The 57671-nt window shown below is 45.5% G+C and carries 38 protein-coding genes and 1 pseudogene (2 of these 39 running past the window's edge); 6 read left to right on the forward strand and 33 right to left on the reverse strand.

Going from position 1 to position 57671, the window contains the following annotated elements; translation table 11 throughout:
- Positions 1-166, forward strand: partial view of an NAD(P)H-hydrate dehydratase gene (locus PYS60_RS06215; RefSeq protein WP_315568531.1) — the end only. The gene continues 791 nt to the left of window position 1, outside the view; only the last 166 of its 957 coding nucleotides appear in the window; the start codon falls outside the window, past its left edge; its stop codon occupies positions 164-166.
- A 114-nt stretch (positions 167-280) separates the two neighbouring features.
- On the opposite strand, the gene PYS60_RS06220 is transcribed toward PYS60_RS06215, so the two are convergent.
- The 8 genes from PYS60_RS06220 to PYS60_RS06255 all read right to left on the reverse strand — a co-directional run bounded on the left by PYS60_RS06220 (position 281) and on the right by PYS60_RS06255 (position 11537).
- Positions 281-1129 (reverse strand): hypothetical protein, encoded by an 849-nt coding sequence (locus PYS60_RS06220; protein ID WP_315568532.1) that lies wholly within the window; start codon positions 1127-1129, stop codon positions 281-283.
- Between the two features lie 239 nt (positions 1130-1368).
- On the reverse strand, positions 1369-2529 hold the full coding sequence (gene dnaJ, locus PYS60_RS06225) for a molecular chaperone DnaJ (protein ID WP_315568533.1): 1161 nt from the start codon (positions 2527-2529) through the stop codon (positions 1369-1371).
- Between the two features lie 103 nt (positions 2530-2632).
- Positions 2633-4489 carry a molecular chaperone DnaK gene (dnaK, locus tag PYS60_RS06230; protein ID WP_315568535.1) on the reverse strand — a complete coding sequence of 619 codons (1857 nt, stop codon included), beginning with the start codon at positions 4487-4489 and terminating at the stop codon, positions 2633-2635.
- 155 nt (positions 4490-4644) lie between these two features.
- The gene (locus PYS60_RS06235; protein ID WP_315568536.1) at positions 4645-5274 is read right to left on the reverse strand and encodes a nucleotide exchange factor GrpE; all 630 of its coding nucleotides are present in this window, start codon (positions 5272-5274) and stop codon (positions 4645-4647) included.
- 4 nt (positions 5275-5278) lie between these two features.
- Complete coding sequence (gene hrcA / locus PYS60_RS06240; protein WP_315568538.1) at positions 5279-6436, reverse strand: heat-inducible transcriptional repressor HrcA; 1158 nt, start codon at positions 6434-6436, stop codon at positions 5279-5281.
- Positions 6437-6642: 206 nt separating this feature from the next.
- Complete coding sequence (locus PYS60_RS06245) at positions 6643-8304, reverse strand: ABC transporter ATP-binding protein (protein ID WP_315568539.1); 1662 nt, start codon at positions 8302-8304, stop codon at positions 6643-6645.
- Positions 8305-8306: 2 nt separating this feature from the next.
- Positions 8307-10112, reverse strand: a complete 1806-nt coding sequence (locus PYS60_RS06250; protein ID WP_315568541.1) for an ABC transporter permease — start codon at positions 10110-10112, stop codon at positions 8307-8309.
- Positions 10113-10202: 90 nt separating this feature from the next.
- Positions 10203-11537 (reverse strand): hypothetical protein, encoded by a 1335-nt coding sequence (locus PYS60_RS06255; RefSeq protein ID WP_315568543.1) that lies wholly within the window; start codon positions 11535-11537, stop codon positions 10203-10205.
- A gap of 352 nt (positions 11538-11889) precedes the next feature.
- Here PYS60_RS06255 and PYS60_RS06260 point away from each other — a divergent pair, with 352 nt between their 5' ends.
- From PYS60_RS06260 to PYS60_RS06270, 3 genes are read left to right on the forward strand one after another with little or no spacing between them, the layout of a single operon-like run.
- A complete protein-coding gene (locus PYS60_RS06260; RefSeq protein WP_315568544.1) occupies positions 11890-12492 on the forward strand; it encodes an MptD family putative ECF transporter S component in 603 nt (200 codons plus the stop codon).
- Positions 12492-13184 (forward strand): energy-coupling factor transporter transmembrane component T, encoded by a 693-nt coding sequence (locus PYS60_RS06265; protein ID WP_315568546.1) that lies wholly within the window; start codon positions 12492-12494, stop codon positions 13182-13184. The genes PYS60_RS06260 and PYS60_RS06265 overlap by 1 nt, the downstream gene beginning before the upstream one ends.
- Entirely contained in the window at positions 13172-14551 is a 1380-nt protein-coding gene (locus PYS60_RS06270) for an ABC transporter ATP-binding protein (protein ID WP_315568548.1), read from the forward strand. The genes PYS60_RS06265 and PYS60_RS06270 overlap by 13 nt, the downstream gene beginning before the upstream one ends.
- A 630-nt stretch (positions 14552-15181) precedes the next feature.
- On the opposite strand, the gene PYS60_RS06275 is transcribed toward PYS60_RS06270, so the two are convergent.
- Both PYS60_RS06275 and PYS60_RS06280 read right to left on the reverse strand, forming a co-directional pair.
- Positions 15182-16549 carry a hypothetical protein gene (locus tag PYS60_RS06275; RefSeq protein ID WP_315568549.1) on the reverse strand — a complete coding sequence of 456 codons (1368 nt, stop codon included), beginning with the start codon at positions 16547-16549 and terminating at the stop codon, positions 15182-15184.
- Positions 16550-16734: 185 nt separating this feature from the next.
- A complete protein-coding gene (locus PYS60_RS06280; protein WP_315568551.1) occupies positions 16735-27021 on the reverse strand; it encodes a leucine-rich repeat protein in 10287 nt (3428 codons plus the stop codon).
- A 177-nt stretch (positions 27022-27198) separates the two neighbouring features.
- Here PYS60_RS06280 and PYS60_RS06285 point away from each other — a divergent pair, with 177 nt between their 5' ends.
- Positions 27199-29061 carry a type II CAAX endopeptidase family protein gene (locus PYS60_RS06285; protein WP_315568552.1) on the forward strand — a complete coding sequence of 621 codons (1863 nt, stop codon included), beginning with the start codon at positions 27199-27201 and terminating at the stop codon, positions 29059-29061.
- 92 nt (positions 29062-29153) lie between these two features.
- Here PYS60_RS06285 and PYS60_RS06290 read toward each other — a convergent pair whose 3' ends face one another.
- From PYS60_RS06290 to PYS60_RS06400, 23 genes and pseudogenes are all read right to left on the reverse strand, one after another.
- Entirely contained in the window at positions 29154-30575 is a 1422-nt protein-coding gene (locus PYS60_RS06290) for a peptidase U32 family protein (protein ID WP_315568554.1), read from the reverse strand.
- Positions 30576-30590: 15 nt separating this feature from the next.
- A complete protein-coding gene (gene mltG, locus PYS60_RS06295) occupies positions 30591-31913 on the reverse strand; it encodes an endolytic transglycosylase MltG (protein WP_315568555.1) in 1323 nt (440 codons plus the stop codon).
- Between the two features lie 48 nt (positions 31914-31961).
- Positions 31962-33806 (reverse strand): translational GTPase TypA, encoded by a 1845-nt coding sequence (gene typA, locus PYS60_RS06300; protein WP_315568557.1) that lies wholly within the window; start codon positions 33804-33806, stop codon positions 31962-31964.
- 152 nt (positions 33807-33958) lie between these two features.
- Positions 33959-35284 (reverse strand): ribosome biogenesis GTPase Der, encoded by a 1326-nt coding sequence (gene der, locus PYS60_RS06305; RefSeq protein ID WP_315568559.1) that lies wholly within the window; start codon positions 35282-35284, stop codon positions 33959-33961.
- A gap of 188 nt (positions 35285-35472) precedes the next feature.
- A complete protein-coding gene (gene rpmF / locus PYS60_RS06310) occupies positions 35473-35667 on the reverse strand; it encodes a 50S ribosomal protein L32 (RefSeq protein ID WP_315568560.1) in 195 nt (64 codons plus the stop codon).
- 262 nt (positions 35668-35929) lie between these two features.
- The gene (locus PYS60_RS06315; protein ID WP_315568561.1) at positions 35930-37189 is read right to left on the reverse strand and encodes an ATP-binding protein; all 1260 of its coding nucleotides are present in this window, start codon (positions 37187-37189) and stop codon (positions 35930-35932) included.
- Positions 37190-37336: 147 nt separating this feature from the next.
- Complete coding sequence (locus PYS60_RS06320; RefSeq protein ID WP_315568562.1) at positions 37337-38251, reverse strand: DUF1934 domain-containing protein; 915 nt, start codon at positions 38249-38251, stop codon at positions 37337-37339.
- A 1-nt stretch (position 38252) separates the two neighbouring features.
- Positions 38253-39455: a D-alanine--D-alanine ligase family protein gene (locus tag PYS60_RS06325; protein ID WP_315568564.1), complete on the reverse strand. Its 1203-nt coding sequence runs from the start codon at positions 39453-39455 to the stop codon at positions 38253-38255.
- Positions 39456-39584: 129 nt separating this feature from the next.
- Positions 39585-40103 (reverse strand): hypothetical protein, encoded by a 519-nt coding sequence (locus PYS60_RS06330; RefSeq protein ID WP_315568566.1) that lies wholly within the window; start codon positions 40101-40103, stop codon positions 39585-39587.
- A gap of 252 nt (positions 40104-40355) precedes the next feature.
- Entirely contained in the window at positions 40356-42005 is a 1650-nt protein-coding gene (locus PYS60_RS06335; RefSeq protein WP_315568568.1) for an ABC transporter permease subunit, read from the reverse strand.
- Positions 42006-42023: 18 nt separating this feature from the next.
- Positions 42024-43547: a sugar ABC transporter ATP-binding protein gene (locus tag PYS60_RS06340; protein WP_315568569.1), complete on the reverse strand. Its 1524-nt coding sequence runs from the start codon at positions 43545-43547 to the stop codon at positions 42024-42026.
- A gap of 104 nt (positions 43548-43651) precedes the next feature.
- Positions 43652-44968, reverse strand: a complete 1317-nt coding sequence (locus PYS60_RS06345) for a substrate-binding domain-containing protein (RefSeq protein ID WP_315568571.1) — start codon at positions 44966-44968, stop codon at positions 43652-43654.
- Between the two features lie 262 nt (positions 44969-45230).
- A complete protein-coding gene (gene coaD, locus PYS60_RS06350; protein WP_315568573.1) occupies positions 45231-45749 on the reverse strand; it encodes a pantetheine-phosphate adenylyltransferase in 519 nt (172 codons plus the stop codon).
- Positions 45750-45862: 113 nt separating this feature from the next.
- Entirely contained in the window at positions 45863-46549 is a 687-nt protein-coding gene (gene rsmD / locus PYS60_RS06355) for a 16S rRNA (guanine(966)-N(2))-methyltransferase RsmD (RefSeq protein ID WP_315568575.1), read from the reverse strand.
- Entirely contained in the window at positions 46489-48762 is a 2274-nt protein-coding gene (gene recG, locus PYS60_RS06360; protein WP_315568577.1) for an ATP-dependent DNA helicase RecG, read from the reverse strand. Before recG ends, rsmD begins: the two co-directional genes overlap by 61 nt.
- Before the next feature lie 127 nt (positions 48763-48889).
- Entirely contained in the window at positions 48890-49087 is a 198-nt protein-coding gene (locus PYS60_RS06365; RefSeq protein WP_390866526.1) for a PTS ascorbate transporter subunit IIC, read from the reverse strand.
- A 1-nt stretch (position 49088) separates the two neighbouring features.
- A complete protein-coding gene (locus PYS60_RS06370) occupies positions 49089-50102 on the reverse strand; it encodes an SPFH domain-containing protein (protein WP_315568579.1) in 1014 nt (337 codons plus the stop codon).
- A gap of 137 nt (positions 50103-50239) precedes the next feature.
- The gene (gene nth / locus PYS60_RS06375; RefSeq protein ID WP_315568581.1) at positions 50240-50869 is read right to left on the reverse strand and encodes an endonuclease III; all 630 of its coding nucleotides are present in this window, start codon (positions 50867-50869) and stop codon (positions 50240-50242) included.
- Positions 50870-50894: 25 nt separating this feature from the next.
- Positions 50895-52463: a sensor histidine kinase gene (locus PYS60_RS06380; protein WP_315568583.1), complete on the reverse strand. Its 1569-nt coding sequence runs from the start codon at positions 52461-52463 to the stop codon at positions 50895-50897.
- Positions 52464-52473: 10 nt separating this feature from the next.
- A complete protein-coding gene (locus PYS60_RS06385; RefSeq protein WP_315568584.1) occupies positions 52474-53193 on the reverse strand; it encodes a response regulator transcription factor in 720 nt (239 codons plus the stop codon).
- Positions 53194-53210: 17 nt separating this feature from the next.
- The gene (gene nrdR / locus PYS60_RS06390) at positions 53211-53684 is read right to left on the reverse strand and encodes a transcriptional regulator NrdR (RefSeq protein ID WP_315568586.1); all 474 of its coding nucleotides are present in this window, start codon (positions 53682-53684) and stop codon (positions 53211-53213) included.
- A gap of 367 nt (positions 53685-54051) precedes the next feature.
- Positions 54052-55143: pseudogene (gene ftsZ / locus PYS60_RS06395) on the reverse strand (cell division protein FtsZ); the annotation flags it as partial.
- Positions 55144-55358: 215 nt separating this feature from the next.
- Entirely contained in the window at positions 55359-57227 is a 1869-nt protein-coding gene (locus tag PYS60_RS06400) for a cell division protein FtsQ/DivIB (protein ID WP_315568588.1), read from the reverse strand.
- 372 nt (positions 57228-57599) lie between these two features.
- Here PYS60_RS06400 and PYS60_RS06405 point away from each other — a divergent pair, with 372 nt between their 5' ends.
- Positions 57600-57671, forward strand: the beginning of a protein-coding gene (locus PYS60_RS06405; RefSeq protein WP_315568590.1) for a CAP domain-containing protein. 1878 nt of this gene lie beyond the right edge of the window; 72 of the gene's 1950 nt are visible here — the first part of the coding sequence; the start codon lies at positions 57600-57602; the stop codon falls past the right edge of the window.

The following is a 57671-nucleotide window of genomic DNA, read 5'->3' on the forward strand; positions in this document are numbered from 1 at the left end:
GGCGCAGGGATTTTCCGCCGCTGCTGCTATGTCGATAGCTGTTTATGTTCACTGCCGGACGGCAATCGTTCTCAGTGAGCGTTGTGCTTCTACCAGGACGGTGATGCCGGAAGATTTGCCCGCAGCTTTTGCCGCAGTTTTTGCAAGTATCGGCTTGGCCTGCTGATTATGGGCTTACTGCGCTTGAGCTTATGCGCCCGCGGTATCCTATTCTAAAGGCATTTTTCTGCAGCGACTATAGACCTGCCGCCCGGATTTGCGACATTGCGTTCCGGCGAATTTATTTTTTCATAAAAAAACTGAAGCGCTGATAAACCCCGTCACAATAATTATCCCAGATCAAGCCGCGCGTATTATCACCATAATCAAAATCTTGATAACGTTGCTCTGCCGCCAGTTGGTTGGAAAAAGCCATATTGCTCGACTTGAGGACATAATAGGTCTGATTTTTAATTTTAATTTTATATGCCGACGGCATAAAAGCCCAAGCGTATATACGATCTCTTTCCTCCTTAGTTCCGGAAACAGTGTATAGAGCATATGCCAATGAATTCGGCAATTCTTCCCGATAAGCAAAATGCTCCTGCATAAACAGCTTAATTTCTGCCGGCATATTAGGAGGTTGTTTAAGCATAAACAGCAGCTTGTTCCGTTTCGCCTGACCTTGAACAAAAACACCCAACTTGATCGGCGGCAACAAACATTCTTCAACCTCAATTGCTTCTCCGCGATAAAAAAACTTTCTAGTCTTCCTCTGCACTTGCTCCGCCAAAGCTGCTTGACTGAGTATTTTGCCATTTGCGCTGATGAATTCACTCTTGTACTCTTTTCCTCCGCCGGCAGTATCCAACATTAATTTGTCATTAAGATTTTTCTTAGTCAGCGGCTGACAAATTCTTTTATCGGGTTTAAGAATCGGTTGATTAAGATAGCTAAGTTGTATATAGGGCAGTTTCAGGTCTTCAGCGCTTGTCGTCACCGGCGTTAAAGTCGAACTCGGTTGGGATTTGACAGCCGGCCCGGAAGCTGTAAGCTTATTCGCATCATCGGTTCGCTGACAGCAACTGCCCGTAATAAGTACAAAGGCACATAGCAAAATAAGGTTTACAGCTTTACTTATATTCGACATAATAGCTATCTCCTTGTATTTCTGTTTGATTTTTATTTTATCATGAACTAATTATATGATGCAATAATATTGTATTAGTTAAGCGAGTGCCGACCTATGCTTATACTCGGAAAAGGTGCAAAATTGAAATAAAAAAGCGTACACGGTGTACCGACCCCCCAATCTTTGGATTTTGGTCTAACTTTTTGGGGTCGGTACAACCTGTACGCTCTTCTTTTGTAACTTAAATAATTCAACTTTTAACTGAACAAATCTTTAACCTTGCCGAAAAAGCCGTTTCGCTCACTGTAACTGTCATCATTGAGCAAATTATCGAAATTGCGCAAAGCCGTTTTCTGCTCTTCCGTCAAGTGGCGCGGAACTTCAATTTTAACCCGCGCATAATGATTACCGCGGGAATTGGCATTGTTAATATAAGAAATGCCCTTACCTTTCAGGCAAATTTGCTCGCCCGCCTGGGTGCCCGGCTTCACCGTATATTTTTCCTTGCCGTAAACTGTCGGAATTTCCACTTCCGCACCTAAAGCTGCCTGTGCATAAGTCAAAGGCAAATCGCAGTAAGTATCATAGCCGTCACGCCGGAAGAGAGGGTGCGGGCGGACGATAATTTCAACATACAAATCGCCGTTCGGGCCGCCGTTTTCACCGGCAGCGCCTTCGCCCCGTAAGACCAGGCGCTCATTGTCATTGATGCCGGCGGGGACTTTGACAGTTAATGTTTCATTACTCTCCATATGGCCCGACCCTTGGCAATTAGGACAGGGAGTTTCGATAATTTCACCTTGACCGTGACATGAAGGGCAGGGACTTTGGGTCATCATAATACCCATCGGCGTTCTTTGTTGCCGACTCAAAACGCCGCGGCCGCCGCAAGCCTGACATTTTACCGGCGAAGTACCGCTTTTAGCTCCTGTGCCCTGACAAAACGTACAATTAACCAGTCGACTCGGCTTGATTTTTTTCTCGGTACCTTTAACGGCCTCCATAAAATCAATCGCCAAGCGATAAACTAACGTACGACCTTTCTGCGGTCGTCTGACGTGAGCCCCGCCGCCGAAGCCCCCGAAACCACCGAAGCCGCCGAAGCTGTCGCCGAAACCGCCGGCGCCGCCGAAAAGCGAACTCAATATATCGCCGAAGTCAAAATCGTTGGCGGCATTGGCAAAGCCTTGGCCGTCAGCACCGGCAAAGCCATATTGGTCATATTGAGCCCGTTTATTACTATCGCTTAAGACAGCATAAGCCTCGTTAATCTCTTTGAATTTCTCTTCCGCCTGCTTATCGCCGGGATGTAAGTCAGGATGGTACTGTTTTGCCAGTTTACGATAAGCTCTTTTCAAATCGCTTTCCGACGCACCTTTTTCCACGCCCAAAACTTCATAATAATCTCTTTTAGCCACTATGTCTTTACCTCAAAATCTCGTAAAATTGCGAAAAACCGAGCAGGCAGGCTGCCTGCTGCGGCTTCTCACTTTTATTTGACAGCGAACTTCATCGACTCAATCAGTCTTTTTTGAAATCAGCTTCATAAGTTCCGCCGTTATTACCGTTTTGACCGCCGGCGTTGTTGCCCGGTTGCTGTCCTCCCTGTTGAGCCTGCTGTGCCTGTTGGGCTTGAGCTTGAGCGGCCATTTCTTTGTAAATGCGCTCTGTGCCCTTGAACATGGCCTGTTGTAATTCTTCCATTTTCTTCTTAATGTCGTCCAAATTATCCGTACCCTTAACTTCATCCAGGGCCTTCTTGGCTGTTTCAATACCGGTCTTTTCGTCGGCCGTCAGTTTATCGTCCATATCTTTCAAAGTCTTCTCGGCCATATAAGAAGCCTGTTCGGCGGAGTTATGCAACTCGGCCTTCTCTTTCTGCTTCTTATCCTGTTCGGCGAATTGTTCAGCTTCCTTCACAGCTTTATCAATTTCTTCCTTGCTCATGTTGGAAGAAGCTGTAACTGTGATATGCTGCTCTTTACCTGTGCCTTTATCCTGCGCGGAAACGTGGACGATACCGTTGGCATCAATATCGAATGTAACTTCAATTTGCGGAATGCCGCGAGGTGCGGGTGCGATGCCGTCCAAAACGAATGTTCCTAAAAGTTTGTTGTCCTGCGCCATGGTCCGTTCACCTTGCAGAACGCAAATTTCCACGGATGTCTGACCGTCGGCAGCAGTTGAGAAAATCTGGCTCTTCTTGGTCGGGATTGTTGTGTTACGTTCAATAATCTTGGTGTTAATATCACCCATTGTCTTAATACCCAAGGACAGGGAAGTAACATCCAGGAGCAACAAGCCTTTGACATCGCCGGTCAAAACTGCAGCCTGAATAGCAGCACCGATAGCGACGCACTCATCCGGGTTAATACCCTTAAACGGCTCTTTGCCGAAGAACTCTTTCACAGCTTCCTGGACTGCCGGAATACGGGTTGAACCGCCGACAAGTAAGACTTTGTGAATATCATTGTTGGTAACATTGGCATCCTTCATCGCCTGCCGTACCGGGTCCATGCACTTCTCTACCAAATCATGAGTCAATTCATTGAATTTGGCTCTGGTCAAAGTGATATCCAGGTGTTTGGCACCGGAAACATCAGCGGAAATATAAGGCAAATTAATGTTGCTGGAAGTCATGCCGGATAATTCAATCTTGGCTTTTTCAGCAGCGTCACGTAAGCGTTGTACGGCCATCTTATCCTGCGATAAGTCGATACCCTCGGCTTTCTTGAACTCTTCCATCAAATAGTCCATGATGCGCTTATCAAAGTCATCGCCGCCTAAACGGTTGTTACCGGCTGTCGACAGAACTTCAAAGACGCCGTCACCGATTTCCAAAATGGAGACATCGAAGGTACCGCCGCCCAAGTCGAAGACAACGATTTTTTGTTCTTCTTCTTTATCCAGACCGTAGGCCAAAGAAGCTGCCGTCGGCTCGTTAATAATTCTCAAGACCTCCAGACCGGCAATCTTACCGGCATCTTTGGTCGCCTGACGTTGGGCATCGGTGAAGTAAGCCGGCACGGTAATTACCGCCTGACTGACTTTTTCACCCAAATAAGCTTCAGCGTCGCTCTTTAATTTCTGCAAAATCATAGCGGAAATTTCCGGAGCTGTGTAACTTTTATCATCAATTTTTACTTTATAATCAGTACCCATTTCACGTTTGATCGATTGAATGGTTCTGTCGGGGTTGGTAACAGCCTGGCGTTTAGCTACCTGGCCGACCAAACGTTCGCCTGATTTGGTAAATGCAACCACGGACGGCGTTGTTCTGTTACCGTCAGGATTAGTAATAACAACAGGATCAGAGCCTTCCATAACGGCGACACATGAGTTTGTTGTACCTAAATCAATTCCTATTACCTTAGACATAATTACCTCCCGGCTGTTATCTCAGCCTCTTACGTTTTAATCTAATTATTCTTATTTAATTGATTGTTTATTTTATTTGTCGGTGCTGCCGGCTTCAGCTGTCGGCACCGGCTTCGTTGTCCGCAGCTTGCAGACAGCGGCATGATGGCGGCAAATCAGTTGGCCACTTTAACTACCGCCGGCCGTAAGACCCGCTCATGGAACTTGTAGCCCGGCTCAAACACTTCAATAACTTCATTCTCGCCGTACTGCTCGTCTTCTACATGCAAGACGGCGGCATGACAGTTAGGGTCGAAAGTTGCACCCAAAGCCTCTATTTCGCTGACTCCCAGTTTGTCCAATAATTTTTTGCCCTGTTGATAAAGCAGGTCGCTGCCTTTAGTTAAGCTGTCAACCAGTTCTTTGGCCTTATCTTCAAGGTTTTCGGCCGCCGCCAACTGTTGTTCGTGTGCATCTTTGGCCCGACTGAGATTGTCAATCAAAGGTAAAAGTTCCTTGCACAAGTCCTGCAGTGCATCGCCGTAAATTCTTTCTTTTTCGGCTGCAGTACGGTGTTTGTAATTTTCAAACTCGGCTTGGCTGCGTAAGCAGGCATCCTGCAATTTGCTGATATTGTCCTGCGCCTGCTGCAATTCCGCCCGTACAGCTTCAAGCTCGGCAGCTGCTGCAGCGGCAGCAGCATCGGCGGCTGTCTCTGCCGTCGGCTGCGCCTTTTTCTCTACCTTAGATTCAGCTTTAGATTCAGCTTTGACCTCATGTTGTTTTTTACTTTTTGCCTTGTTCAAAGTTTCACCTCTCACTCTTATTCTCTGTTTCTTCCGTTCCGGCAGCGTCCGAAGTTGCCGCCGGCATTTCCGCGTCATTCAAGATTTCGTTCAGCGTTTGGCTGATAAAATTAACTCGACTGACAACCTGTTCATAATTCATTCTTCGCGGTCCGATAACGTTAATTTTACCGACCTGCCGACCATGCAGACTGTACACACTGCTTACCAGACTGCAGTCGCTGAAATCGCTGTCGATAAGCTCCTGCCCGATTCTGATAGAATAATATGCCTGCTCGTTGGCCGGCACCGCCTCATTTTCCGGTAAAGTTCCGGCATTAATCACACCGCACAAAGCCTTGTTGTTCGACAAAACGTTAAAAACTTTGCCGGCTTTGGACGGGTCCTGAAATTCCGGATAACGTAACAGATTCGGCATGCCTTTGACGCAAGCTTCCGGATTATCCGCCTGTTTAATGGCCAACCAGGCTTCGTAAATCAACTGATCTGTTAAAGTTCCCGGTATTTCTACATTTTCCTTCGCCTGTTCGATAGTCAGTAAATCAATCTTGTTCAAAGGTTTCCGGCTCACTGAATTTTCAATTGCCGCCGCAATCGAGCGTAACTGTTCGGATGTGAAAATATCGCTGACACGCACCAAGCGATTGTGCACCAACCCCGCCTGTAAAACGACGATTATCATTATTCTTCCAGGTTCCGGGCTGAGCATCCTGATATGCTTGATGTAAGAGTTGTCCGTTTCCGGTGCCAACAGAACGCTGGCATAACCGGTCTGACCGGATAAATATTCCGCCGCGCTGCTCAGTAAATGATCAATATTGTCAAAAGCTCGAGTTAATTCGCTGCGTACCTGCATCTGCTCTTTCGCGCTCAGCGGCGTCGGTTCAATCAGCTCATCGACATACAGCCGATAGCCGACATCGGAAGGAATTCTGCCGGCGGAAGTATGGGGCTTTTCCAAATATCCCATTTCCTCCAGTTCCGCCATTTCGTTGCGGATAGTAGCGGCGCTGTAATGCAAATCATGGCGTTTAACCAACGATTTCGAACCTACAGGCATAGCGGTCAAAACATAATCGGCAACTACCGCCTTCAGGATCTCACGCTTGCGCTCGTCCAAAGGTAACAGAGATTGACTGTTTGTCTGTTTGTTCTCGTCCATGTAAATCTCCCGCCACCTTTCATCTGCGCTTAGCACTCTTATCTTCTGAGTGCTAAAGATATTGTAGCACCTTTCTTGTGAAAGTCAAATAAGGACAAAAAATATTTTCGCGGCGCAATTTCCGCCCTTTCTGTTTCTCCGCCTTGCGGCAATAAAAAACGGAAAGCAGCAAGCTTTCCGTTCTGAAAAATCGGCTGAAGTTATGCTCAAACGAGAATTTGCAGACTGCCGCCGGTAATTAAAGTCCCGTCCTTGCGACTGAACAATTTAATTTCCCGCTCTTTGAAATTGATATACAATTTGCTGCCGATCGGATAGACAACGCCGCCGAAAAAGACTGCGGTCAAAAGATAATCGCCCAAACGCAATTTCATCGTTGTTTCCATACCGGTAGGCATGACGGAATATACTTCCGCTTCCAGCGTTCCCGCTTGTTTCTCGGTCGAAACGATGTTAACAGCTTCCGGGCGGATGCCGAGCACGTAATCGTCATCTGTGGCCGGCTTAGACTCTTTCAGCTCCGGTCCGACTGTAATTTTGGCTATTTGATAGCGGAAAAGTCGATCCCGGTTGGCTTTTTCCACATAGCCCCGTTGTTGCTGTCTGGCCTGCAATTCCGCCTTTTTATCAGCAATTATTTGTTGCCGTTGCTGCAAGTTGCGGGTGAAGTCAAAGTCTGCGTCATTCGGGGTAAAACACAGTTTGCAGTCCGTCAGCGCCGTCATTGTCAATTTACCGGCAGTTTCAGTACCGGCAGCTTCTACCAGATTGATGGAAGGATTACCGACAAAATCGGCAACAAAAATATTGGCCGGATGATTGTATATTCTCAAAGGCTCAGCATATTGCTGCAAGACACCGTTCTCCATTAAGCAAATTTTGTTCGCCAAAGTCATGGCTTCCATCTGGTCGTGGGTAACATAAATAATTGTCGATTCGGTTTCAAAATGCAGACGTTGTAATTCCGAGCGCATTTCCAGGCGCAATTTAGCATCCAAGTTGGATAAAGGTTCGTCCATGAACAGAACGGACGGCTTCGGCGCCAGTGTTCGGGCAATAGCGACACGTTGCTGTTGGCCGCCGGACAATTCATTGGGATAACGGTCCATAAACATGCCGATTTTAACAATTCGGGAAACGGCACGGACACGCAAGTCAATTTCTTCCTTCGTCAGCTTGCGCACCGTCTTTTTGACTTTACCCTGCTCGATAATTTCAAATTTTTCGTTCAGCTCCCGCCCGCTTAATTTGTACATAGCTTTTAATTTGTTGAGAATTTCCGCATATTCTGCGGCTAACCCTGCAGCCTTGGCACTTAAGTCCGCTTCTGTCTGCAAATTAAAACTGAGAATTTTCTTGGCATCATTGAGGCTGATTTCATAGAAATCAATCAGCATAATTTGTGCTTTTTTCTGATCCAATTTACCGTCTTTGTTGCGACTTTCCTGAAAAATCAGCTTGAGGTTATCCGGTTGGCTGAAAGCTTGGTGCAATTTGGCAGCTTGCCGATACTCGTGGTCAACTTCTTTAACCGCCTTCTTAATGTTGCTTAAACCGAAAGCAATGTTCTCATAAACTGTCATATTCGGCCAGAGGGCGTAGTTTTGGAAGAGGAAACCGACATTGCGCTTGTTCGCCGGTACGTTGATACCTTTTTCGCTGTCAAATACCGCTTCTCCGTCCAGCAGGATTCTGCCGGAAGTGGGAGTTTCCAGGCCGGCAATCATTCTCAAGGTTGTTGTTTTGCCGCAACCTGACGGACCCAACAAAGTTACAAATGAGCCGTCATCAATTTTCAGATTCAGATTATCCACTGCGTAGAATTTATCGAATCGCTTAACAATGTTCTCTAAAATAATTTCTGCCATAATTAATTTCCTCCAATACCTTTATCCAGGCTGGCTCCGGTCAATTTGTTGACCGCCATATTACAAATAATCACAAATACAATCAACATGAGGTTGATACCGGCTGAGAATGCGTATAAGCCCATTTCATCAAAGTAATCCAGTAAAAGTGTTAACAACTTGGTTTGAGCACACAGCATCATAAATAATGTCAATTCTCTGATACAGGTCATCAAAGGCAAGAGGTAACCGCTTAAAATGGCCGATTTTTGAATCGGGATGATAATTCTGGTCATCCGCTTGAACCAGGGAATATTGTGAATGATTGCCGATTCTTCAATTTCGCCGCTGATCTGCAGCATAGAGTTAAGTGAAGCTCTCGAAGCAAAGGGGATATATTTGATTGTACCGGCAATAATCAGCAGGATATAAGTGTTATATAAACCGGCTCTGGAACCGAAGACGAAGAAGGCCACGCCGACTGCCAATGACGGTAAAAGATACGGCAAAAAGGCAATGCTGTTCACATAGGCGGCGAAACGGCTGCGCCGATTTTTGCTGACGCAATAACCGACCAGCAGGCCGATTGTTCCGGCTAAGAAAGCGCAGGAAACTGCAACTAAAATCGTACCGAAGAAAGCGTACCAAATAGTCGAGTTGAACAATATACCCTTCTGACCGTACATGCTGCCGGCTGTTCCGGTGTTGTTCATCCACCATTTAACGGTTAAGTTGCTCGTATTCCACGTTCTGAAGAAGCTGTAATCGCCGGGGTTGGGCAAAAATGTTTCCAAAGCGAAGGAAATAACCGGGAAAATACTGGTAAAGAAGGTAAAGACTACTAAAAATACCGGTATGACATACTTGCCGATACCCAAATTAAATTTGGACGCCTGGCCGGATTTGCCGGTAACCGTGGTAAAGCTTTTGCGCCCGCCGGTAGCCAGCTGATTGAACAGCAGGATGGCAATGCCGAAAAGCATCATAATTACGGCCAAAGCACTCGCCTGACCGGCACGGTTGACGTTCAAATCGACATATTTAGTTGCCAAAGTCGTGAAATTCAAGTAATGCGGTACCGGATAACTGCCCATCGCACTGCTGAAAACCAACAGCACGGTCGATAATATCGCCGGTTGCACCATCGGCAAAGTAATTCGGAAAAAGATTTTATATTTAGGCGTATTCAAAATCGTTGCCGCTTCTTCCAGATTGGCATCCATGTTTCGGAAAATACCGCCTACAAGGATATAGGCAAAAGCTGCATAGTGAATTCCCAGAACCAAAGCTGTCGGGAATAAGCCCTGACACCACCATAAAGGCATCTTAATTCCGGTCAAAGCTGCCAACAGGCCGTCCGAACCGCCTGTCACAGCCTTACTGTAAAACATATTCTGCCAGACAACGGCCAAAGTCCATTGCGGCATAACATAAGGGAAAATAAAAATATTGCTGAGATACTTTTTCGCCTTCATGTCGGTACGGGTAATTAAGTAAGCGAAAACACCGCCGAAACAGATGGCAACCAGACACGCCAAAACGGAAAGCAGCACCGTATTTTGCAAAGGAATCCAGAAATTGCGGCGTGCCAGCCGACCGCTGATAATATCGATCCAGTTATACAGCGTGTACCCGGCTTGTCTCCCGCTGACTTGTGCATCAACTGAACCGGCATGAATCGAAATGGTGTCAAGCCAAATTGTGACCATGGGAAAAATGGTAGCAAATGACAGAACAATTCCTAAAAGTACTAATATCGCATTTTGCGGTTTTTTCAGATAATTACGCCAGTGATTAAAAGTAGAATTTGTCTGTAAGTTTATTGACATGCACTGTAACTCTTTCTAATAATATTTGAACTCGGCAAATACCGAGTTCAAATCATTTTTTGTACATTGCCTATAAGCAGCAGCCGCCACTTATTTCTTCGTCCAGCCGTCGATAACATCGCTCATAACCGGAGAAACTTCGGCACAATATGTCGGATCTTCAATAACAAGTTGTCCTTGTTTCAACCACCAGTCATAACCGCGGTCGTTCTTGGCGGCGAACACTGTCTTGCCGTCTTTCTCACCGTCTTTACTGTGGTCCTGATTACATGCGGGGTTGGGTGAATAACCGCCGATATCTTTACCCCAGGCTTTGAAACCGTCTTTACTTGTTGTCATATAGGAAATAAAAGCGCAGGCTGTCCAAGGCAAAGGTGAAGTTTTCGGGATCATCAAATAGTGTTTGTAACCGTAACCGCCAATACCGACATATCCGTCCTGATAGGAGGCGATATTAACGTGATTAACGGAAGATTCATCCGACTCTTCCACGGAACGCAATTTGGAATAAACCAACAGGCCCGTCTCGCCGGCTGCCGACTTGCTGACCAATTTCTTGCAAATCGGTCCGTCATCGGTAACTTCGTTATATTGATTGCACCACAACTTGACCCAGGCTAAACCGTAAGCGGCATTTTTGGCTTTCAAGCCCAATTCTTTGGCTTCTTTCTCCATCGCCTTGATTGTCGGTTCAAAATAGCTCTTTTGTTCTGCACTCAATTTGTCGAAGGCTGCTTTGACTAAATCGGAGTATTTCTCGCTTGTCAGCATATATAAGAAGTTTTTGCCGATAGGTTCGCTGTTGACGCCCATAAACATCGGCTTGCTGTCTTTAGCGACGAAGTCCCAGAAATTCTTAACAACCGTTTTGCCCTGATTATTAATCATGAAAACTTTAATTAAAGTCTGCAGCGCCATAAACGGTTTGGTGGATGCTTCCAGGTCAACGCCTTTGGCCTGAGCAAAATCGTGCGGGATATAGTTCAATAACAGGCCCGTATCGAACATTTTGCTCTTTATTTGGTTACCGTCCTGAATTAAAGTCATGGAATATGTTTTAGTATTGCCGTTAATATCGGCAGTCAAAGCTTCAAAAATGGAATTATTCTTCGGTTGCGACCAGGCAATTTTGCCGCTGAAGCCCGACTTAATCTTGCTCAATTCCTTGATAAAGCCTTCGGCCGCCGTTTTACCGCGACTGGAATTGCCGATACCGTTCATGGTTTTGCCGTCCAGTTCTTCCGCCGCTTTCTTAAACAACTCGGCATTACTCATTTTTTGAGCTTCAGCAATTACCTTTGCTACCTCGCCGGCATCCGCCTTATTTTTGTTCGGGCTTTGACCGGACTGACTGCAAGCGGTTAAGCTCGTAAATAGACCTAAACTTATAGCCAAACTCAAGGCTATCGCTAATGAACGTTTCATAATTCCTCCCATAAAAAATTCTGCAAATGAATTTTTCTCAAAATTTCCGCTAATCCGTTAGTCAGCTGAAAATATACTAGTCAGTATATAGATTTTTTGCTCCTTTGTCTATGTTTAGCACGATTTTCTTCTTTTTCATAGATTATTTTTGTGCAATAAGCACAAATAAAATGAGATTTTGCTTAATTCCGGACATGTGCCGCCGCTTCTAGAAGTCCGCTTTTTTTACTTGCAAAGCAATTATAGTCGTGCTAATTTAATGCTGATTCAGAAAATTGTAAATCAGCTTTTTCGGCCGAATTTTCGGCGCTTAAAAGAGGGTTGGCAGTTTATAGAAAGAGGAAATATATTTATGGATCATAAATTGCAGGTTAAAGACCTCACACATATAGGTATTTTTTTGGTAATTTATTATATACTCATCTGCATTTGCAGTATGGCGGGTGTATTGACGGCGATGGCTATGAAGAGCGCCCTTATCGCCTGGATTTTTTTCGCACTGGCACCCTTTATTTCCGGTATTTTCACCGGCCCGGTAGTTATTCTGCTGATGACCAAATTACAAAAACCTTGGGGATTTTTCATCTTCGGCATTATTCCGCCGATTCTCTTAGCCTTGACCGGTCATACATGGATCGTTCCCGCCGGAAGCCTTATTTTTGTTATTTTGGCTGAAATTATCCTGCGCTTGGGGAAGTACAAGTCTTTTTCGGCCATGATGCTGGCCCATGCCGTCTTCAATATTTGGACGATGATGCCCTTATTCGCCGTAATTTTGAGTGCCAAGATGCAGGCTTCGGTGGTTAAAAAGATGGGAAGCGAGCTTGTATCTGTGATTTTCACCTTACCTAATATCGCGCCGATTATCATAATTGCTTTCATCGGTGGCATTATCGGCGCATTTTTGGGTAAACTCATGCTCAAGAAACATTTTCAAAAAGCCGGAATTGTCTAATGCGTACAGTCTATGTCGATGAAGGTAATGTCTTTCATCCTCTCACCAAAATCGCTGTAACCCTGTTGTTGGGCTTTACACCCTTTTACAGTATGAACAGCCTGCTGTCCTGGCTGATTGTGGCTTTGTTGGCATTAGCTTTCTGCCTGGAGAAGGAATTTTATAAAGCGCTGAAGGCCCTAATCGTTTTCGCGCTCCTGTCGTTCTTGCAGAGCAATTACCTCGGGACGGATGTCGGGCCTCTCACCTTTTTAATTTCTTTTGCAGTTATTCTGAAAGTCCTTTACTTGCCGCTTTTAGCTGCAGAATGGCTGATTTCAACGACAGATGTAGGAAGTCTGCTGGCCGCTTTTGCCCAAATTAAAGTACCTCAGGCTGTCAGTATTCCTTTGGCCGTTATGTTTCGCTTCTTCCCCGCTTTCAAAGAAGAGGTGCATGAGATTCGACAGGCGATGAAAGTCAGAGGGATATCGCTCAAACAGCCGCTGCAGTATTTAGAAAGTTTAGCGGTACCGCTTTTGATTTCAGCTTCACGTTTGGCGGATGATCTGGCGGAGGCGGCCGAAACTAAAGGTATTATGAATCCTGTAAAAAAGACGCATTATCGGGAAATGTCCTTCAAATTCAGAGATGTTCTGTATATAGTGATTATTCTTACGGTCATGCTCGGAGGTATGCTGTGCTTAAATTAACCGATTTCAGTTTGAGCTACTTGGAAACTCAAGCAGCTACATTAAAGAATATTAATTTACACATTAAAGCCGGTGAAGCGGTGCTGTTGACCGGTCAAAGCGGTTCGGGCAAATCGTCTCTTATCCAGGCGATTAACGGTTTGGCGCTGCATTATAATCACGCTGCCTGTCAGGGACAGCTGACCATTGCCGGTAAGGATGTCGAAACTTTACCGCTGTATGCTATCTCCCGCCTGGTTGCCAGCGTCTTTCAAAATCCCGGGACTTCTTTTTTCAACGTCAATACAACGATGGAATTGGTCTTTTTTCTGGAAAATATGGGGATACCTAAAGCGGAAATGGAGCGGCGGCTGCAGGCGCTGTTAGCCGTTTTCCCCATTGAGCATTTGCTGAATCGTGATATTTTCGCCTTATCCGGCGGTGAAAGGCAGTTTTTGGCAATAGCGGCAGCTTATCTTACAGGCTCGCCTTTAATTGTCCTCGATGAACCGTCAGCCAATTTGGATGGGCCTTCGATTGATAAATTGGCTAATTTATTAAAAATCCTGAAATCTAAGGGAGTCAGTCTCCTGCTGGCCGAACATCGGCTTTACTACGCTATGGATATTGTCGATCGGGTGGTCGTTTTGCAAAAAGGCGCAATTATCCTTGATTGGCCGATTGTGAAGTTCCTGGCGGCCGCGCCGGAAAAGTTGCGCGCCTTGGGTTTACGGACACGGGAAAGAGTCAAGCTCGTCGCCAAAGATCCTGTGCAGGACGGGCCGTGGACAATCGACCGACTCAATTTGAAATTTAAAGCGGATCACGGTCTGCAAATGCAGGTTGTTAAGCTGCAGGAAAAGCAAATTTACGGGATTGTCGGGCCTAACGGTTTAGGTAAATCTTCTTTTTTGCGCCTGCTTATGGGCTTGGAAAAAGGGGCGGATTTGTCTTACAAAGGTCAGTCTCTTTCTCGCCGGCAGCGCCGCCGCTCATCCGCCTGGGTGATGCAGGAAGTCTGTCATCAATTTTTCACCGATGAGGTCGGAAAAGAAATTGTTTACGGGCTGCGCAATAAGCAGGCACCTGAAATTACCCAAACATTGACGCAATTGGACTTGAACAACTTGCTTGCACGGCATCCGCTCAGTCTCTCAGGCGGGCAACAGCAACGTTTGGCGATTGCCTGTGCCCTTGCAAGCGAACGTCCTTTAGTCTTTATGGATGAGCCGACAAGCGGTATGGACTATGCACATATGGCAGATATTTCGGCTTTGATCCGCAGTCGACGCGAGGAAAAATCGCTGATTATGCTGGTTTCGCACGACATTGAGTTTTTGAACATGACAGTTGATCAGATTATAGATTTGCGCAACTACGCTTTTTAAGCACAAAGCTTGAAAATAAAAGCGGCCAAGATTTGTAACTTAGCCGCTTTGGTATTTAGATTAAATTCACCAAATTAGTACGCTTGAGTTTATTTTTATATTTATTATAAGCATTACTCAAATACTTTTGTACACTCATCAAGGCCTGTTACAGAAAGTATTGCTCCCCCAACATAAGTCAATGCATCTGTTAAACATGGCTATAGCCATAGCTCTAACACCACCGGCTGCTTTTACTAGAGCTTTCACACCTTTATTTCCTCCAAATTTTTATTTGATTCATTAATATATATATGTACAGTAAAGAAATTACAATACACATCACTATTGATAATTTTACATTTTCTATTTTTAATACTTTCATCGCAAAGAGAGAAATTATCATTAAAACTTGAATTATAGAATCTCTACTTTTTGATTTATAATCTTTCAATATGACATTAGATAATATGAATCCTATTGTTAGTAGTGAAAAAGACAAATAAAAATAGTCTTTATTAACAATAGAAAGTATCCCTATTATCGTAAATATCATCATACATAAAATCCAAATACCTTTTTCTTTAAACATACCTTCCCTCATAAAGTAACATTCCAATTTGACCGCTCCCGGGGAATCCGTAAAGAGCCTCAATTCTGCAACCAGGAATCAATGACATCGCTGAGTACGGGCGCTACTTTATTACAATATTCCGGATCTTCCACCACAACATGGCCCTTTTGCACCCACCAATCAATACCACGGTCGTTTTTGGCGGGATAAATTAATTTACCGTCTTTTTCGCCGTCTTTGCTGTGATCCTGATTAATCGCAGGATTGGACGCATAAGAACCGATATCTTTACCCCAGGCCTTAAAGCCCTCTTTGTAAGTCGTCATGTAAGCAATAAACGCACAGGCTGTCCACGGCAGCGGGGAAGTTTTCGGAATCATCAAATAATTCTTAAATGTGTAGCCGCCGATACCCTGATAATCATCCTGATAGGCTGCGACAGTGACATTCTTGACGGACGATTCATCCGACTCTTGGACCGAGCGCAATTTGGAATAAACTAAAAGTCCGCTTTCAGCCCCGGCCGATTTACTGACCAGTTTGGCACATATAGGGCCGTCGTCCGTAACTTTATTATATTGATTGCACCACAATTTGACCCAAGCCAGACCGTAAGCGGCATTCTGCGCGGTCAAGCCCAAATCCTTGGCTTCCTTTTCCATCGCCTTGATAGTCGGGGCAAAATAAGCTTTCTGCTCCTCGCTTAACTTCTCATAAGCTTCCTTCACCAAGGTAGAATACTTTTCACTTGTCAGCATATACAGGAAAATTTTGCCGATAGTTTCACTGTTGACGCCCATAAACATCGGGTGCTTATCTTTTTGCACAAAATCCCAGAAGTTCTTATACTTTTCGTTTCCCTGATTGTTAAACATAAAGCACTTGACCACGGTCAATAAATTCAAGAAGGGCTTGCCGTCGCCTGCCAAATTCACGCCGGCGGCCTGAGCGAAATCATGCGGAATATAATTCAAAAGCAGCCCGGTATCGAACATTTTGCTTTTAACTTGATTGCCGTCAGTCAACATCGTCATGGAATACGTGCCTTTGTCGCCGCGGATATCGGCTTTGAGGGCTTCGAATATGGAGTTGTTCTTCGGTTGCGACCAGGCAATTTTGCCGCTGAAATCCGGTTTTATTTTCTGTAATTCTTTAATAAATTCTTCGGCTGCATTTTTGCCGCGACTGGAAGTGCCGATACCGTACATGGTTTTGCCGTCCAGCTCTGCCACCGCTTTCTTGAACAATTCCGCATTGCTCATGGTCTGCGCCTGCTTAATAACTTCCGCCGGCGCCAACGCGGCAACTTCTGTCGCAGTTGAGGAGGTCGCAGTCGATGACGTGGCCGAGGTAGCAGGCGGGGTTGAAGTCCGGCTGCAGCTTGTTGCCAAAAGGAGGCTGAGACTTAAAGAGGCAGCGAGGATACGGGATGATAACTTATTCATAATTTTCTCCTTGTATTTATCCGGTTTAATATTGGCTATTTTTTACTAAATAGCTCTTAATTTCATTATACCTAATAAATGAAAAATAGCCAAAGCCCCGTACAAGTCCGCAAAAGTCGCTGCATCCTGGCAATAAAAAAGCGGTACAAACGTTTCAGCGCTTGTACCGCCTGTGCTTGCGAACGTTAATTGCGTTTGCGTTTACGATAGCGCAACGTCAACAGAGCAATTAATACTAAAGGCAACAACCCGTTGATGACTTTAGTTTCACCGGTCTTGGTGACTACGGGTTTATTGGACTGATGTTCCCCGTTTTGTCGTCTCACCTGTTCGCTGCGGCTGATAGAGTGCTTGTCAATTTTAATGAAGGGGCGATAGTTCTCCGAAAGTTTACGGTTAGTAATTTGCAAACCTTTTTCTTCCTTCTTGAACTTCTTCGGGGTAAAGTCTTTACCGTCTTTATCCGTCTCCTTAACACTGAAAATGTAAGGTCTGCCCTGTAAGTCGGTAGCCGTTAATTGTTGCCACTCAACTTCAGTTAAGCCGTCTTTCAGCTCTTTAATTGCAGCTTCCTGTTCCGGTACGGCCTCCGCCGCTCCGCCTTCTACCTGACGATAAAGTTTGAACCAGATAGTCGGCAATTTATCTTTCTGCCCGACCCAAACTTTCTTCGCTTTCGCCTTTGCATTTTTCGGCGGAATATAAGTGTTGGTTACCGTCAAGCCTTCTTCTTTCTTTTGGTAGTTCTCCGGTACGAAATCGTTGCCCTGAGCATCTACTTCTTTGACGCTGAAAGTGTACGGGTTGGCAGCGGCATCAGTCTTCGTTAATTTGTTCCAAAGCACTTCTGTTGTGCCCGACTTTAATTCTTTGATCGGCGCTTCCTGCTCCGGCACGGCCTCCACGTCTTTGCCCTCAATTTGCCGGTAAAGTTTCAAGTAAATTGTCGGACGGTCAGCAGGTCCGTTCACCCACGTCTTGGTCGCTTTGGCTGCGCCGTCTGTCGGAGCGACATAGGTGTTGGTCACTTCCAGAGCGTTTTCCGTTTTCTTATAATTCTCCGGTTCATAATCCTTTCCCTGTGCGTCTACTTCTTTGACACTGAAGGTGTAAGGATTACCGTCCTGATCCGTCAAAGTCAAATTCTGCCATTCCACTTCTGCAACTCCGTTAGCTAACTCTTTAATCGGAGCTTCGGCTGTCGGCACTTCTTCAAGTTCGCCCGTGCCTGCCTGACGGTACAGCTTGAAGTGAACTGTCGGGTGGACTGAGCTGCCGCCTACCCACTTTTTGACCGCCTTGACAGTTTTGTTCTTCGCCGGCGTATAAGTGTTGGTAACGTTGATCGTGCCTGCAATTACCGGGACGTCATTGTTATTTCCGGCCGCAGCAGCTACCGGTTCAGCTATAGTTGTCTCACTTACAGTCGGTGTGAACAGGGCGGCATTTTCGCCTTCCATCTGCTCGCTGACCGTATATTGCCACTTTTGCCAACTGTGCGTGGTTTGATCGTAATAATCATAATCCAAGTCGTTAAACTGCGCCCGTAAGGTTAAAGCATCAGCCTGCGGTACCTGTTGTAATTCAGCCACTGCGTTAACTGTATTATCTACAACACCGGCGGCATTTTTTCTAATCAGCTTAACCTTGAAAGTCGGTAACGGTGTCAATTTGCTGCCGCCGACAAAGGCTTTATTGACCGTCAGCTGCACTTTGGCCGGTTCAATCCGGCTGTTGACCACCTGCAGCGGTTGAGCCAGAACTTCCTGCTTGTTTTCTTCCTGCACCGTAATCTTCGGCGAACCGTCGGCAGAATTGTCATCTTTGGCGACTGTCACCAACCAGACGGTCTTCTCCGGCTCCAAGCCGAACCAAGCGCCGTTTTCCTGCACCGATTTACCGTTTATCTTCGCTTTGCTGTTATCTGTTTCAGTCAGTTTATAAACGCCCACCGGCAAATCTGTGAAAGCTATATTGCCCTGCGCATCCGTTTTAGCTGTAGCGTGCGGCAAATATAAGGGGCCGATAAGTTGTTTTTTCAAGGTGAACTCAACATCCTGCAAAGCATTGCCCTGCTCATCCTGCTTATGTAAGCTGAATGTGCCTGTCTGCAATTTATTGGTAAATGTATAAGTCTGTTCCTTATTGTCGGTGATTTTTATTTCGACATTTTTCGCCTTTTCATCAATAACATAACCCTTATTAGTCTCAACTTCGTTCAGGACATAAGTGCTGCCGATAGCCAGATTGCTGAATTGCAACTGACCGAAATCGTCCGTCACTGCTGTTTGTACCTGATCCGTATCTTTCAAAGTTAAGGTAAACTTGACACCCGCCAAAGGATTACCGTTTTCTGTCTGTTTCACCACTTTGATGCTGCCGGCGATTTTCCGGTTTTTCCAAGTATAGTTAAGTTGACCGTTAAACGCCGGTTGGTTACTCAAACCCGGTAAGTCGATAACTTGGACTTTGTCGGGCGTAATTTCGCTGTAACCGGCCGGGACCTGCGTCTCCTTCACGGAATACTGCTTGCTCGTATCGAAAGCGGCATATTGGAAGTTAACTTGTCCCTGCTCGTCCGAAGTTGCCGTTTCCAACGGTGTACCTTCAGCCTGCGCGTTCTCATACAGCGAGAATTGGGCTTTGCTGACCGGCGTGACGCCGTCTTCTTCCGTCTTCTGCAGATGGAGTTGAACTTTCGGATTGACAACTTTCAAAGATAAATAGGTTAAATCGTCAGCCTGCGTGGTGAAGCGGAAAGGCTTAAAGTTATTGAGATAACCTATCTTGCCGGCCGTTTCTCTAACTTCAAAAGTTTTCGCGCTCGATTGTACCTGATCGCCGGTCTTCGTCACGGCAAAATCTTCAAAGCTCAATTTACCTTCAGCGTTCGTTGTCTTTTTCGCGACCAAAGTCTCGGTGTTGTTCGCCCCGATCTCATATAAGGAGAATTCCGTGTCACTTAAAGGATTGTCCGCCTCATCGGTCTTCAAAAGGTCGATTCTGTTAGTGTTGTGTTCCGGATAATTCGGGAAAACAACATAATTATTGTTGGACGTTCTGTTGGCAACAGAAATAACGCCGCGGGCGTTGACCCGTACCGGTATTCTGTTCTGTGTCGCGGCATTGACATAAGGGCTGTAACTTTGCGGTGTCTGCGGTTCGGCCAGATAGTAATCCTTATCTACCTGCAGATCTTTGAAAGTCACCTGACCTTCGGCATTGCTCGTCTGCTCGTCCACTATCGTTCCCTGCTCATCCTGCAGCTGCAACTTCACGCCTTGCAGATGTTTTCCTGATGTAAGCGTCAAACTTTCAAGTGCCTGCTTCGACTTCTCCTGCTCTTTCAAATTGAACAAAGCAAGTTTATAAACGTGCAAAACAGCCTTGTCGTTCTTAATCGTACCTAAATCTACTTTTTGCTCCTTGCTGCCGTTGTTAGTGAAGCGAATTTCCTGATCTTGAATCGGCTGCAAGCTGTTCCGCGGCGCAATTTCCTTCAAAGTATAAGGATATTTATCGCCGAACAGCGGTAAATTACTGAAGCGAACCAGACCCGTCTCGCTTGAGCTTGCCCGGACTTTAACTTGATATTTGCCCGCCGGACCGCCTGTAACTTCAAAGGTCGTATACGGCAACGGTTCACCGTCGGCATCTACTTTGTAAAATTCAATGCTGCCTGTAAGTTGGGTCAACAATTCCTGGCGATTGATTTTACGGTTGTCAACTTCAACTTCAATCAAGTTATTCTCGCCTTTAGCAATATCTTCACCTTTAACAAGGGTGAATTTTTTGTCAATAACATGGTCCGGTGTCGTTGATGTTTCTTCCAGGATGTAGTCTCTGTTTAAGGCCAAATTATCGAAAACGATATTACCGTTTTCGTCGGTTTTCATCTCCGTCTGCGCTACACCGTTAATCATATAGGAAACCGGTTCGTTGTACACCTGCAGACCGTCGAGCGTTTTGATTTTATCGGCAGGGTCGACATTGTTGATCGCCGTTTTCCACAATTTGAAGGTGACGCCGGCCAAAGCGTTTTTCGCCGTCGGATCGGCGTTATGCATATCATTGACGGATTTTTTGCACAATCTGATAAGGCCGCGGGGCGATTCCATCGTGGCCGATACGGCATTGCCTTCGACGAAGACATTGCTGCCGACAGCATGGTAGGAATAAGTATTAACGGCATGCTGATTGTCGAAGACATAATCTTTATTCAGCGGTGCCTGCATCGGGACATAGAAGTTCCGCTCCGTATGCGCCTCGATAGCTTTGCCCGGTTTGCTGCAAATTCTGAAAGCCGTAACTTTGGAGTAGTCGCCGCCTAATTGGGCTGCCGTTTGCCAAAGCGCCTGATTGCTGACAACCGTGAAAGGATCTTGGCTCTTCAAATTCTTCACATCGGTTGTGGTGTAATAAACATCATAATCATCGGCGTGCGTCGGATCGAAAGTAATCGGTCCGGTTAACTTCATTCTGCCTGTCTGTCTTTGGCCTTGACGGTCAATACCGGAAAGCAAAGTTCCGCGCGGCACATATTCATCTTTGCTGTTCTTAACAATACGTGTATCGTCGTTATAAGGCAGAACATCGTAAATCTCGACACCCGGCGCACTGCTGTCTACCGGATTGAGAATTTGCAGACGATATTGGAATTTCTGCTCACTTTTCAAGGTAGCGGCCAACGGGTTCCAACTTAAGTCCGTGTCGGATTTAATGTATTTGTAGCCTCTCAACTCGCTGCCCAAAAGTACCGGGAATTTAGCATTGGCCTGCAAGACCCGCTTAGCGTCGGCAAAGTACTTAAAGTTCGTCGGATTATCACCCGTCTCCCAAACGGAGCTGCCTTGTGCCGTCAAATAGGCATCATTGACGTAGCCGTCGTCTTTCGTCACCAAATCCGTCGTCGTCACAGCCGTGATATCGACAAAAGGCGTACGCTGTTCCTCCATATCTTTGCCGCCGGGATTGTACGAATCGGCTTCAATAATAATGGCTTTACGGCCGGTATTCTCGAAATTCTCCTCGATCCGATACGTCGGATTAACTGCTCGGGTCCGGAAATTGCGGGTAAATTCAACCTGCAGCGGATTGACATACGGCGGCAGCAAATCCAGAGCCTTGAATTTTTGCAAGGTTCTCTCCTGCGGTTTCACAGTTACCAGAATCAACTGGTAGTGCAAAGTTTCGTTCCGGTCTCTCTGTTTGTCCTGATTTTCCAAAGTTTTGATTAAATTGACCCGTTCTTCCCACGGCAGAATACAAATACGTTCCGATTCATCTGCGGCAGTCAGTTCTTTTTCCTGCGGGTCGGTATTGGTATACGTCATACTATTTACAGCAACTTTGCTATAGAAGGTATTTTTATCCGACCGACCGTCACTATCCGTATCTTTACTGTCGAACTGCGACTTGTCCGGCTCTCTTAAGCGGGTATAAATCGGGAAAGCGAAAGACGATTGACCTTGCGGATTGTTGTTCTCGATTCTGCCGATTAATTCCAGTTTCAAGCTGCGGGTTTTCGCCGACAATTCCGGACTGAAGTCGAAACGGTCGCCGTAAATTGTGCCTTCAAACAGCTTGTCGCCGCCGTTATTGTCTTCACTATATAAAGTAAGTTTCGCCTGTTTGAATTCCGCCGGGATTTGAATCCCGCTGTAGCGCATTCTGGCATCCAAACCGTAATCGTTGATAACCGGATTGTGCAAATTGCAGGCATCGGCCTGAACCTGTACAGCCCAGATAAATTCCTTATGTCGATCCGCTTCACTGTCATAGAAAACATTCTCATAGTGTGAATTTGTGTATTTGCTGATACTTCTTTCCGGTGAATACCAATCTCTCTCGGAGTTACGATAGTTATACGTAGCATGTCTCGGTCCTTCGGGCAGCGACAGAATGTTCAAGCTGCTATCACCGGCTGTAGCCAGACAACGTTTCAGAATGTGAATACCGTTCCCATGGGTATCCTGCGGCTTTTTCGGATCAATCGGTGTCGGTGTCTCCGGCCCGGCGATAATATTGCCGCTAACATCGTCATTGCAGGCAATTTCCTCTTCCGGTTCAAACTTAGTTTGCTCTCCCACCAGTTTCTTCTCGGCTTCTTCCAAAGTGCCGTTCAAAGTATGCTTACTGTCACCGTTGGATTTAATCTCAACGTTATTAACAACAGAAGCTCCTGACTTGATGCCCGGATAAGACAGATAGAGCTTAAATGACGGAATAGTATCGAATTTTCGCGGACTGACTTGTTGTTTTAAGGTCAGCTTATCGCCGTTTAATTGCCAATCGGGGTTCAGTTTCGGATCAAAATGCGCCTTAAGGTCGGACTTAACCTGCCCGTTTACATCTTTACCCTCATAAGTCGGCAAAGTATCGGTAATAGTAAATTCTCTGATGTCGGCATAATCCCCACTGCTGTAGTTATAGGCTTGATAGTAAGAGAAGGAATATTCAATCGGAGCTTCCGTGCCTCTCTTCATATAGCCCGTACCGTCCGGCTCACCCTGATGGGTGTCCTTGCCGTAACTTTCCCCGTTCATCTGCTTGGTAATATTGCGATTGGAATTTTGCCGAGCACGTAAACCGATCGGATGCGTCGTCTGCGAAGTAGCGACAATCAACTCATTTTGGACAATATACGTCTTACCGGTCAAATCGAGCACAAAATTGTTCGGCGTCCCCGGCTCAAATTGCAGGTAAAAAGGCATATTAATAGCTGTTAAACCGCTTATCGGGTTTTTCAGCTTTAATTTAACAATTCCGTCTTCGAACTTATGTTCAGTGAACGAATCGGAGACGTTACTGGAAAACATCACATCTTTAATATGACCGTTAGCTACCTCCTGCCGCAGATCAATATTAACCCAAGTATCCGGAATATTAACATTGGTATTACCGCTGCCTTTGATTTTCAAAAGTAAGGGCATATTTTGCGTACGGGCGTATTCTTTCAAACCGTAAGGTTTCGCCTCATCCTCATTACCGTTGACGGCATGCACCAAATCGACAATAACGGCTGTCGGATCATAATTGGCTTTCTGCTTATAGAAAACATCCATTTCCGTATCCTGCTCTTTGACTTCCAGCTGTTTCGCCTGTCTGTCTACAGGCTCGTAACCGAACGAATCTTTGGGCGTATAAGTAAAAGTTTGATTCATCGTCGCCAACTGTCTTTCCGGCAAAGCGACAGACTTATTAGTACCTTCAAGTTTTTTATTGATAGTTACCCAAACTTTATTGATGATAAAAGTTGTCCCGTCCTGAACATTGACGGCAGCAATCTTGGAATTGGCATCTTTGGCCAACAAAAGTACCCGATGCTTCGCATCTTCCGTATTGCCGGGGTTATCCAGAAAAGCTGTCGAACCTATGCTATTTACCGTAGAAGGAACGGTTAAATCGGTTAAACCGTTGCTTTGGAAAGCCGAATCTCCGATTGTTGTTAAAGTCGCTGTCGGCTTAAACTTAACTGCAGTTAAAGAATTATTTCTGAAAGACTCGCTCTCAATCGCTTTAACCTTGTCCGGTATTTCAACTGCAGACAAATTATTATAAGCGAAGGCCTCATAAGGAATACTCTCCAAATTCGGGGACAATTCCAGTTTGCTGATTGTATTGGATGCAAAAACGCCCTTACCTATCTGAGTAACGGACTGCGGCAGTTTGACTTCGTTGATCGAATTATAGCGGAAAGCTTCCTCCCCGATAGTCGTAACAGTCGGAGGAATCACAGCATTAACCAATTTATTGGTTTTGAATGCGCCATCCTTAATCTCCGTCGTTCCGGGGGCCAATTCATAACTTGTAATACGATTCTCGGAAAAAGCATAGCGGGGAACAACCTTAATCGCCTGCGGCAGCTTCACACGCTCCAAGCGATTTCGATAAAAGGAATATTCGCCCAAGGCTGTCAAGCCCTCAGGTAATTGCAAGCTCTCCAGCTGATTCTCCTGAAAAGCGTAATCGCCGATGCTCGTCAAAGTCGCCGGCAATTTCACATTCGTCAAAGCGTTTTTATAAAAAGCGGATTCGCCAATTGTTTTCAAGTTATCGAATAAAGTAACAGCCGTCAAACGATTGTTGGAAAAAGCGTTCCTGCGAATTTCCGTAACGGCAGCAGGAATTTTCACCTCCGCCAAATTGTTGTCGGCAAAAGCAAACTGAGGAATGTACGTTAAATTCTTAGGCAAAGTTAAGTCTTCCAAAAATACGTCGGTAAAAGCGTATTCACCCAGTTCCTGCAAACTGTCGGGCAAAACCAGCTTTTTGATACGCAAAGCTACGGCACCGCCGTCACCGTTAAAAGCGTAATTGCCGATTTTTTGTACCCCGTTCGGAATTGTCAACTCGTCCATATCCAAAGCGGTGGAACGGAAGGCGTAATCGCCGATAGTCTTCAGTCCCTCATGCAAGGTAATTTTCTTCAAATTATAGTTCTCGGTAAAAGCGCTGTTTTTGATATTCTCAACATTGGCGGGAATATCCAGTTCCTGAATCAGGTTTTGGGCGAAAGCATATTCCCCGATATTCTTAACACTATGGGCTATGGGCAATTCTTTTATTTTATTGTTGTAAAAAGCATAATCAGGAATGCTGTCCAAGTGCTCCGGTAACTTAAAGGAAGTTAAACGATTGTCCCGGAAGACGCCTACGCCCAGCGTTTTGACATTCTCCGGCACTTCCACGAAGGTCAACTGATTACTTTTGAAAGCTTCCCGGCCGACAGACGTTAAGCTCGCAGGGAATTTAATCTGCTCCAAACTGTTTTCGGCAAAAGCCCGATCGGCAATTGTCTGCACGCCGGAACCTAAGTTGAGGCTGCCGATTTTATTGGTCATGAAAGCTTCCTGACCGACGCTTGTAACTGTATCCGGGATATTAAGTGTAGTAATCTTATTGTTTTTGAATGCCCGTTCAGGAATTTCTTTTAAGGTCGCCGGCAAATTAACACTGATTAATTTATTATCTTCAAAAGCGCCTCTACCCAAGCTTGCCAATTTCTCCGGCAATTTAACTTCTGTCAAATTGTTGCCCGCCAACGCCGAGTCGCCGATATTCTGTAAGCTTTCGGGGAAAACGATAGAAGCTAATTTAACACCTTGCAGGGCGCTATCAGCCAAAGTCGTAATTTTCTCCCGCTTGTCATTGGTCGGATTGAAAGACGGCAGAACCACATCGGGATTGGTTTTAATTTTCTCTTTGCCCTTGTCAGATAAACCGGTAACGCTTGCACCGGAGAAAGTAAAATCTTCATTTAACCAGCCCTTACCCGTTTCCAACTTCATCAAATCGATACCTACAAGTACTTGTCTGGTTTCAGTCGCAGTATTGCCGGCATCATCCGTGACACTGTATGTAACTTTGTGTTCGGCTTTGACACTTGTATCGATTGTAGGCGGAGTAATTTTCAGGCGGGCGGTAATATCGTTACCCGCAGCATCAGTGGCTTTGACATCTTTTTTCAAGTCAACCGGTGCTTTCAGTGGGACGCTGATGGGCGTCAGGCCGCTAATTACCGGCTTTTGCGTGCTTGTCTTATATTGAACAACAAAGGGATTATCTTTTGTGTTGGTTTTATCTATAGTCAAGCTGATATTAGGCGCAGAATACTTGCTGATGGCCGGAGCAGGCAAATTAATAACGTTACCTTCAAACAACAACTGCTCTAACGGTTTTTCCGTGTAAGGATCATTTTTTATTTCATTTAAGCTGTATACCTGTTTCTGAGAATCAGCGTCAATACCTTTGACAAAAATGGAAACCGGGTGATAAATTGCACCGAACTCGCCCATTTTGACATCGGTCTTAATAGTTGCCGAACCGCCCTGTAAATAAACATAACGGCCGTTGGCGTTGAAGGCGCCGCTGCCGACACTCGTCACGGAAGCCGGTAAAGTCAATTCGCTCAAGCGGTTATCACGGAAGGCGTCGGCCCCGATGTTCTGTAATTTATTCAAGGACTGCAATGCCATATTGCCGATGGAGTTGTGCATAAACGCACCGGATTGGATATTGCTCAAATTGCTGCCGGCGGCAAAAGTCAAATTGCCGATCCCGTTATTAATAAAAGCTTGAGCTCCTATCTCGGTAACGGAAGCCGGAACGGTAAGACTTGTAATCTTGTTGGCTGCAAAAGCATTTGCCCCGATGGTTTTCAAGCCTTCAGGCAGCGTCAGCGAAGTTAAAGCGCTCTTAAGTTTCTCGCCGCTGAAAGCATTGTTCCCGATCGCTTCGACCGGATATGTATGTCCTTCTTTGTCCGTTAACTGTGCCGGAACAGTCAGCTTATCCGCCTTGCCGAGGTAGGCGACAATCGTCTTACTGTTCTGATCATAGACGAAATCTTCTACCTGTATAACAGCCTCCGCCGCTTGCGCATTTTGCGGCAACAGCAAAGTCTGTCCCAAGAGTAAAAACGCTGAAAGCGTTGCTAAAGCTCTTTTTCCGAGTTTTCCCACGTTAAGCATTACTAATCCACCTTACTTATTTTTAAGCTCACCTGTAAATCACCGACAGTGAATATACAAGGTAACACTTTATTATAGTCCGGATTGCAACAGTTTGCATTTACTACAGTCACATTTACAAATAGAGGCGGAAATTTTACCTTTCCCCTTATGCTGAATTATCTGTATAATTAGAGTATGAAAAAACACAAGAATGTACCGAATAAGCCGAATAAACCGACCGAGCTTTTACTGCCGACAGCAACTTGCACCAATTATAAAGCGGCAGAGAGAGAAGCTCGATCCACTGCTGCCGCGCAAGCACAAATCCGGGCCTTAACGCAGGCTGTTATCGCTGAATTGCAGGGACGGAAAAATGAAGCTGCAACAGACAGTGTGCCCGCCGTTCAAGAACAAATGCCAAAGCAAGTACAGGAGCAGCCGGTCGAACCGGCTTCATTCCGGGCAAGTTCCGGCGCCGATGCTGTAAGTGCAGCTGCAGATATCAAAAATACCATAGTAAACAGCACCTTGCAGGAAACTGCGCCTCGACTTTCACCTTCCGTAACAATCAGCCGCAATGCCGAAAATACCGGCGATTTCAAGGCAAACATTTTGCCAACGACAGCTGATGCGACAGCCGAAACGGCGCTGAACATCAACGGCGAACAATCTGCGACGGCACCGCTGCCGCTTTTTCAATCCGGCCTCGATTTTTTAACGAATTCCGCAGCTAAACATGATAACTCCACCGCCGACGCTACGATCGTCAAGCATCTGGACAAAGCGGCAGCCTGTAAATTTTTACAGCCGTATATGCAACAGCCGAAGCCGGGGAAAAAAGCGAAAAGCGAAAAAGGTGCAGCCGAATTACAGCAACAGCAAACTAAACAACGGATTTTCGCCCAAGCTCAGGCCGATTTACTCTTATTTGTCAATGAACAGCAAGCCAAAAAAGTCGACAAACCTGCCGCTAACGGGAAATGGCAGAAAGCTTGGGACAATTTGGCCGCCGCTGTTTTCCGAAATATCAAGGAACATACAAACAACTCCGAACACCAATACAGCGCGCTGCTGCTGACAATGACTGCCTGTCTCCTGCCGGCCTTTATCTTTTGGAATCTCTTACCCGGCAGCTTCCTGAACATCTACAAAACTCAACTTTCAGGCTATGTCCTCTTATCCATGTATCGTTCGCTGACTGTCATCATCCTGCCGCTTTTAATCTTTCTGCACCGGCATAATCTCGCGCCGGAATGGCGCAATGCCGTCAGCGGACAAAAGATAAACGTGCCGGCAATCCGTTTTTTCCTACCTTTAATCGCCTTAACCGCAGCCTGTCTGCTCAACGCTGTCAACCGCTTACTGGTACTCAATCTCTTTCTGCCGTGGAAACGCAATATTACAGAAATACCTTTTTTGATTAAAAGTGCCGGTAATTTGCAAAGCTTGATTTTAATTTTTCTCAGCAACTGTCTCATCGCCGGGACTTTGGAAAGTATCTTTTTCGCCGGTTTTCTGTTCACCTGTCTGCGCCGCACTTTCTCGCTCAAAACTGCAATTATTCTGGCGACGGCCGCCTGGGTGCCGCTTTATGTCGCTGAACCGGATTTTATTACCCTGGCGCTCTTCTTCGCCTTTCTCCTCTTTTTCCGGACCGTTTGCGACAATATTTACGTTATTATCGTTTTGAATATTCTAACCCGCACTTTCATTTTGTTCCTGCGGCAAGCGCTACCTTTCTCGGTAACGCGCAATATTCCTACGTACTCTTCCGCACAGGCGATGCTGCTGGTTGACCTTTTAATTATCGCCGTCAGCAGCGGTATCCTCTATTATTTATCACATCTCATGCCGCGAATTGCCCCGCAAATACGCCAAATTGCCGGCGAGAAAAACGAGAAAAAAGCGCTTTGGTTACGTTTCAGCGCCAATATAGCTTATAAGCGACAAAAAGGAGAATTATGGGAAAGTTTGAGCAAGTGCAAGCCGGATTACAAGTTGCTTGTCGCCTATCTGCTGCTCTGGCTCAACTACTTAATTTATTGGAAATTCCTCTAAAATTCAGGCTTCCCGGGTGGGGCATCCGGCAAATCCGGTAAATCCGGTAATAACTGCGCCGAAGAAGTTACGGCAACTTATAGCGCCGCCGCTTAATCTTTTTTGCGAATAAAAGTTCCGGCTGTCAATACAGGGAAAGCTTCCGGTAAAGGCAAATAAAATTTCGCCTGTGCCTGATTGATCCGCGCCACGGCCAAACCGTTGGCATCATAAAGTTCAGTTACCTTATAAGACAAAATATCTCCGTGCGGAACAATAATCTCCAGTTCGTCACCCTTATCGACAAAATTGCGTTCCTCGACGGCCACATAGCGGCCTGCCGGTAAAACGGCAGTCGTTTGCGCCCCGCTTTTCTCCAGCTCCCGCTGTTTGCGTTTACCTAACTGTTTACTGTCGATAATATATTGCTTCAGCGGTAAATAGTCGCCCTGCTGCCGATAATCTCCCAGAACAATACCGGCGATTGTCGCCTCTTTCTGATAAGCGGCATTTTCAGCTACCTGCGCATTATCCTGCACCTTATCATAATAAAAGCCCGTACCGTATTCCCGGTGCGTCATTTGCAGCAATTCCTTTTTCCACGCCGGATCAAAATGATAATTTTCCGGATCGGCTAAATAAGCATCCAGCGCCAGACGATAAGCCCGAATCGTCATGGCAACATAATACGCACCTTTCATGCGTCCTTCAATTTTGAAACTGGTAACACCGGCATCTACCAAATCCGGGATATGTTCAATCATACATAAGTCTTTACTTGAGAGTAAATATGTACCGTGATTATCTTCTTCCAGAGAAAATTGGTAATTATCCTCGACATTCTTGCCCTCTTCCAGGGCTTTGCGCAATCTTTTACGTTCAATCAGCTTATATTCCCAACGGCAAATCTGGGCGCATTCACCCTGATTGGCTCCCCGCCCCGTCAACATATTGGATAAAAGGCAGCGCCCGGAATAAGCCATACACATCGCCCCGTGCACAAAAGCTTCCAATTCCAAATCCGGCGGCACAACTGCCGAAATAGCCCGAATATCACGCAAAGACAATTCCCGCGCCAAAACAATTCGTTTCGCCCCGTTGGCCTGCCAGAACAGACAACCTTGCGCATTAGTCACTGACGCTTGGGTGGAAATATGTTTGACCAATTCCGGTGCCGTCTGACTGAAACGCAAAAAGACTCCCGGATCGGAAATAATCACGCCGTCAGGCCGCAATTGCCGCAAAAATTGAATATAATCATCCAATTCCGCCATATGATCCGGATGCGCCATAATATTGCAGGTAATATAAAGATGAACGCCCTTGTCCGTACAATAACGCCGCGCCTCAAACATTTCCTCAGCTGTAAAATTTTTACTGAAAGCCCGCAAGCCGAAAGCCTGACCTGCCATATAAACAGCGTCGGCGCCGTAAAGCACCGCCGCTTTTAATTTTTCCATACTGCCGGCCGGCGCCAACAGCTCGATTTTTCCCCGCCATGCACCTGAATGTTGCGGCATATTCACCTCGTTCATCCTACCCGTTATAGCTTAATTACCCTCTAAAGGTGCCAAATATTTCGCAATATTAGCCTTGTGTTCCTCAAACGTATTGGCGAACACGTTGCGTCCGTCTTTGCCGGCGGCACAGAAAAAGAGATAATTCCGGCTCTCAGGCTGCGTATCGGGATAAAGTGCGGCGGAAATAGCTTCAGCGCCGGGATTACAAATAGGACCTGGGGTTAAACCGGGATTTTTGTACGTATTATAAGGAGATTCCCGATTCAAATCTTTATCTTTCACCAGGAAAACCGGCGGTAAACCTTCCTGTTGCCGCAAATAATTAATGCTGGCGCAAGATTCCAGATTCATATTCCTACTCATACGATTGCTGAAAACCCGACTGACTTTATACATTTCGCGGGAAATTGAAGATTCCTTCTGAATAATACTGGCTAAAATAATTACTTCATCCATAGTCATGTTAAGAGCCTTAGCCCGCTCATAATACTGGTCAAGCAACTTGTAGCGGGTATTATTCAGCATTGTCGCCAAAATCGACTCCTCCGACGCATTGTAGTCAAAATAATAAGAATCGGGGAAAAGATAGCCGTCCAAAAGGAAATTACGTCCGGGGGTACGCTTGATTTCGGATAAAAATTCATAGCGCTCGAACAGTTCAGGGGAGTTCATCAAACTGTCCAGTCTGGCCTCATCGAAGCTGATACCGGCACGACGCAAAATATTCTTAATATCAATATAGGTACTGCCTTCGGGGATAACCACCAACGCCCGATTGGGCTTCAAAGTCAACGTGAACATCAACTCGTCATACCCCATATTAGGGCGTAAATAGTGCGTACCATATTGATAATTGCCGTCGAAGCCGTTTAACTTGGACAAGAGCTGAAAAACGGTTTTACTCTTAATCAGGCCGGCTGCTTCCAGTTTTTGTGCAATATTCTTAGTCGCATCACCGAAGTCAATAAAAACCGCCTGTAAATTCTTTTCTCCCGGAATCGGAGCACTGTAATTCAAAGGAATATGCTTCTCTTTTTTCCAGGCTGCCAGGCGCTGCAGACACCTTTCCGCTTTGATTTTATTCTGCGCCTGCATTTGTTCCCGCGTCTGAGCAGCATTTTGCTGCGCGGCCGGCTTGTCTTTCTTCTCCGCCTTCAATTGTTTGGAGTACTCTTCATTGACAACGTCCTGAATAAGCTCCTGCTGCGCGGCAATTTGTTGCATATAATCGTAACGGGCCTTTTGGCGCAGCACAACACGATAACCGAAAACCAAGCCCAAAACGATTGCCAGCAACAATACACAAACTACCGCAATCCCACTTATAGTCGTCCTTATTTTACGCGAAATCATGTTGTTATCCTTTCCTGCAAACTCAAGCAGCGTTCTTTGCTCCGCTTTTTATTGCTTCTTCGCTCTTTGTTTCGCTCGCAAATCCGTACTTAAAATCTTTTTCCGTAAACGAATGTGTAAGGGGGTAACTTCCACCAATTCATCGTCATTGATTAATTCCAGACATTGCTCCAGACTTAAGTCCATCCGTCCCGTCAAACGCAAAGCGTCGTCGGAGCCGGCGGCACGCATATTGGTAACGTGTTTTTTCTTACAGACGTTCACCACCACATCTCCGGGCTTGGGTGTTTTACCGACAATTTCGCCCTCATAAACCTGCACACCGGCATCGATAAAGAGCACACCCCGCTCCTGCGCATTGTACAGGCCGTAAGTTACAGCTTCACCTGTCTCCCATGCGACAATTACGCCGTGCTTACGCGTTTCTATCTCGCCCTTCCACGGTTCAAAGCCGCTAATCAAAGTATTCATTACACCGTTACCGCGAGTATCGGTTAAAAATTCCGAACGATAACCGATTAAGGCCCGGGAAGAAATATGGAAAGTCATACGGGTGTAACCGTCCTGAATCGGATGCATATCCTTCAATTCGCCTTTACGTTCACCGATTTTCTGAATAACCGCACCGACAAATTCATCCGGCACATCAATGTACAAATCTTCCATAGGTTCCAGAACTTTGCCGTCCGGCGTCTTTTTCAAAATTACTTCCGGTTTACCGACTTGGAATTCGTAACCTTCACGTCTCATCGTTTCAATCAAAATGGACATGGACAGTTCGCCTCTGCCCTTGACGATAAAGCGGTCGGGAGAATCTGTATATTCCAGACGCATCGCCACATTTTTTTCCATCTCTTTTTCCAAGCGGGCGGACAAGTGGCGGCTCATCAAATACTTACCGTCCTGGCCGGCAAACGGACTGTCGTTAACCATGAAATTCATCGCAATCGTCGGCTCTTCAATCGCCACAAACGGCAGCGGCTCAACTTTGTCGACAGCGCAAACCGTATCACCGATGTTGATATTCTCGATACCGGCCAAACAGACAATCTCACCTGCTGCAGCCTCCGGCACTTCCACTTCTTTCAAAGCCTCGAAACGCATAATCTTGTTCAAGCGCGCCTTGCGGACAGTGTCTTCGCCGAAACGCGCCACGGCAATCTCCTGCCCGAGTTTCAAAGTACCGCGATCAATTTTACCGATTGCCAGTCGTCCCAAATAAGGATTGGCTTCAACGTTGGAAACTAAAACTTGGGCCGGCAGGTTAGGATCACCCTGCGGCGAGGGCAATTTCTCCACAATGGTATCAAGCAGCGGCAAAATATTTTTCGCTTCGCCTTTGATAATTTCTTCGGCTGTAAAAGCGGCAACGCCATCCCGACCGGAAGCATAAACTACCGGGAAGTCCAACTGTTTGTCCGTAGCATCCAAATTCATAAACAGCTCGTAAACTTCATCCAAAGCTCTTTTCGGTTCCGCGCCCGGTCTATCGCATTTATTAATAACTACCAAAGCCGGTAAGCCCAAATTCATCGCCTTGGACAGAACGAAACGGGTCTGCGGCATAGGTCCTTCGAAAGCGTCGACAATCAAAATAACCGCATCGACCATTTGCATAATCCGTTCCACTTCGCCGCTGAAATCGGCATGCCCCGGAGTATCGACGATATTAATTCTCGTCTTGCCGTATTGAATAGCCGTATTTTTGGCCAAAATAGTAATTCCGCGTTCCCGCTCCAAGTCGTTGGAATCCATCACGCAATTATTAACGGTTTCATTATCCCGGAAACTTCCCGACTGTTTCAGCATCGCATCAACCAGGGTGGTTTTACCGTGGTCGACGTGCGCAATAATAGCAATATTTCTTAAATTTTCCTGTCTTGTTTCTTTCATACTGTTTTCTGTCTCTTCTTCTCTTCTATCTCTACTCTGTAAAATTCCAACTATCACATATATCCGTTGTGTCGGTTTACTAATCGTTCAGTCTAGCACCTGCACGCTACATTGGTATTAAATATTTGTAAACCGGCCGTATATCAATAAGCTCAACCGTCCTGCTTGCGTTTTTCCCGCAAAAGGAAATAAATCGGCGTCCCGGCAAAATCGAAGTGTTGTCGAATCTGATTTTCCAAATAACGCTCATAGCTGAAATGCAATAAATTCCTGTCATTAACAAAGAAAACGAATTTCGGCGGCAAAACGGAAACTTGGGTAGCATATTGAATTTTAAGATGCCGACCTTTATATGAAGGCGCCTGCATCATCGCCTGCGCTTCACCGATTACGTCGTTCAACAGGCCTGTAGCAATTCTGCGGGAAGCCGCCTGATAAACCTGATTAATCAAAGTGTACAAATCAGCCACATGCAAAGCCGTCTTGGCCGAGAGAAAAATAATCGGGGCCCAGGGCATAAAACTGAATTTAGTTTGTAATTGTTTTACGTATTCTCCCTGACGCAAATTGTTGTCTTTCGCCAAATCCCACTTATTCACCAGCAGAATGCAAGCCTTACCTGCTTCCAAAGCTAAACCGGCAATCTTTGTATCCTGTTCCAAAGGTCCGCTCAAAGCATCCATCATAATCAAACAGACGTCCGCTTTTTCAATCCCGCTGACTGCCCGGACTACGGAATAACGCTCAATAGCATCGTCAATTTTACTTTTGCGCCGCATCCCAGCCGTATCAATAAACAAGTATTCCTGATCCCCGTATTTCACCGAAGTTTCCAAAGCATCTCTCGTTGTCCCGGCGATATCCGAAACAATGGCCCGCTTCTCGCCGCACAAGCAATTAAGCAACGAGCTCTTGCCGACATTAGGCTTGCCGATTAAGGCCACTTTAATAACTTCAGAATCTGCAGCAAATTCATCTGCAAGCGGCAAATCATGACATATTGCATCCAGCATATCGCCGATACCCAAGCCGTGCGCCGCTGAAATGGGGAAAACTTCTCCAAATCCCAGTTGATAAAAATCGTAAACTTCCGGCGGTACAGTACCGGGATTGTCACATTTATTAACGGCAATTACCACCCGTTTGCCGCTTCTGTGCAAAAACTCGGCAATATCCTGATCGGCAGCCTGAAGGCCGCACTTGGCATCCACCATAAACAAAATAATATCGGCAGTTTCAATCGCCAGTTCCGCCTGTTGCCGCATTTGACTCAATATTAAATCGTCGCTGTAAGGCTCAATGCCGCCGGTATCAACCAGTGCCAGCTCCCGATCCAACCAGGTAAATTTAGTATACAAGCGATCACGCGTAACTCCGGGGCGATCGTCTACAATCGCCATTTTCTTTCCGGCTAAATAATTAAACAAAGAGCTTTTGCCGACGTTGGGGCGCCCTACTACCGCTATAACCGTACTCATATTTTCACCTGCTTTCTCCAATGCTTTTCTAAAGTTACTTTACTATTTTTCATAATAAAAAAACAGCGAAATAATCGTTCGCTGTTCTTTAAGCCGGCTGCAAACCCGCGGTAAACAATTTTGTCTTCAATCTCGTTAGACCTATATAACAATTGCTACCGGTTTAGCCCTGATCAAAACACCTGCGCTTATTCTGCTGTTGCAGCTGTTTCAACTTCAATAACTTGACGACCTCTGTATAAGCCGCAAGCCTGACAAGGTCTGTGCGCCAAGCGAAGTTCATGACAGCTTGTGCACTCAACTAAAGCCGGTGCTACTAGCTTCCAGTTAGAACGAGAACGACGAGAGCGCTCTTTTGACCATCTTCTCTTAGGTACTGCCATCTTCGACACCTCCGTTTTGTCTTCTTAATAAGACAAGCTAAGTAAGCATAACGCCTATTTTTTCACCTGTCAATAGTTCTGTATTAGTTTTGCTGCCGCTTTGTAACTGATTTAAGACCGATTTGTAACGGTTTGCCTACATTGCCGCTGTGCACCGCTGTCCGACCTATTGCCGTGCAACGCAAACGCTTGCGTTGCAATTTGCGTCTCATTTTGCAACGCAAATTAAAAGAGCGTTGCAAAGAAGCTTACAGGCAGCAGATTATCGAAGCAGATAATGCGTTTTTCGGCTGTCACCGCTGCGTTTAATTATCCCCTTATTTATAAGCGTATTCAAGACCCGCAAAGTTTTGGCGCGACTCAAAGCACAAGCGCTTTCTATTTCACTGCGATTGGCAGAAGTTTTTCTTTGAATAAATGCATAAACTTTCTCTTCCTCCGGGCTGAGATTGTCTACAGAGGCAGTAAAAAGCGGCAGAATTACCGTTATTGCTTCCGTTCCGACCGAATAATCGGGTTTAGTTATACTGTTTCGGTAACTCTGATTAATCCGCCGGATACCGGTGCCGAATTGCTCAATATATCCCAAGCGAAAAAACACATTGGCTAAAATAGGATTAGATAACGCTGAAATCTGCCGATTCAAGTAATCATCCGCCGTTAAGCCTGCCGGCAATCCGCCCAGCGAGGTAATTTCAATTCTGTCCGCATACATAGCCACATTAATCGGCGCGTCTACATCCCACGCTCTATGCACCAGAGCATTGGCTAAAGCCTCACGAAAGCTGAGCTCGGGCACTCTTTCCCGCCGTTCTCTTTTAATTCCGGCAATTTCTTCATAGCAATAAAATTTACGGAAAAAAGCCGTTGCTTCCGCATAAGCTTCGAGAATAGACATATTTTCCAAACGCAACCTTGCTTGTATAACGTCAATGGAATCCCCGAATTTTGCTAAATCAATTAAAACCAAACCGTTTTCATCAGCTAATAATCGGGCCGCTTTATTAAATTTAGTTTCAGCATTGTAAAGGTTAAGCGTGCGCAATATATCGCCGTTCAATTCGCTGATACCCAATTCTCGCTTCAGCTCCTGCTCCAGATAATGGAAATGTAAATCCTGCCTACTTGACGCCAACTCTTCAAAGTTAATATTGGAACCGCGCAAAATCAAGCGATTCAGTTCCTGCCTGTCTACCGGCACACTTGCTGTTGCCGCACGTTTATAGGCCTGACCTTTGTAATAATAAGGTGTTTCCGAACCGCTTAAAACAGTCAGGCGAATTGTACTGTCAGGCAAAATATTAAGGGAAAATTGGGGAACGGGACTTATTGTGTCATTTATCCTATTCTCAATGGAAATTGCCTTTTTATCAATATTATTCAAGCCGATGATTTCACCATCATCACTTATACCGAAATAGATTGTTCCACCCCGATAATTGGCAAAAGCCGAAACTGTTTTAAGAAAGCTGTCAGTTATATCGGCCTTTAATTCCACGCTGCTTGTTTCTCTTAATTTCATACAAATACCGCCAAATTAAATATTACAATTACGGCATCCGACCTATTGCCGTGCAACGCAAACGCTTGCGTTGCAATTTGCGTCTCATTTTGCAACGCAAATTAAAAGAGCGTTGCAAAGAAGCTTACAGGCAGCAGATTATAAGCGTCACTTTCTCTCGTCAATACAGTAATTAATATTAATTGTCACGTAATGACCGCTCATATTATCGTTGCTCAAGAAATAGGCTAAATTTACATAGCCTTCCTGCGGCGAGCTTAAATCCGCCTCCATTTTATCGGTAGTGGTAATCATCGGCACATCTCCGTAAGGCGTATGATACTCGCTCTTGAAAGTTTTGCCGATGCGAAACTCCAAATTCATCCCGAAGTTCCCGCTACGATTAAGATTCAGAGATTTTTCGGACGCATTGTACACCAATTCGGTATAGGTGCTGTAAAGAGCCGGATCACTCAACTCTTTCCAACGTAATTTATAAATATTACCTCCGTCAAAAGACCAGACGCCCAGGCTGCACAAGCGATCCTGCGCCACATCGTCCGCCGCCAAATCCGCCTTGTCCTGACTATGCCGTGAAAGCATGTAAACCTTGACCGAAAAACTCTGTTTACCGGGCTTAGCTGCCCAAGTCGCAGATTTAAGCGGTTTAGCTCGAAGCCAATCGGCAACCTCGGAACCGTCTGCCATTAAATCGGCATTTTCCATCGCCGTCCGATAAAGCATCTCACTGCCGAGAGTTTGATTTTTTTCCGAACGATTATGCAAAAGTTCTCTTGTTCCCGGAGGATTCAAGTCAACCCGTTCCAATAAAGCGCACTCCAAGCGGCGACGTCCGGCATCCTGCTCTGAAGCTCGGTCTGCAGCTTGAGCTTGATTTGAAACTCGAGCCGACTGCTTAGAAAAATCGGCCGCATCTGCTGCAAGCTCGCCCGTCTCCTGCAACGCCTGCACTTCAGCCGGCGAAAGCAGCTGCAAGTACTCCGCCGCCCGCTGCTTGGCGGAAATATTACGTCGAACAATTTCTTTTGCCGCTTCTACGGCTGTCGAAGTTTTTTTCTTCATATCAAATCGTTTCCCGTCTGGACCTTTCTTCATGTTCAGCTAAAGCTAAATACAACAAGCGCCCGCACAACTCGGTCGCATCAAAGCCGCCGGCGGCAAAAACTTGAGGATAAAGACTGATTTCAGTAAAGCCGGGCATGGTATTGATTTCGTTAAAGTAAATCTTGCGGGCATCACGGTCAAAGAAAAAGTCGACCCGAGCCAAGCCGCTGATTTGTAAAATATTACAGACTTCCAGGGCCAATTCGTGAATTTGGCGGGTCATAAGCGTCGTAATTGTCGCCGGAATACAAGTTTCCGTGCCCTGCTCCGAAAAATATTTGGTCTGATAGTCATAAAAAGAGTTGGGCTTTTTCACAATAATTTCCCCGACCGGAGAGGCGAGATAATTCGGGAAATTACCCAAAACACCGCACTCCAATTCTCTAACTCTTAATTGCCGTTCAATCAGAATTTCACTATCCAGTTCGGCTGCTGCGGCAATCGCCTGATTCAAGGATGAAAGATTGTTCGCTTTCCCGGCGCCGACGGAAGAGCCGCCGTTAGCCGGCTTGACAAAAAGCGGAAAAGGCAATTTCTCCAAAATGTCGATACACGCATCCTCGTTATTCATTTGCCACACGCGACGGGACAAACGGAACCACGGTACTACCGGAATTTTATAATGCTGTAAAATGGTCTTGGCGGCAATTTTGTCCATACCGCAAGCTGAAGCTAAAACACCCGACCCGACAAAAGGAATATCGGCCATTTTGAATAGGCCCTGAATGGCACCGTCTTCGCAATTAATACCGTGTAAAACGGGGAACAAAATATCCGGCTTGCTTCCGTCTACAGTTAAACTGCTGAGAAAAGCCGCCGGGCTGCTGATCGGTGCAGACGGCACATTCCTGCTTTTGCCATATTCTTCCGCTTCTTTGACCCAATTCTCGCTGTCCAAATGTTCACCGTCAAAAGGATAAGGCAAAAAATCACCGTTCACGGTAATACCGACAAGCGACAATTTTAGCGGCATTTTGCTTAAAGTACGCGCAATAAAGAGCGCCGAGCGGCAGGAAACTAAATGTTCGGTGGATTTGCCGCCGAAAAACAGCAAAACGTGCTTGCCCTTAAATTTTTCCGGCTCATAGGTAAAATTACGGCCGTAAAGCGGCGATTTGCCGCCGAATTCATAGAAATCCGTTGTTAACCTGCTCTTTCGCATAAGTAAGTGCATCCTTTCCTGGTCCTGCCTGAAATTCCAGACGGCGCCGGTTTTCGTCGTTTTATTCGTCGTTTTACAATATTAATAAAAAAGCGGTCGAATGACCGCTTGATTTTGAAGCACAGGGAATCAACCGCGGTCCCACTTGCTCAATTCTTCTTTGTTATGCCTGATAACCTCCAGCACGTCCTTGAAATTATTCTCGACGTTGGTCAGCAGACCTTCAACATAGCTGACGGAATAATCGTGCAATTCATCGGCGTGCGTTTTGGCCTTATTGACAATTTCCTGCGCTTTCTCCTGCGCTTCCTGGGTTATCTTGTTCTCATCAATCAAAGTTGCCGCTTTCAGTTCCGCTCTTCTGATGTAGTCATTGGCGGCCTGTTTCGCTTCCTTCATAATTGAATTCTGTTCCTGAACTATATAATGTGCCTGCTTAATGGCATCCGGCAACTGCTCCTGTAATGCTGCAATTAATGTCAGTAAGTTCTCACGATTCAGCACTATGCTGGTAGACAAAGGTAAAGTTTTCGCGCTCTGTACCATAAGCTCCATTCTGTTCAACAAACTGTAAATTGAATTCTCATCCTGTATAGGTTGATCAATCATCTCTTCGTCGCTCATATTGTCAAAAAATTGTTCAGCCATAATCTCCACCAATATTAATTGCATTCTGTCTTGCTTATATGCAAAACCGTTCTTTTATTTTAGAGCATTTATAGCAATTTGTGAAGATTAAGCGGAACATTCTGCCCGGGAAGTGAAAAGTTGGAGCGCTTTTCGCCTGCCGCAGGTAAATTCGCCAATTTTTCCTCATCTCCGCCGCCCGACTTATATAAAAAAGCGCAAAAAACAGGCGGCACCCGTAAGCACCGCCTGCCCGCTTAAAAGCCTTGTTTATTACTTCTTACGGATATACTTCAAGCAATCGAGCGTTACCGCTGTCATGATGATAATACCGGAGAAAACGAACTGTAAGTTGGTATCAATACCCAAAATAGTCAAAGCGTAAGTTAAAGCCGTGAAAATTACGACACCGACTACAACGCCCGAAATCTTACCGACACCGCCGGTAAACGAAACACCGCCGACCACGCAGGCGGCAATCGCGTCCATTTCCCAACCTTGACCGTAAGCTGCCGAACCGGAACCGACCATACGAGCACACTCCAACCAGGAACCGAAACCGTATAAGATACCGGCAAGCACGAAGGCTCCCATAGTAACAGCGAAAACCGAAATACCGGAAACTGCCGCAGCCTCGGGATTACCGCCGACAGCGTACAGATTTTTACCGAAAATCGTCTTATTCCAGATGAACCAAACAATAATTATGGCTGCAACAGCCCACAAAATAATGGTCGGGAAACCGTTGACCTTCGGAATAATCCATTTAGGAATATCCGACTCGATCGCACCGAAAGACACGCCTTTGGTCGCATAAGTTACGATACCGAAAATTACCAGCATATTCGCCATAGTTGAAATAAACGGGTGCATCTGGAACTTAGCGGTAAAGAAACCGGCAATAGCCGTAAACACCGTACACAGCACCACACAAACTACTAAGGCTAAAATAACTCTGGCAGCTAGCGGCATAGCCGTAAAATCGAAAATATAACCGAAAACTTTACCGGTATTTATGCCCTTATGCATAACGATAGTGGCCGCAGTCATACACATACCGACCATACGCCCGATGGACAAATCGGTACCTGTCAGCAAAATCAAACCCGCAACGCCTAAAGCGAGGAACATCCGCGGTGAGGCCTGTTGGAAAATATTCAACACGTTATTAAATGTCAATAATTGCGTATTTTTCACAATCGGCGTCACAATACTCAGAGCGATGAAGACAAGCAAAATTGCTAAATACAAACCGTTTTGCAATAAGAAACGCTTCATATTGAAGTTATAGCAGTAGTTTGTCCATTTTTGCTCCAAAGTCTGCGCCACGGTAAAGCGGGACATGCGCATTAAATCCAACAAGTGAAATTTATTGGTATAGGCATCGTGCAGACGGTCCTTAAAATTCTGCAAGTTTTTCTCATGCTGCAATTTGGCATCGAAAAGCCGGTTTTTATAAACATATTTTTCATCTTTAATTTCCCGGGCATCCTGCAACTTGCTCAGATTTTCCTTATGCTCCTGTTGCAATTTTTGCAAAATCACGGCATAGTCTTTAATTTCCTGCACTTTTTCGGCTACCACCGCCTGCTTGACCTGCCGCAAGTAATCCTGGCCATAGTGCTCTTTCAGATAAGCTTCACCGTCTTTAATCAACTTATCGACTAAAGGTTGATTCTTCTCCTCCACTTTCAAAGCTCTGTCCAGTTCGGAACGATTCAACTGCAGCTGATTGGCTTTTTCTTCACCTTTCAAGCTCTTATCCCTTTTAATCGCATCAATTTTGCTTTGAAAAAAGACTACTTCGTCCGTACCTTCACGCCGCAAGTCATCCAACTGCTCCTGAATTTTGCCGATATATTGCGCTATAGGCTCATACAGTTTTTGCTCTTCCTCTTTTGTTAAGATGAATTTGTTCTCCATGTTATACTCCCTTTTATCTCACACGCCCTCGCGCATTAAATACTTCGCACTTAACCTGAGAAGTTCTTCCTGATTGGTTTTTTTCGTTTCGACGATACCCGCCAGCCGACCGTTGGACATAACCCCGATGCGGTTGGTAATACCGAGAATTTCCGGCATTTCCGAGGAAACAACAATAATCGTATTACCCTGCTTGGCCATCTGAATAATAAGTTCATAGATTTCATACTTGGCACCGACATCAATACCGCGCGTCGGCTCATCCATCATGAAAATCTTAGGTTCACGCTCCAACCATTTACCGAAAATAACCTTTTGCTGATTGCCGCCGGACAAACTGGAAATCAAGTCGGCATGGCCCATACATTTGGTGCGCATAACTTTAATTTGCTTATTGGTGGCTTTAATCATCTTGCTGTCCGACAGAATCGGTCCGCTTTTATATTGAGGTAAATTGGCGATAGTAGTGTTGAAAGTCAAATCGCCTTTCAAGAATAAGCCGTTAGCCTTACGTTCCTCCGTAATCAGAGCAAATCCGTTCTCCATCGCTTCTTTCGGCGTATTGAAGTTCATCAGGCGATCTTTGAAATAAACACGACCGCATGCTCTGGTCCGAATTCCGAATATCGTCTCCAGCAATTCCGTTCTGCCGGCTCCGACCAGGCCGTAAAGCCCGAATATCTCGCCTTTTTTCACTTCAAAGCTGATATCCTGCAAGCGCGGCGCGTACTTCGTCGACAAATTCTCTACTCGTAAAATCGGTTCTCCCGGTTTATTATCGACAGGCGGAAAACGATTCTCCAGCGAACGACCGACCATGGCGGCGATCAATTCATTCATATTCGTGTCTGCAGCAGCTTTGGTCATAACCAAATGGCCGTCGCGCAAAACGGAAATCTCATCGCAAATTTCAAAGATTTCATCCATTTTGTGGGAAATATAGATAAAAGCTATTCCCTGTTCCCGCAATTTACGCATCATTTTGAATAACTTTTCCACTTCCTGGACTGTTAAAGACGAAGTAGGTTCATCGAGAACAATCACTTTGGCGTTATAAGAAATAGCTTTGACAATTTCACACATTTGCCTTTGTGAAACCGACATTTTGCGCATCGGCTGCGTCAAATCGACCGTCATATCGAGACTGCGGAAAATCTCCGCCGCTTTCCGTTTCATTAAAGTTTGATCGACTACGCCCAATTTGTTAATCGGATAACGTCCCAAAAACAAATTATCCACGACATTGCGATCCAGGCACTGGTTAAGTTCCTGATGCACCATCGCTATACCGTTTTCCAAAGCCTCTTTCGGACCGGTAAAATTAATAGTTTCTCCCTCTAAATCAATTTCACCCTCATCTTTGTGATAAGTTCCGAACAAGCATTTCATCATCGTTGACTTACCGGCGCCGTTTTCACCCATCAGGCCCATGACCGTACCTTTTCTGACATTAAGATTGATCTTGTCCAGAACACGATTGCGCCCGAAAGTTTTACTCATTCCTTTGATTGACAAAATAACCGGAGCGTTTATTGTTGTCATGTTTTACCTCTGATTTCTAAGCCCCACGGACTGCTTCTAAAAATCGGGGATTAGAAGCACCGCCTCTAATCCCCGTTGACTCTTACATCATCAATACCTACTTATTACTTCAGTAATTGAGTATAGGAAGCAGCATTATCAGTCTTAACCATATTAACTGCAAATCCGTCATAAGCTGAAGGATCACCCAATCTGTTGGTAATTGTCGATTCGTTCTGACCGTCACCGTCAACATAGTCAACATCCAAATTCAACAACTTCTGATATTTCTTCAACAAAGGCAGGTAAGTTGAACCTAAGAAGTTATCAGCGGAATTGTAAGAATTCAACCAAATCTTTTTCTTCGGATGTTTAGCTTCGTCCAATTGCTTGGAAACAGGAGCGTATGTCTTGGTGGAATCCAAATAATCTTTGTAGTTTTCAGCTGTAACTGCAACATTCAAAGCGTAGTAGGACTTATCTTTTTCAACATATTTGAAAACGTCTTTACTCAAAACGTTACCGGCATCGTCTTTGTCGTCAATACCTGTCTTCATATCGACACCGTCCAAAGCGTTACGCAGAACACGTAATGTCAAATAAGCTTGAACGTCAGCATGTTGGCTGATTGTTCCGCCGTAACCGGCTTTGATAGCTTCAACAGCATCCTGGTTGGCGTCATAACCGAAAGTCGGAACTTTCTTTTCGTTGGACCAGGCGTTGAACATAGCCATACCCATACCGTCATTGTTGGAAGCGATAACATCAATTTGATCGCCGAAAGAAGCGGACCAAGTGCTGATAGCGTTACCGGCTGTCGGTGCATCCCATGTAGCACCGGCGGAAGTCTTCATTTCCTGTGAAGCCAATTCACGGACTTTATACTTTTTACCGCCGATTTCCAATTCACCGTCTTTAACGACTTTGGAAGAACCGTCTGTATTTGTACCGGCCGGATCGCTGACGATTTGACCGTCTTTTTCAACTGCAGTACCCAAGGCCTTACGAACACCTCTTGTACGAGCAACGGAGTCGTTATGACCGACATCGCCGATAGCCAGAACATAACCGATTACGCCATCTTTGTTACGATCGATTTTTTCAATATTTTTCTCGATGTATTTCTTAATCATTTCGCCTTGCAGTTCAGCACCCTGATTAGCATCGAAACCGACGTAACGCGTATTTTTGTTGAAGTTCAAAGCTTCTTTGTCCAATTCGCCGGTAGAGCTGTTGGAAGGTTGACGATTCCACCAAACCAGCGGTTTGGCACTATTCTTACCTGTTTCCTTATTTTCCGGCTTCTTTGATTCTGCCGCCTTGGTGCTTGCGACTTTTCCGGTCGTTGCATTTGTTGCAGGCTTCTTCTCCGTCTTCTGGCCGCAGGCTGCTAAACCTAATACCATAACCGAGCTTAAGGCTAATGCCATTAACTTCTTCATAAAGTGTTCTCCTTGTAATTAATACGTTAGCGAAATCGCCGTTTATCTCAGCGACTTTCTAAAACACATTTTACCGTTTGTAAAGGCATTTTGCAACATTTTTCACAATTAAAGTCCCTTAAAAAGCACCTTTTTATGACATTTGCACAAATAGTTTACTGTAAAATTTGCACAATAGTACCAAAACCAAATTTTGCAAGCGAAAAAAAGCAAAACTCCCGAGCATTTGAAAAAAGATATTTTTCCGGTGCGGACCGGCCCGTCAGCTCTGCTGCCGACGATGATTTTGCCAATATTGTAATAACAGCGGCGCTACGGCCGGAGCCAGTAAATTATCAATGTTCTTGTCATACAGCAGCAATTCCCGGACCAAAGAAGAACTGACATAAGTCAAAGTTGCCGGTGCGGCAAGATAAACGAATTGACAGGAGGAAAGAAAATTCTGATTCGCCAAAGCATAATCCCGCTCATATTCCCAATCGCGAAAATTGCGGACACCGCGGACGATCGCCGTCGCCTGAAATTTTCTATACAGATCCACCAACAGGCAATTATCCGCCACGACAATAACACCCGGAAGATGCCGGACGCTCGCACGTACCATCTGCAGACGTTCTTCCACGGTGAATAAGGTCCGTTTCAAAGGATGCTGTAATATTGTTATAACCACCTGATCAGCTTGTCTGTACGCCTGTTCGACAATACTCAAATGACCTAATGTAAAGGGATCGAAGCTCCCGGGATACAGCCAAATTTTCGGCTTTTTTTCTTGATTTTCCATATATATTTATGTATCACTCAACTTCCTGTAAACACAATGTTTTCATTGTACTTTTTCGGCCGGCAATTGGCAAACTGACGCAGCGACGAGCAAACAGACAGACAAGCGGAAATTCAGCGATAAAAACATAAACGGGTCCGACCGTAAACCTGTTCTTTCACCAAACATAACGGCGCTGTTGCAGGCAATGCTGCCACTTCTGCCGCCTGTTCCAGTACCAGAACTCCGCCTTGCCGCAATATTAAGGATGCGTGAGCCAGAACGGCGGCATTAATTTCCGCCGCTAATCTATACGGAGGATCACAATAAATAAAATCGAATAATTCCGGTATCTCAGCTTGCCCGGTTTGAACCTGAACCTGAACCTGAGCCTGAGCCGAGGTTGCTTGCCGCATTTTAAAGAAACGCCCGACCGTAACACCGACTACCTGCGCTGCCTGCGTCAAATGGGTTTTTTGCAGATTTTCTTTAATTACCGCCAAGGCGGCAGCATCTTTCTCCACAAATACAGCCTGATACATATTCCGGCTCAAAGCTTCAATTCCCACTTGCCCGCTGCCGGCACATAAATCCAGACAGCGACCTTGACCGCTGCCAAACATATCCGGCGCCATATGCAACAGAACACTGAATAACGCCTCTTTCGTTTTATCTAAAGTCGGGCGCGTCCTTTCGCTCTTAGGCGCAACTAATTTCGTTCCCTTCGCTTTACCGCTGACTACACGCATACGCACCTCACCTATAAAACTATATTTCCCTGTAAATCCGGGTAATACCAGGCAATCGCCCTTTTCAGGCATTGATTCTCCGGCAAACTGAGTGCCGGATCCTGCTGCAGAATTTCCAGCGCCGCCGCTTGAGTTGCAGCAATCAGTTCTTTGTCCTGATATAAATTTGCCACCTTAAATTCCGGCAAACCGTGCTGTCTGACACCGAAGAAATCACCCGGACCTCTTAACTCCAAATCTTTGTTGGCCAGGTAAAAGCCGTCATCGCTTTCACATAAAGTTAACAAGCGTTGATAAGCTGTAGTATTAGCATTTTTCGCAGCTGTCGTCGCCTGTTCGCTCAATAAAATGCAGATAGCCTGTTTGTCTCCGCGTCCCACCCGACCGCGCAATTGATGTAACTGCGCCAAGCCGAAACGTTCAGCATTTTCAATTACTATAAGATTGGCCGCCGGATTGTCCACCCCAACTTCCACGACAGTCGTGGCAACCAGCACCTGAATCTTTCCCTGATAAAAATCCTGCATGACCTGCGCTTTATCTTTTTCTTTCATTTTACCGTGCACGAGACCGATCATTAAATGCGGGAAAAGGCGTTGCAATTCCGCCTGCCGATTGACTGCCGCCATCAAATCGCCGCTTTCTTCCTGCGCTTCAACCAGCGGACAAATCCAATAAACCTGATTTTCCTGCGCGATCATCGCCCGCAAATAATCATAAATTTTGCCTAATTTGCTGTAATTTGCCATATAAGTCAGAACCTTCAGTCTCTCAGCCGGGCGTTCCGTAATACATGAAACCTGCAAATCGCCGTAAAGTACCAAAGCCAAAGAACGGGGAATCGGCGTAGCGGACATAACTAAAAGATGCGGGACCTTATCTTTGCTCTGCAAAAAGCGCAAGCGCTGATTAACGCCGAAACGGTGCTGTTCATCCGTAACGGCCAAAGCCAAGTCCTGCCAAATATAATTTTCATTAAGTAAAGCGTGGGTCCCGATAACAATTTTCACGGCGCCGCTATTTATCCCGGCCGCCAGTTCTCTTTTCTGCTTAGCGGTCAAATTACCCGTCGCCAGGGCAATCTCAGCCTCCGCCACATAGCCGGCCAACAATTGCTTGACCGTAGCATAATGTTGCGTGGCCAAAATTTGGGTCGGAGCCATCAAAACCGCCTGTTTCCCTTGAAGTTGACAGGCGAACATGGCGATCACGGCGACAATTGTTTTACCGGAGCCCGTATCACCCTGCAGCAGTCGACTGACACCTTGCGCCTGCGCCAAATCCTTGATAACCGTTTGCCACGCCTGATTTTGCCCCACCGTCAAAGTGAAAGGCAGATGCGCGATAAATTCTTGAATTTTCTTTAAGTCCGCCGCTTGTAATTCTACCTGCTGCGCCGCTTTCGCTTCCGACTTTTTGCCCAAAGTATGTAAAGCCAGCTGCAATAACAGTAATTCTGTAAAAGCTAAACGTTTTTTCGCCCGCAGCAAGTTTTCCGGCGAGCTCGGGAAATGGATTTGACGATAGGCGAAATGACTGTCTGCCAATTTATAACGTTGACACAAATTTAACGGCAAGCATTCGGGTAAATAATTTATTTTTTCCTGCAAGACCCGTTCCAGCAGTTTTTGCATCGTTATCTGCGCCAAACCGGAAGTCAGGCTGTACAGCGGTCGATTGGCCACATCGGCTTTAAGCGTTTCACTCGTTTGCGTACACACCGGTCTGAGCGGTTCTTTAATCGCATCGGCCGTTTCCTGTAAATCGACCGCACTTTCCACGCTGTCCGACATTTCAGCTGCTGCCGCCGTCTGCGGCACAGGTCCTTGATAAGGCTGAATTTTAGGGCTTTGCAGGCACAGACTGTTGCCGTTAAGTTTAACTTTACCGCGAAAAACATAAGTTTCCTGTAAGTTCAATTTGTTCTGTAACCATGGTTGGTTGAACCAGACTACGGCGATTTTGCCGCCGGCATCAGCGATTTGACTGCGAATATAGCTTAATCGGCCCTTATATTGGACTCTCAAAGGTTGACACAATTTACCGACTATTACCTGTTCCGAGCCGTCCGCCATCGCTTCGCCCGTTTCCGTCAAATTGCTCTGCCAGTCCTCGTAAGCGCGTGGAAAAAAGCGTAAAAGGTCCCAAACAGTATAGATATCTAGGCGGGCCAGCTGTTTCATCCTTGCCTGACTTATACCGGGAAGGGAAGTTACAGGTCGAGCCAGCTCACTACTTAAACCGTTATTTTCTAAATATTGACTTTTTTGCAGATGCTCATCCATATTTGCTATTTTAACTTGTTTGTCCTACTGCTGACAAATTAAAGTCCCGGGCGCAAAAACGCAAAGAAAGGGCCGAGCCTGCCCGGCTCGTCCCTTTCTTAGTCTCAGTTGCCGGCGAAAATCGAAATTATTCAATATCCAATTCCGGCGGCTGATCAATCTCATGCGAGACGTACTCTCCGTTACGCTTACGTTGGCGGACACATTCACTCAACAAGTACTCTATCTGACCGTTGACCGAACGGAAATCATCCGCCGCCCACGCTGCTATAGCGTTATACAATTTAGTATTAATTCTTAAAGGTATCTGTTTTTTATTGTCCACTTTAATATAAACTTCCGCTATTTACTACAGGTTGCGCGTCATGATTGCCGCACAAAACGACTAATAAGTTGGAAACCATCGCCGCCTTCCGTTCATTATCCAATTCTACCATTTTATTCTTGTTAAGTTCATTCAAAGCCATCTCCACCATACCGACTGCACCCTCAACAATCAACTTCCTGGCGGCAATAACGGCACCTGCCTGCTGACGTTGTAACATAACTTGGGCAATTTCCGGGGCATAAGCCAGATAAGTAATTCGCGCTTCCAAAATTTTCAAACCGGCATCTTTGACCTTTGCTTGAATCTCGTCTTTAATTTTCTCCGCTACAATTTCACTCGAGCCGCGCAAACTACCGTCATCGCTCACGCCATCCCCGGTGGTATCAACGCCTTCAGCTACATCATATGGGTAAATTCGCACAACATTTCTCACCGCACTGTCACATTGCAAGGACAAATATTCCTTATAATTTTCCACATTGAAAACAGCCTTTGCCGTATCTTCCACTTGCCAGATAACTGCAACCCCGATCTCGATCGGATTGCCCAAACAATCATTTATTTTCTGACGGGAATTATTCAAAGTCAAACGTTTCAAAGAAATTTTATTCCCCTGCTCACCGGCTGCCACTTCCGTTTTTTCCTTCTTTTCATTAACATCGCCGCTTTGATTCAATTTCGTTAAAGCTGCCGGATTGAAAGGTGAACAGAAGGGATTCAGCCAGTAATAGCCCGCCTCTTTGATTGTACCCTTGTAATCGCCGAACAAGGTAAGCACAACTGCTTCCTGCGGTCTCAATGAAACAAAGCCGCAAGCGACAATAACCGTAGCCACCAGCAAAATCACGGAAGCTATCACATATACTGTTTCTTTCCAAGTCCAAAGCGCATTAACACCGACTTGTGAGCTGATGATTTTAGCAATCAGCAATATTGCGCATATTAACAAAAGTACATTGAGCAACAGCACAAAAATGCCGTTTTTCTTCAAGTGCAAAACTTTTTCTTCCATAAAAACCTCTAACCGGGAAAGAATACGGTCTAATTACCGTGCTCTCCGCTTTAATCTTTATGATATCTATTTTATATCACAAAGTATTTTTGTCAAGTCTTGTCCAACCTGTCGCCGGGAGCCGAACAAAGACATTTCTACAAACGCTTGGCACATACGGAGGCCAAAACGCAGCGACTGCATTCCGGCTTGCGGGCATGACAGACAGCACGGCCGTGCGTCACCATATAGTGCCCGTAATCGGACCAATGCTCCGGCTCAAGCAAAGCACATAAATCTTTTTCAACCGTTACCGGGTCTTTGTGATCTGTCAGCCCCAGGCGATAACTCAAACGCAAATTATGCGTATCTACCACCATCCCCGGCTGCTTAAAGCCGTCACTTAAAACTAAATTGGCCACCTTACGCCCGACACCGGGCAAAGTCAGCAAATCCTCCATATCATCCGGTACTTTTCCCTGAAACTTCTCTATCAAAACCGTGGCTGTCTGCTTGATATGCGCCGCTTTGCTGCGAAACAGACCCAAAGATTTAATCCGCTGCGCAATTTCCGTCTCCGATACCTCGGCACAGGAGCCGGCATCCGGCAACAGCCGAAATAAGTCCTTACTCACGGCATTTACCCGCTCATCTTTACATTGAGCCGACAAAATCCCCATGATTAAAAGGCGCCAGGTATCCCCCTGAAAATCGAGGCCACAAAACACCGGCCCGTAAGTTTTTTGCAAGCAGGCGAGACAATAATGTGCCAATTCTTTCTTTGTCATATAACGCTCCTGTCCGACCGCCATCTTAAGCCAAAGGCAAAGTAAACTTGAAGCAGGCGCCGCCTAAACTGCCGTTTTGCGCGGAAATAGTTTGACCGTGAGCCGACAAAATGGTCTTACAAATAAACAAACCCAAGCCCGAACCGCTTCTGCCTGTACGCGAACGATCAGCTTTGTAGAAACGGTCGAAAACCAAATTCAATTCATTATCCGGGATACCCGGGCCGCTGTCGGCTACCTGGACCTGAACAAAACGTTTTTGGCCCTTAGGCAAAATGGTACTGATGCTGATAATCCCGCTTTCAGGCGTAAACTTGACGGCATTATTCAGCAAATTCTGCAAGACCCGCTGTAATTGTTCCCGATCGCCGACAACTTTAATGCCGTTACCTTCTTTAGTTGCTAAATCGGTTTGGATGGTCAATTTTTTCTCATTAATTTGTATTTCCTGTGATAAAATAACTTCTTTAATTAAGCTGTTAATATCAAATTCGCCGAAATTGTACTGGACTTTATTATTTTCCAGCTGGATAACCGTATTAATTTCGCCCACCAACTTAACCATGCGGGCGCACTCGCTCTTAACAATTTTCAGATAATGTTCATGTTGCTCCGGCGTAATCACACCGTCCAGCATCCCGCTGACAAAACCGTTAATTGAAGTTAAAGGGGTTTTCAAGTCGTGCGAAATGGAAGCGATAAAATCACGTTGTTGCGAATTGTTATGCTCCAATTGCTCAATCATCTGATTGAACGTCATGATCAAATTGCTCAAATCATCCCGCTCGTACTCGTCCTCATTCTTAGCGCTCATATACTCGGGCAAATTAACCCGGGTTTCAAAATCCCCCAAAGCTACGGCATGCGCTGCTGCCGCTAAAGCCCGCATCGGTCTTGAAAGCTGATGAATAAAAGCAAAAATTACAATCAAAGCAACAATAATGGCAATAATCAGTGTAATTAACCAACCGTTAATCAGATACAGGGTAACATCCTGCCAAAAATCGGTGCGTTGGTGAATTTGCAATATGCCCAGATTGGAACCGTAGTAATTGTAAATAGGCTTGACCGTACTCAGCCACTTGCCCTTTTCCCCTTTGAACAGGCCGCCGTAACCGTTATCGAAATTCGCTCCCTGCAAAGCAAGCTCCGCTCCGCTTTGTTTATGCGGCAAAATATAATTACGGCTGTTCAAAGAGCGGCTCAAGGAGGTTTTAAGTGTTTCGGGCAGATCGGACATAAAGCGAATTTCCCCGCTGCCGTCAATCAGCCAGACATAGCTGTTATTGGTCGTCGCGGCTACAATTTTCAGCCGGTCGATAATTTTGTCCTTAATCCGATAAAGGTCGCTGACCTGATAAATGTGTTCATCTACACATAAATCTTCAAAGCTTTGGGCCGCCTTCTGCATTTCACTCAAGCGGGTGCGGTTGATTGATGTCGCCAGAATATTATAGTAGCTCAGGGTAAGCAAGACAAAGCCCAAAAGGAAAGTTAAACACATCAGCAATCCTGTTTTGGTGTATAAATTAAAGAAGCGATGATATGCACCATCGCTCATTTTTGTCAATCTCTGACCTCTAAGCCACGCCATAAATGCCTACTTACAAATTATTAACTTCAAATTTGTAACCGACACCCCAGACAGTCTTGATCTGCCATTCGGTCGAACCGCCGGTTGATTCAATTCTTTCACGAATTCTCTTAACATGGACATCAACCGTTCTTGACTCACCGAAGAAGTCGTAACCCCAAACTTGACCCAACAGCTGCTCTCTTGTAAAGACACGATTGGGATGTGTAGCCAAGAAGAATAATAATTCCAATTCTTTCGGCGGCATATCCAACTCCACGCCGTTGACAATAGCTGTATAACTCAGTTTATCGACGAGGAAATTGTGATAAGTAACTTTCTCATCACTTTGCGGCTTAACTTCAACCGGCGCATTGCTGCGACGCAGAACAGCTTTCACGCGCGCCATAAACTCCTGCGCATCGAAAGGTTTGGAAATATAATCATCCGCGCCCAACTCCAAGCCGACAACCTTATCCAAAGTTTCGCTTCTGGCCGTCAACATGATAATCGGTACGGAACTGGTCTTTCTGATTTCACGGCAAATATCATAGCCGTCTTTACCGGGCAACATCAAATCCAAAATAACAATATCCGGTTTGTACTCCGTAAAAGCTGTATACGCCTCTATACCGTTATTTATTGTTTTGGCGGCAAAACCGTCCTTACTGAAATACAAACGCAAAAGTTCGCAAATATTGGCATCATCATCAATAATCAACGCTCTTTTTACATAACTGGCATCGTTCATAAAATTCCTCCCTCTGCTTATGTCGGATTTTCTTTCTTCTTGTTATCGTACAAACTGCCCAAAATCTGTTGAAAGCCCTCCAAGTCGGTAAATTGCCGGTAAACCGAAGCAAAACGCACATAAGCAACTTCATCCATATCTTTCAAACTGTCCATAACCATTTCCCCGATGGTCCGGCTGGGGATTTCCCGTTTCAACAGGTTGTGCAACTGTCCTTCTATATTATCCACCATCTGACTGATATCTTCGGCACTTATCGGACGCTTGCTACAAGACTTTAACACACTATTCATCAATTTATCACGATCAAAGGGTTCCCTTGTGCCGTCTTTTTTGACGACAATCAAAGGTAAATACTCCAATTTTTCATAAGTTGTAAAGCGTCGTTTGCAGTTATTGCATTCACGACGGCGGCGAATAACCGACCCGTCCTCCATCGGCCGGGAATCAATCACTCTGTCATCATCTACCTTACAAGCCGGACAGCGCATGTTATCTTCCTCTTCATAATCATAATTATCAGTTTGCCGTTAAACAAAAAGGTGCCGACAGCTGCAAAAGCCTCAGCACCTTTATCAAGTTTCAAACTATTGCAACGGCAGACTGCTGAGTTTATTCTTCCGTTCCTTCATCGTCGGCATAGAACCACGGCAAAATTCTGCCGCTCTTCTCGTGTTTCTCAGTCTGTTCTCTCTTATTGTTCGTCGTCTGTGTCTGACTGCGCAAAGGTGACGTGTTGCCGATCTTAGGCAAAGGACGTTCATAAGCGCTGCGGCTGTCCTGATAAGAATTGCTTAAATTATTCTGCGCATAAGCCGAACGACGGGTTGTTGTCTGTCCGAGACTCTCGTTGCCTGTCAGGAAGCTCGGCAAAGCTGCAGAATTTTCCGCCGGTTTATTTCTGTTCATGGATGTCGTTGAGGCGGTATTACTTTTTTTCATAAAAGACAAATCACGTTGGTTGGCAGCTGTAAGCGGTTGATTGTCACGCTTACGATTATCATCACCGAAACATGTAGCAATTAAAGTCACGGCAACTTCATCACCCATACTTTCATCGACAGCCATACCGAAAATAACGTTAGCTTCAGGTGCAACCGCGTCACGGACCATGGAAGCGGCCTTATTGACTTCTTTCAGCTTCAAGTCTTTATTGCCGGTAAAGTTGAGCAGGATCTGACCTGCACCCTCAATAGACGTTTCCAGCAGCGGACTGTTCATAGCGAAATTAATCGCCTCTTCCATGCGGTTCTCGCCGGAAGCTTTACCGATACCCAAGTGACAAATGCCGGCATCGGTCATCACGCACTTGATATCATTCATATCGAGATTCACCATACCCGGACGGGTAATCAAATCTGATATACCAAGGACGCCGCTTTCCAGAACTTCATCCGCCATTTTGAAAGCGTCAACCATAGTTGTATCTTCTTCGCTGATTTCCAATAACTTATCGTTCGGTACGACAATCAAGGAATCAACATATTGTTCCAATTCATGAATACCTGCTTCGGCATTCATCATTCTTTTAGCACCTTCGAAGCGGAAAGGACGGGTGACTACGCCGACTGTTAATATTCCCATATCTCTGGCAATCTGAGCAATTACAGGTGCTGCTCCGGTTCCCGTGCCGCCGCCCATACCGGCAGTAATGAAAACCATATCGGCGCCTTCAAGTTTGTCGGCAATCTCTTCTTTCGATTCTTCCGCCGCCTTGGCTCCGATTTCCGGGTTAGCGCCTGCGCCCAGTCCTCTGGTAATCTTCTCGCCGATAACAATTTTACCGTCGGCGTCAATCGTATCTATAGCCTGTGAATCCGTATTGACAGCAATATATTCCACGCCGTCAGCAGGATCAATTATCATACGACTTAAAGCATTACAACCGCCGCCGCCTACACCAATAACTTTAATCGAAGCATAGTTCGATTTATCCATTGCCATGTTCATTCGCTACCTCAAATCACACAATAGTTGCTTTAACAACGGGTACTTAGTCCTATCGTATCTTAAGTCTACCCTCAAACTATTTATAAATAATACACTATGTAGTATTTGTAAACAAGTTTTATTGTTCGCTTTTTTACATGCTGTTTACAGCCTATGCAAAAGGATTTACCTCTCTATTATATTACATTTTAATTACATTTGTCTGCTTTTTTTCCTCAGTCTCCGACTTTTTTCTTGAACGACTTCACCACAATATCTTTCCAGGTCCAAGCGGAATTATCCCAAGGTTCAGCCTTTAATTTTCCTTTTTGCGCAGCAGTCTCAGTTTCATTATCTTTGGCTTTAACAAACACTTTTTGCGTGCCGGTCAAATCCAAATATCCGTGGCCTAAATTAGATAGAGCTCCGGCCTGTTTCGTATTGCGCAGCCAATAAATCAAATTAGCATAATTACCGATGTTATTGCCGACATGGACAGTCAAATCATCATACCGGTCATCCACCGTCGATGCTGTGACAGGTTCCGGCTTGCTTGCTTCTTCCGCCCGCACTTTAGTTGAATCTTCAGCTTGTCCCGACGCCGCCGGCTGATTTTTCGGGAAGCTGAAATCAAGCCATAAAGAAGCGTCCGGCATCAGATTGACGGAAGTCAGGCAGGGCATCAGTCTCTGCCGGTCGCTGCTGTCGGAATCTGAGCGCATCAAGCTGTCGATAAAGACCAAAGCGTTGGCAAAACGGCGGTCATTTATTTGGTCAAACAGGCTGTTAACCTGAATAACTGAAGTATCCAAACCTTTAATCAAAGGTACATTCTTATTCGGTTCACCCATTTCAATGGCCAGAATTCTGCCGTTTTTATCAAGGCCGGCATAGCCTCCGGGAATTTTTATGTAGGCAATTTCCGTGCTTTCCTGCAAATTAACAACAAGTTTTGCCGGAAGTGCCACTTTACATTCGGCGGCGGCAACAATCGGATAATGTTCCTGCAGCTGTAATTCCAGTTTATGGTTACGTCCCTGCAAAAGCTGCCACAAATTGCCGTTGATAAGGGTAATTAAATGCCGTCCTTTTTGTTTTCCAAGTAACGAATTGATCTCCCGGGCAGTCAAATTACGATTGCCGTGGATTTCAACTTCCTGCAGGTAAAATTGCGGTAACAGAGCGACGAGAGACAAAATTATGCCGGCGATTAAAATGATGATTGCAGCGCTGATACGCAATTTGCGGAAATAATCACCGAATTTGTGCCAGGCACCTTGAATTTGCCGTATGCCGCTGAGTTCCTGTTTTTTGCGTTTATAGGCAAAGCGATGCTTAAGTAGCTGTAATTTTCGTCTGTTTCTCAGTTGTTGCCTTAAACGTCTGCGTCTGTTTGCACTTAGAACAATGGAGCTCTCTGCTGCCGGTAAAGCTGCCGTACTTTCGCCATTTATACTTAAATCTCTGCCGTTATGCAACAAATCGGCATAAGCGGCGCTTATTTGTTCATCCGTTATCTTGCGATAAGCTTTTACCTGCATAATGCGCAAGCGCCGACCGGCAGTAGTGATCAATCGCCGCGCCAGCTGCAATTTTTCCCGTGCTTCTGCCGGGTTTACCGGTTCGCTGCAGGATTTAAGGCGTAGATTTTTTTTGGGGCTGCAAGGCAATAATTTCAGGCGCCGACATAATTGCAGCCGTTCTTCTTCATTGTCCGGGATAACAAATGCCGCTATTTTATCAGCTACGCTCGCCGTCGGCTGTTCATTAAGGGCAGCTGCCAAAGTGCCGCCGACAGCTTGTTGCTTTTTGTCTTTCTTCTTCGCTCTTTCCTGCAAAACTTTGCGCAAATGAGCAATTTGTTCCGTCCGGCTCGATTCAGCCTTGCCCGTGGCGGAAGTTTGCGGTATTTCGTCGGCGTTGGTTGAGACAAAGTTTTTATCCGGCGCAGTTTCTGCCAACGGTACAATGGTTCTAAGAGCTTCCGTAAGTGGCAATTTCCTCGATTTTCCGTCTTCAGACGCAACGGTAGGCACCAGACGCCGACTCTCAGCGTCCGTCAATTTGCGTACCGTAAAATTAGCTGCATGCCGATTTTTCTTCATCTGAAATATTTATGTCTCCCCGAAATACTCGTTCTCTTATCTTTACTATGATAACACTTGTACCTCAACAAAGGCAGTCGAAGGCTGACATTTTACAAAGGGTTTTTAGGGAAAATTCTTTTTGCTCTTTACAATTATTAAAAATCATCGTAATAGCGATCTTATTCCATCTTCTCGTCACACTAATACACAAAAGAGCAGTTGCACATTGTTATTTTTTTGCAGAACTTAACATTGTATTAACTTTATTTTTCGTGGTAGGTAAAATGTTGAAAATAATTCGTTTTTATCTTCTCTGTAATCTGAAAATATATATCGATTGTTTGCTCCGGCAAAACAAAAGTGAAAATTATTTATCGGAAGGAATTCAGCATGAAAAACACGAAGAAATTTATTTCGGCAGCGACCGCCTTGGCTCTCACTTGCGGATTAGTTGCCTGCAGC

The sequence above is a fragment of the Amygdalobacter indicium genome (assembly GCF_029101545.1).
GTDB classification, from domain to species: Bacteria; Bacillota; Clostridia; order Saccharofermentanales; family Fastidiosipilaceae; genus Amygdalobacter; species Amygdalobacter indicium.

Bases quoted from the DNA above. Each gene is read 5' to 3' on its own strand.
- PYS60_RS06280 (WP_315568551.1), bottom strand. From the start codon at position 27,021: ATGCTTAACGTGGGAAAACTCGGAAAAAGAGCTTTAGCAACGCTTTCA.
- PYS60_RS06385 (WP_315568584.1), bottom strand. From the start codon at position 53,193: ATGAACGATGCCAGTTATGTAAAAAGAGCGTTGATTATTGATGATGAT.
- coaD (WP_315568573.1), bottom strand. From the start codon at position 45,749: ATGGAAAATCAAGAAAAAAAGCCGAAAATTTGGCTGTATCCCGGGAGC.
- nrdR (WP_315568586.1), bottom strand. From the start codon at position 53,684: ATGCGCTGTCCGGCTTGTAAGGTAGATGATGACAGAGTGATTGATTCC.
- PYS60_RS06260 (WP_315568544.1), top strand. From the start codon at position 11,890: ATGGATCATAAATTGCAGGTTAAAGACCTCACACATATAGGTATTTTT.
- PYS60_RS06315 (WP_315568561.1), bottom strand. From the start codon at position 37,189: ATGAAATTAAGAGAAACAAGCAGCGTGGAATTAAAGGCCGATATAACT.
- PYS60_RS06330 (WP_315568566.1), bottom strand. From the start codon at position 40,103: ATGGCTGAACAATTTTTTGACAATATGAGCGACGAAGAGATGATTGAT.
- PYS60_RS06220 (WP_315568532.1), bottom strand. From the start codon at position 1,129: ATGTCGAATATAAGTAAAGCTGTAAACCTTATTTTGCTATGTGCCTTT.
- PYS60_RS06325 (WP_315568564.1), bottom strand. From the start codon at position 39,455: ATGCGAAAGAGCAGGTTAACAACGGATTTCTATGAATTCGGCGGCAAA.
- rpmF (WP_315568560.1), bottom strand. From the start codon at position 35,667: ATGGCAGTACCTAAGAGAAGATGGTCAAAAGAGCGCTCTCGTCGTTCT.
- PYS60_RS06245 (WP_315568539.1), bottom strand. From the start codon at position 8,304: ATGGCAGAAATTATTTTAGAGAACATTGTTAAGCGATTCGATAAATTC.
- dnaK (WP_315568535.1), bottom strand. From the start codon at position 4,489: ATGTCTAAGGTAATAGGAATTGATTTAGGTACAACAAACTCATGTGTC.
- der (WP_315568559.1), bottom strand. From the start codon at position 35,284: ATGAGTACGGTTATAGCGGTAGTAGGGCGCCCCAACGTCGGCAAAAGC.
- PYS60_RS06345 (WP_315568571.1), bottom strand. From the start codon at position 44,968: ATGAAGAAGTTAATGGCATTAGCCTTAAGCTCGGTTATGGTATTAGGT.
- PYS60_RS06255 (WP_315568543.1), bottom strand. From the start codon at position 11,537: ATGAAACGTTCATTAGCGATAGCCTTGAGTTTGGCTATAAGTTTAGGT.
- PYS60_RS06290 (WP_315568554.1), bottom strand. From the start codon at position 30,575: ATGAACGAGGTGAATATGCCGCAACATTCAGGTGCATGGCGGGGAAAA.
- hrcA (WP_315568538.1), bottom strand. From the start codon at position 6,436: ATGGACGAGAACAAACAGACAAACAGTCAATCTCTGTTACCTTTGGAC.
- PYS60_RS06370 (WP_315568579.1), bottom strand. From the start codon at position 50,102: ATGGAAGAAAAAGTTTTGCACTTGAAGAAAAACGGCATTTTTGTGCTG.
- mltG (WP_315568555.1), bottom strand. From the start codon at position 31,913: ATGATTTCGCGTAAAATAAGGACGACTATAAGTGGGATTGCGGTAGTT.
- PYS60_RS06250 (WP_315568541.1), bottom strand. From the start codon at position 10,112: ATGTCAATAAACTTACAGACAAATTCTACTTTTAATCACTGGCGTAAT.
- nth (WP_315568581.1), bottom strand. From the start codon at position 50,869: ATGACAAAGAAAGAATTGGCACATTATTGTCTCGCCTGCTTGCAAAAA.
- PYS60_RS06335 (WP_315568568.1), bottom strand. From the start codon at position 42,005: ATGGAGAACAAATTCATCTTAACAAAAGAGGAAGAGCAAAAACTGTAT.
- PYS60_RS06340 (WP_315568569.1), bottom strand. From the start codon at position 43,547: ATGACAACAATAAACGCTCCGGTTATTTTGTCAATCAAAGGAATGAGT.
- PYS60_RS06285 (WP_315568552.1), top strand. From the start codon at position 27,199: ATGAAAAAACACAAGAATGTACCGAATAAGCCGAATAAACCGACCGAG.
- PYS60_RS06380 (WP_315568583.1), bottom strand. From the start codon at position 52,463: ATGGCGTGGCTTAGAGGTCAGAGATTGACAAAAATGAGCGATGGTGCA.
- PYS60_RS06265 (WP_315568546.1), top strand. From the start codon at position 12,492: ATGCGTACAGTCTATGTCGATGAAGGTAATGTCTTTCATCCTCTCACC.
- PYS60_RS06400 (WP_315568588.1), bottom strand. From the start codon at position 57,227: ATGAAGAAAAATCGGCATGCAGCTAATTTTACGGTACGCAAATTGACG.
- PYS60_RS06275 (WP_315568549.1), bottom strand. From the start codon at position 16,549: ATGAATAAGTTATCATCCCGTATCCTCGCTGCCTCTTTAAGTCTCAGC.
- PYS60_RS06320 (WP_315568562.1), bottom strand. From the start codon at position 38,251: ATGAAGAAAAAAACTTCGACAGCCGTAGAAGCGGCAAAAGAAATTGTT.
- typA (WP_315568557.1), bottom strand. From the start codon at position 33,806: ATGAAAGAAACAAGACAGGAAAATTTAAGAAATATTGCTATTATTGCG.
- rsmD (WP_315568575.1), bottom strand. From the start codon at position 46,549: ATGCCTGAAAAGGGCGATTGCCTGGTATTACCCGGATTTACAGGGAAA.
- recG (WP_315568577.1), bottom strand. From the start codon at position 48,762: ATGGATGAGCATCTGCAAAAAAGTCAATATTTAGAAAATAACGGTTTA.